This window comes from Streptomyces sp. NBC_01092 (assembly GCF_045039535.1).
GTDB lineage: Bacteria > Actinomycetota > Actinomycetes > Streptomycetales > Streptomycetaceae > Streptomyces.
The window spans coordinates 7,113,337-7,169,626 of sequence record NZ_CP108659.1; the positions used below are offsets into that span (position 1 = coordinate 7,113,337).

The 56,290-nt window shown below is 71.0% G+C and carries 53 protein-coding genes (2 of these 53 running past the window's edge); 31 read left to right on the plus strand and 22 right to left on the minus strand.

Annotated elements, in window-relative coordinates; translation table 11 throughout:
* Nucleotides 1-14, plus strand: partial view of an SIS domain-containing protein gene (locus tag OG254_RS32505; protein ID WP_405588817.1) — the 3' end only. It extends 1,075 nt beyond the left edge of the window; 14 of the gene's 1,089 nt are visible here — the last part of the coding sequence; its start codon lies beyond the left edge, outside the window; it ends in the stop codon at nucleotides 12-14.
* A gap of 39 nt (nucleotides 15-53) precedes the next feature.
* On the opposite strand, the gene OG254_RS32510 is transcribed toward OG254_RS32505, so the two are convergent.
* The gene (locus OG254_RS32510; protein WP_405588820.1) at nucleotides 54-806 is read right to left on the minus strand and encodes an SDR family oxidoreductase; all 753 of its coding nucleotides are present in this window, start codon (nucleotides 804-806) and stop codon (nucleotides 54-56) included.
* Nucleotides 807-902: 96 nt separating this feature from the next.
* On the opposite strand from OG254_RS32510, the gene OG254_RS32515 reads away from it, so the two are divergent.
* On the plus strand, nucleotides 903-1,544 hold the full coding sequence (locus OG254_RS32515; RefSeq protein ID WP_405588823.1) for a TetR/AcrR family transcriptional regulator: 642 nt from the start codon (nucleotides 903-905) through the stop codon (nucleotides 1,542-1,544).
* A gap of 414 nt (nucleotides 1,545-1,958) precedes the next feature.
* Nucleotides 1,959-3,434 (plus strand): PAS domain-containing sensor histidine kinase, encoded by a 1,476-nt coding sequence (locus OG254_RS32520; protein WP_351192142.1) that lies wholly within the window; start codon nucleotides 1,959-1,961, stop codon nucleotides 3,432-3,434.
* A 178-nt stretch (nucleotides 3,435-3,612) separates the two neighbouring features.
* Here OG254_RS32520 and OG254_RS32525 read toward each other — a convergent pair whose 3' ends face one another.
* Both OG254_RS32525 and OG254_RS32530 read right to left on the minus strand, forming a co-directional pair.
* Entirely contained in the window at nucleotides 3,613-3,870 is a 258-nt protein-coding gene (locus OG254_RS32525) for a WhiB family transcriptional regulator (RefSeq protein WP_006142322.1), read from the minus strand.
* A gap of 319 nt (nucleotides 3,871-4,189) precedes the next feature.
* The gene (locus OG254_RS32530; RefSeq protein WP_351192140.1) at nucleotides 4,190-5,158 is read right to left on the minus strand and encodes a diacylglycerol kinase family protein; all 969 of its coding nucleotides are present in this window, start codon (nucleotides 5,156-5,158) and stop codon (nucleotides 4,190-4,192) included.
* A gap of 250 nt (nucleotides 5,159-5,408) precedes the next feature.
* Between OG254_RS32530 and OG254_RS32535 the strand changes: the two genes are divergently transcribed.
* Nucleotides 5,409-5,855 (plus strand): hypothetical protein, encoded by a 447-nt coding sequence (locus OG254_RS32535; protein WP_405588828.1) that lies wholly within the window; start codon nucleotides 5,409-5,411, stop codon nucleotides 5,853-5,855.
* A gap of 10 nt (nucleotides 5,856-5,865) precedes the next feature.
* Here the strand turns inward: OG254_RS32535 and OG254_RS32540 are convergent, their stop codons facing one another.
* The 3 genes from OG254_RS32540 to OG254_RS32550 form a co-directional block, all read right to left on the minus strand.
* On the minus strand, nucleotides 5,866-6,990 hold the full coding sequence (locus OG254_RS32540) for an RNA polymerase sigma factor SigF (protein WP_405588831.1): 1,125 nt from the start codon (nucleotides 6,988-6,990) through the stop codon (nucleotides 5,866-5,868).
* A gap of 17 nt (nucleotides 6,991-7,007) precedes the next feature.
* Nucleotides 7,008-7,421, minus strand: a complete 414-nt coding sequence (locus OG254_RS32545; protein WP_019058277.1) for an anti-sigma regulatory factor — start codon at nucleotides 7,419-7,421, stop codon at nucleotides 7,008-7,010.
* 270 nt (nucleotides 7,422-7,691) lie between these two features.
* Nucleotides 7,692-7,952 (minus strand): UBP-type zinc finger domain-containing protein, encoded by a 261-nt coding sequence (locus OG254_RS32550; RefSeq protein ID WP_405588834.1) that lies wholly within the window; start codon nucleotides 7,950-7,952, stop codon nucleotides 7,692-7,694.
* A 277-nt stretch (nucleotides 7,953-8,229) separates the two neighbouring features.
* Here OG254_RS32550 and OG254_RS32555 point away from each other — a divergent pair, with 277 nt between their 5' ends.
* On the plus strand, nucleotides 8,230-9,825 hold the full coding sequence (locus OG254_RS32555) for a Na+/H+ antiporter (RefSeq protein WP_405588837.1): 1,596 nt from the start codon (nucleotides 8,230-8,232) through the stop codon (nucleotides 9,823-9,825).
* A gap of 7 nt (nucleotides 9,826-9,832) precedes the next feature.
* Here OG254_RS32555 and OG254_RS32560 read toward each other — a convergent pair whose 3' ends face one another.
* Together OG254_RS32560 and OG254_RS32565 are read right to left on the minus strand one after the other, a co-directional pair.
* A complete protein-coding gene (locus OG254_RS32560; RefSeq protein WP_405588840.1) occupies nucleotides 9,833-10,753 on the minus strand; it encodes a 1-aminocyclopropane-1-carboxylate deaminase/D-cysteine desulfhydrase in 921 nt (306 codons plus the stop codon).
* 32 nt (nucleotides 10,754-10,785) lie between these two features.
* Nucleotides 10,786-11,376 (minus strand): N-acetylmuramoyl-L-alanine amidase, encoded by a 591-nt coding sequence (locus tag OG254_RS32565; RefSeq protein ID WP_405588843.1) that lies wholly within the window; start codon nucleotides 11,374-11,376, stop codon nucleotides 10,786-10,788.
* Nucleotides 11,377-11,670: 294 nt separating this feature from the next.
* Here OG254_RS32565 and OG254_RS32570 point away from each other — a divergent pair, with 294 nt between their 5' ends.
* From OG254_RS32570 to OG254_RS32580, 3 genes are all read left to right on the plus strand, one after another.
* Nucleotides 11,671-13,077 (plus strand): family 2B encapsulin nanocompartment shell protein, encoded by a 1,407-nt coding sequence (locus OG254_RS32570; RefSeq protein ID WP_405588846.1) that lies wholly within the window; start codon nucleotides 11,671-11,673, stop codon nucleotides 13,075-13,077.
* Nucleotides 13,078-13,230: 153 nt separating this feature from the next.
* Entirely contained in the window at nucleotides 13,231-14,358 is a 1,128-nt protein-coding gene (locus OG254_RS32575; RefSeq protein ID WP_405588849.1) for a family 2 encapsulin nanocompartment cargo protein polyprenyl transferase, read from the plus strand.
* A 478-nt stretch (nucleotides 14,359-14,836) separates the two neighbouring features.
* Nucleotides 14,837-15,430 carry a GNAT family N-acetyltransferase gene (locus OG254_RS32580; RefSeq protein WP_405588852.1) on the plus strand — a complete coding sequence of 198 codons (594 nt, stop codon included), beginning with the start codon at nucleotides 14,837-14,839 and terminating at the stop codon, nucleotides 15,428-15,430.
* A gap of 28 nt (nucleotides 15,431-15,458) precedes the next feature.
* Here OG254_RS32580 and OG254_RS32585 read toward each other — a convergent pair whose 3' ends face one another.
* A complete protein-coding gene (locus OG254_RS32585) occupies nucleotides 15,459-16,049 on the minus strand; it encodes a TetR/AcrR family transcriptional regulator (protein ID WP_405588854.1) in 591 nt (196 codons plus the stop codon).
* 135 nt (nucleotides 16,050-16,184) lie between these two features.
* Here OG254_RS32585 and OG254_RS32590 point away from each other — a divergent pair, with 135 nt between their 5' ends.
* The 6 genes from OG254_RS32590 (at nucleotide 16,185) to OG254_RS32615 (ending at nucleotide 19,339) form a co-directional block, all read left to right on the plus strand.
* Nucleotides 16,185-16,769 carry a dihydrofolate reductase family protein gene (locus tag OG254_RS32590; protein ID WP_405588857.1) on the plus strand — a complete coding sequence of 195 codons (585 nt, stop codon included), beginning with the start codon at nucleotides 16,185-16,187 and terminating at the stop codon, nucleotides 16,767-16,769.
* 26 nt (nucleotides 16,770-16,795) lie between these two features.
* Nucleotides 16,796-16,999, plus strand: coding sequence for a hypothetical protein (locus tag OG254_RS32595; RefSeq protein WP_405588860.1), 204 nt, complete (start codon nucleotides 16,796-16,798; stop codon nucleotides 16,997-16,999).
* Between the two features lie 96 nt (nucleotides 17,000-17,095).
* Nucleotides 17,096-17,512, plus strand: coding sequence for a YciI family protein (locus tag OG254_RS32600; protein ID WP_405588862.1), 417 nt, complete (start codon nucleotides 17,096-17,098; stop codon nucleotides 17,510-17,512).
* Nucleotides 17,513-17,543: 31 nt separating this feature from the next.
* Nucleotides 17,544-18,770, plus strand: a complete 1,227-nt coding sequence (locus OG254_RS32605; protein ID WP_405588865.1) for an RNA polymerase sigma factor — start codon at nucleotides 17,544-17,546, stop codon at nucleotides 18,768-18,770.
* Nucleotides 18,771-18,779: 9 nt separating this feature from the next.
* Complete coding sequence (locus tag OG254_RS32610) at nucleotides 18,780-19,112, plus strand: DUF952 domain-containing protein (protein ID WP_405588868.1); 333 nt, start codon at nucleotides 18,780-18,782, stop codon at nucleotides 19,110-19,112.
* Nucleotides 19,109-19,339, plus strand: coding sequence for a hypothetical protein (locus OG254_RS32615; protein ID WP_405588870.1), 231 nt, complete (start codon nucleotides 19,109-19,111; stop codon nucleotides 19,337-19,339). Before OG254_RS32610 ends, OG254_RS32615 begins: the two co-directional genes overlap by 4 nt.
* Here the strand turns inward: OG254_RS32615 and OG254_RS32620 are convergent.
* From OG254_RS32620 to sodN, 3 genes are all read right to left on the minus strand, one after another.
* A complete protein-coding gene (locus tag OG254_RS32620; protein ID WP_405588873.1) occupies nucleotides 19,336-20,091 on the minus strand; it encodes a VOC family protein in 756 nt (251 codons plus the stop codon). The two genes, OG254_RS32615 and OG254_RS32620, sit on opposite strands and share 4 nt — an antisense overlap.
* Before the next feature lie 109 nt (nucleotides 20,092-20,200).
* Entirely contained in the window at nucleotides 20,201-21,625 is a 1,425-nt protein-coding gene (locus OG254_RS32625; RefSeq protein ID WP_405595308.1) for a glycosyltransferase family 39 protein, read from the minus strand.
* A 510-nt stretch (nucleotides 21,626-22,135) separates the two neighbouring features.
* Entirely contained in the window at nucleotides 22,136-22,531 is a 396-nt protein-coding gene (gene sodN, locus OG254_RS32630) for a superoxide dismutase, Ni (RefSeq protein WP_005480378.1), read from the minus strand.
* A 145-nt stretch (nucleotides 22,532-22,676) separates the two neighbouring features.
* On the opposite strand from sodN, the gene sodX reads away from it, so the two are divergent.
* Entirely contained in the window at nucleotides 22,677-23,111 is a 435-nt protein-coding gene (gene sodX / locus OG254_RS32635; protein ID WP_405588877.1) for a nickel-type superoxide dismutase maturation protease, read from the plus strand.
* Here the strand turns inward: sodX and OG254_RS32640 are convergent.
* Nucleotides 23,015-23,644 (minus strand): CGNR zinc finger domain-containing protein, encoded by a 630-nt coding sequence (locus OG254_RS32640; RefSeq protein ID WP_351192104.1) that lies wholly within the window; start codon nucleotides 23,642-23,644, stop codon nucleotides 23,015-23,017. The two genes, sodX and OG254_RS32640, sit on opposite strands and share 97 nt — an antisense overlap.
* 99 nt (nucleotides 23,645-23,743) lie before the next feature.
* Between OG254_RS32640 and OG254_RS32645 the strand changes: the two genes are divergently transcribed.
* Nucleotides 23,744-24,514, plus strand: coding sequence for a class I SAM-dependent methyltransferase (locus OG254_RS32645; RefSeq protein WP_405588881.1), 771 nt, complete (start codon nucleotides 23,744-23,746; stop codon nucleotides 24,512-24,514).
* Nucleotides 24,515-24,666: 152 nt separating this feature from the next.
* On the opposite strand, the gene OG254_RS32650 is transcribed toward OG254_RS32645, so the two are convergent.
* Genes OG254_RS32650 through OG254_RS32660 form a run of 3 tightly spaced genes read right to left on the minus strand, consistent with a single transcriptional unit; the run spans nucleotide 24,667 to nucleotide 27,363 of the window.
* Nucleotides 24,667-25,428, minus strand: coding sequence for an amino acid ABC transporter ATP-binding protein (locus OG254_RS32650; RefSeq protein WP_405588884.1), 762 nt, complete (start codon nucleotides 25,426-25,428; stop codon nucleotides 24,667-24,669).
* Nucleotides 25,425-26,369 carry an amino acid ABC transporter permease gene (locus OG254_RS32655; protein ID WP_405588887.1) on the minus strand — a complete coding sequence of 315 codons (945 nt, stop codon included), beginning with the start codon at nucleotides 26,367-26,369 and terminating at the stop codon, nucleotides 25,425-25,427. The genes OG254_RS32650 and OG254_RS32655 overlap by 4 nt, the downstream gene beginning before the upstream one ends.
* A 34-nt stretch (nucleotides 26,370-26,403) precedes the next feature.
* Nucleotides 26,404-27,363 (minus strand): ABC transporter substrate-binding protein, encoded by a 960-nt coding sequence (locus OG254_RS32660; protein WP_405588890.1) that lies wholly within the window; start codon nucleotides 27,361-27,363, stop codon nucleotides 26,404-26,406.
* Nucleotides 27,364-28,027: 664 nt separating this feature from the next.
* Between OG254_RS32660 and OG254_RS32665 the strand changes: the two genes are divergently transcribed.
* From OG254_RS32665 to OG254_RS32680, 4 genes are all read left to right on the plus strand, one after another.
* Entirely contained in the window at nucleotides 28,028-29,251 is a 1,224-nt protein-coding gene (locus tag OG254_RS32665) for an NADP-dependent malic enzyme (RefSeq protein ID WP_351192091.1), read from the plus strand.
* Nucleotides 29,252-29,429: 178 nt separating this feature from the next.
* Complete coding sequence (locus tag OG254_RS32670) at nucleotides 29,430-30,392, plus strand: zinc-binding dehydrogenase (RefSeq protein WP_405588893.1); 963 nt, start codon at nucleotides 29,430-29,432, stop codon at nucleotides 30,390-30,392.
* Between the two features lie 126 nt (nucleotides 30,393-30,518).
* A complete protein-coding gene (locus OG254_RS32675; RefSeq protein ID WP_030952466.1) occupies nucleotides 30,519-30,728 on the plus strand; it encodes a helix-turn-helix domain-containing protein in 210 nt (69 codons plus the stop codon).
* Entirely contained in the window at nucleotides 30,728-31,291 is a 564-nt protein-coding gene (locus OG254_RS32680) for a Clp protease N-terminal domain-containing protein (protein WP_405588896.1), read from the plus strand. Before OG254_RS32675 ends, OG254_RS32680 begins: the two co-directional genes overlap by 1 nt.
* Nucleotides 31,292-31,448: 157 nt before the next feature.
* Here the strand turns inward: OG254_RS32680 and OG254_RS32685 are convergent, their stop codons facing one another.
* Nucleotides 31,449-32,510, minus strand: coding sequence for a helix-turn-helix transcriptional regulator (locus OG254_RS32685; protein WP_405588899.1), 1,062 nt, complete (start codon nucleotides 32,508-32,510; stop codon nucleotides 31,449-31,451).
* 1 nt (nucleotide 32,511) lies between these two features.
* On the minus strand, nucleotides 32,512-33,522 hold the full coding sequence (locus OG254_RS32690) for a DUF4097 family beta strand repeat-containing protein (RefSeq protein ID WP_405588902.1): 1,011 nt from the start codon (nucleotides 33,520-33,522) through the stop codon (nucleotides 32,512-32,514).
* Nucleotides 33,523-33,756: 234 nt separating this feature from the next.
* On the opposite strand from OG254_RS32690, the gene OG254_RS32695 reads away from it, so the two are divergent.
* From OG254_RS32695 to fxsT, 9 genes are all read left to right on the plus strand, one after another.
* Entirely contained in the window at nucleotides 33,757-34,599 is an 843-nt protein-coding gene (locus OG254_RS32695) for a hypothetical protein (protein WP_405588905.1), read from the plus strand.
* Between the two features lie 105 nt (nucleotides 34,600-34,704).
* Nucleotides 34,705-34,884: a DUF6104 family protein gene (locus OG254_RS32700; RefSeq protein ID WP_351192079.1), complete on the plus strand. Its 180-nt coding sequence runs from the start codon at nucleotides 34,705-34,707 to the stop codon at nucleotides 34,882-34,884.
* Nucleotides 34,885-34,981: 97 nt separating this feature from the next.
* Nucleotides 34,982-35,338 (plus strand): CU044_2847 family protein, encoded by a 357-nt coding sequence (locus OG254_RS32705; RefSeq protein WP_405588908.1) that lies wholly within the window; start codon nucleotides 34,982-34,984, stop codon nucleotides 35,336-35,338.
* A complete protein-coding gene (locus tag OG254_RS32710) occupies nucleotides 35,331-37,292 on the plus strand; it encodes a trypsin-like peptidase domain-containing protein (protein WP_405588911.1) in 1,962 nt (653 codons plus the stop codon). Before OG254_RS32705 ends, OG254_RS32710 begins: the two co-directional genes overlap by 8 nt.
* A gap of 135 nt (nucleotides 37,293-37,427) precedes the next feature.
* Nucleotides 37,428-38,426, plus strand: coding sequence for an AAA family ATPase (locus tag OG254_RS32715; RefSeq protein WP_405588913.1), 999 nt, complete (start codon nucleotides 37,428-37,430; stop codon nucleotides 38,424-38,426).
* A gap of 3 nt (nucleotides 38,427-38,429) precedes the next feature.
* Nucleotides 38,430-41,711, plus strand: coding sequence for an SAV_2336 N-terminal domain-related protein (locus OG254_RS32720; protein WP_405588916.1), 3,282 nt, complete (start codon nucleotides 38,430-38,432; stop codon nucleotides 41,709-41,711).
* Complete coding sequence (locus OG254_RS32725; RefSeq protein ID WP_405588919.1) at nucleotides 41,708-41,860, plus strand: hypothetical protein; 153 nt, start codon at nucleotides 41,708-41,710, stop codon at nucleotides 41,858-41,860. Before OG254_RS32720 ends, OG254_RS32725 begins: the two co-directional genes overlap by 4 nt.
* The gene (locus OG254_RS32730; RefSeq protein WP_405588922.1) at nucleotides 41,857-43,053 is read left to right on the plus strand and encodes an FxsB family cyclophane-forming radical SAM/SPASM peptide maturase; all 1,197 of its coding nucleotides are present in this window, start codon (nucleotides 41,857-41,859) and stop codon (nucleotides 43,051-43,053) included. The genes OG254_RS32725 and OG254_RS32730 overlap by 4 nt, the downstream gene beginning before the upstream one ends.
* Nucleotides 43,054-43,175: 122 nt before the next feature.
* Nucleotides 43,176-46,136: an FxSxx-COOH system tetratricopeptide repeat protein gene (fxsT, locus tag OG254_RS32735; RefSeq protein ID WP_405588925.1), complete on the plus strand. Its 2,961-nt coding sequence runs from the start codon at nucleotides 43,176-43,178 to the stop codon at nucleotides 46,134-46,136.
* A gap of 85 nt (nucleotides 46,137-46,221) precedes the next feature.
* Here fxsT and OG254_RS32740 read toward each other — a convergent pair whose 3' ends face one another.
* From OG254_RS32740 to OG254_RS32755, 4 genes are all read right to left on the minus strand, one after another.
* The gene (locus OG254_RS32740; RefSeq protein ID WP_405588927.1) at nucleotides 46,222-50,016 is read right to left on the minus strand and encodes a multifunctional oxoglutarate decarboxylase/oxoglutarate dehydrogenase thiamine pyrophosphate-binding subunit/dihydrolipoyllysine-residue succinyltransferase subunit; all 3,795 of its coding nucleotides are present in this window, start codon (nucleotides 50,014-50,016) and stop codon (nucleotides 46,222-46,224) included.
* Between the two features lie 280 nt (nucleotides 50,017-50,296).
* The gene (locus tag OG254_RS32745; protein ID WP_351192061.1) at nucleotides 50,297-51,403 is read right to left on the minus strand and encodes an ATP-binding protein; all 1,107 of its coding nucleotides are present in this window, start codon (nucleotides 51,401-51,403) and stop codon (nucleotides 50,297-50,299) included.
* Nucleotides 51,400-52,137 carry a response regulator transcription factor gene (locus tag OG254_RS32750; protein WP_405588930.1) on the minus strand — a complete coding sequence of 246 codons (738 nt, stop codon included), beginning with the start codon at nucleotides 52,135-52,137 and terminating at the stop codon, nucleotides 51,400-51,402. Before OG254_RS32750 ends, OG254_RS32745 begins: the two co-directional genes overlap by 4 nt.
* A 132-nt stretch (nucleotides 52,138-52,269) precedes the next feature.
* On the minus strand, nucleotides 52,270-52,950 hold the full coding sequence (locus OG254_RS32755) for a spermidine synthase (protein WP_405588932.1): 681 nt from the start codon (nucleotides 52,948-52,950) through the stop codon (nucleotides 52,270-52,272).
* A 211-nt stretch (nucleotides 52,951-53,161) separates the two neighbouring features.
* Between OG254_RS32755 and OG254_RS32760 the strand changes: the two genes are divergently transcribed.
* Nucleotides 53,162-53,950, plus strand: coding sequence for a rhomboid-like protein (locus tag OG254_RS32760; RefSeq protein ID WP_405588935.1), 789 nt, complete (start codon nucleotides 53,162-53,164; stop codon nucleotides 53,948-53,950).
* Between the two features lie 190 nt (nucleotides 53,951-54,140).
* Nucleotides 54,141-56,290, plus strand: the 5' portion of a protein-coding gene (gene lon / locus OG254_RS32765; RefSeq protein WP_405588937.1) for an endopeptidase La. 265 nt of this gene lie beyond the right edge of the window; only the first 2,150 of its 2,415 coding nucleotides appear in the window; its start codon is at nucleotides 54,141-54,143; its stop codon lies off the right edge, out of view.

A 56,290-nucleotide genomic window follows, 5' to 3' on the forward strand; every position in this document is an offset into this window, starting at 1 on the left:
CGGAGACGCGCTGACGGCCCGTGTGTCGCGTATGTCGAGGGCGCCGGCACGCCCTAGTGCAGACTCAGCAACGACCCCCCGGTCGCATCGATGTGCTGCCCCGTGACCCAGCGTGAGTCGGGCGATGCCAGGAAGGCCACCACGTCCGCGACGTCGGACGTGGTGCCGACGCGTCTGAAGACCGAGACGGCCTCCGCGTGCGCGCGTATGCCGGGGTCCGCGAGCGCCGTGCTCGTCAGGTCCGTGTCGATGAAGCCGGGTCCCACGGAGTTGGCCGTGATGCCGCGCGGCGCCAACTCGGCCGCGAGTGAGCGCGTCAGCGTCGTGACCGCACCCTTGGCCATGTGGGTTGCGGCGATGGGGGCGATGGCCGCGTCCGTGGCGGCCGTGACGTTGATGATCCGGCCCTCTGCGCGCAGGCGCCCCAGGCCGTGCCTGACGATGAAGAACGGCGCCTTCGCGTTGACCGCATGCGTCCGGTCGTAAGCCTCCTCGTCCGTCTCTCCGATGCTCGCGAAGATCGCCATCCCCGCGTTGTTCACGAGGATGTCCACGCCCTCGGCATGCCGGTCGAAGGCGCGCCACAAGGTCTCCGCGTCACCGGGCACGCCCAGCTCCGCGTGGATCGCGAACGCGCTGCCGCCCCCGGCCTCGATCGCGGTGACCGTCTCCTTCGCCGCCGCCTCATTGCTGCCGTAGTGCACGGCGACCCGTGCCCCGTCCCGGGCCAGCCGCTCGGCGATCGCCCGTCCGATCCCCCTGCTCGCCCCCGTGACCAGTGCCGTCCTGCCCGTAAGCACGCCCATGCCGACGCCCCCCTCGCAATTACCTAGCGGTCGCTACAGAAAAACCGTACAACACCCCGCCGACATTTCTCTAGCGCTCCCTATAAAATGCACTCCATGGTGAGCAGCGAGGAGACGGCACACATCGACGTGGCGGCCCGGCCCGCGTCCAAGCCCCGGGGTCGTCCCCGTTCCTTCGACCGGGAGACCGCTCTGGAGAAGGCGATCCTGGCCTTCTGGGAGCGCGGCTACGAGGCGACCTCCGTCTCCGACCTCACCCGCGCCATGGATATCGGCGCCCCGAGTCTGTACGCCGCATTCGGCGACAAGCGTTCGCTCTTCGACGAGGTCGTCCGCGTCTACACCTCCCGCTACGCCGCCTTCGCCGACCGTGCCCTCGCCGAGGAGCCCACCGCCCGAGCGGTGGTCGAGCGAACGCTGCGGGAGGCCGCCGGGGCGTACACGGACCCCGACCGCCCGCACGGCTGTCTCATCGCCCAGGCGGCCATCAACTGCACGACCCCGGAGGTCGCCGACTCGCTGCGGGACCGCCGCAACGCCACCATCGCCGCCCTCGAGAGCCGTATCGAAGCGGATATCGCCACCGGCACCCTCCCCGACGGCATCGACGCCGCCGCCCTCGCCCGGCACGCCGGCGCGATGATCCAGGGCATGTCGCAACAGGCGCGCGACGGCGCGAGCCGCGAGGAGTTGGAGGCGCTCGTGGAAATTGCCATGGCCATCTGGCCCCGCACATGAACCCACACGGGTTAGGCTGCGTGATGTATGCCAGGGCGTCCTACAAGTTCTCCAACTGGTTCGAAGCCCGGCGAGGAAGCGTCAACAGCAAACACGCTCCAACGCATGGACACACGAGAGTGGTCTAGTCCACAATGCGAAGGAGTGCGTAGTACGAGTACGCACCGACTTCCGTCTTCCCCGCACAGGAAGGCGGACCGAGGAACCGGAGCTCTCTGCCCTGACTGCCCCGGGTCCTCATCCTTCGGCCGACCGGGACCGCACACCCCACGGCCGATATTGCTCCGGGCTGCGGTGCCGGGAGGGCTGAGGGTCCCTCTCAGGCGCCGCGGCCCGCGGGTGTTTTCACGGCCGGTTCCCGTTCCCAGTGGCTGGTTTCGAACGATGTCCGTACCGCCAGGTACGCTCGGCCCCGTGCCCTCCATGAACGAACTCGTACGCCAGCACACGGCCCTCGACGACTCCGACCTCGAGTGGCTCCACCTGCTGGTCTCGGAGTGGCAGCTGCTCTCCGACCTCTCCTTCGCCGACCTCGTCCTGTGGGTCCCCACCAGCGACGGCACCCGCTATGTCTCCGTGGCGCAGATGCGGCCCAACACCGGCCCGACCTCGTACCAGGACGACATGGTCGGCCATCTCGTCCCGCGCGGCCGCCGCCCGATGCTGGACGCCGCGCACGACGAGGGCCGGATCGTGCGCGAGGGCGACCCCGAGTGGCGCGAGGAGGTGCCGGTCCGCGTCGAGTCGATTCCCGTACGACGTGACGGGCGCGTCCTGGGCGTGATCGCGCGGAACACCAATCTGCTGACCGTGCGCACCCCTAGCCGGCTGGAGCTGACGTACCTCCAAAGCGCCTCGGATCTCGCGCAGATGATCGCGGCCGGCTCGTTCCCGTTCGCCAATCAGCAGGTCGACATGGACGCCTCGCCGCGCGTCGGCGACGGCCTGATCCGCGTCGACGCCGACGGCACCGTCCAGTACGCCTCCCCGAACGCGCTGTCCGCGTACCACCGCCTCGGCCTCGCCTCCGACCTCGTCGGCCAGCACCTCGGCAAGACCACCGCCGAACTCGCCCCGACCCACGGGCCGGTGGACGAGGCGCTCGCCAAGGTCGCCAGCGGCTGGGCGCCCCGGAACTTCGAGATCGAGGCCAAGGACGGGGTCATCCAGTTCCGCGCGATCCCGCTCAAGCCCAAGGGCACCCGCATCGGTTCGCTGGTCCTGCTCCGGGACGTCACCGAACTGCGACGCCGCGAGCAGGAGTTGATCACCAAGGACGCCACCATCCGGGAGATCCACCATCGGGTGAAGAACAACCTCCAGACCGTGGCGGCCCTGCTCCGCCTCCAGGCCCGGCGCATCGAGTCCGAACGCGGCCGCGAGGCACTGGAAGAGGCGGTCCGCCGAGTCGGCTCGATCGCGATCGTGCACGAGACGCTCTCCCAGAACCTCGACGAGCGCGTGGAGTTCGACGAGATCGCCGACCGGGTGCTGGCCATGGTCGCCGAGATCTCGCCCGGCAAGGTGGTCGGCCGGCGCACCGGCCGCTTCGGCATCCTGGACGCCGAGGTCGCCACCCCGCTGTCGATGGTTCTGACCGAGATCCTCCAGAACGCCCTGGAGCACGGCTTCCGCGAGGGCGAGACCGGCACGGTCGAGGTCTCGGCGGTCCGCGGCGGCACGACGAAACAGGTCCGCCTCCTGGTCACGGTCCAGGACGACGGTGTGGGCCTGCCCGAGGGCTTCGACCCGCACACCGCGGGCAACCTCGGCCTGCAGATCGTACGGACCCTGGTCGAGGGCGAGTTGGGCGGTTCGTTCGACATGGTTCCGGCGCCGGAGCGGGGGACCAGGGTGATCCTCGACATTCCGGTGCGGGCGCACAAGTAGCGCTGCCCTGGCCCCTGGACAGCAAAGAGCCCCAGCCCGTTCAGGGGGCTGGGGCTCAACATGCTCGTTGCCAGCATTCGCTGCGCATCGGGGGTACTGCGCGCTGCGGCTCGGGGGCGGGAGATGCGTACTCGCTGTACGCGCCGCCAAGCTCAGGCTGTTTGCGGGGCGGGTGTTGTCAGGCGGAGGCCTGACGGGCCCGGTTGCGGGCGGCGCGGCGCTTCATGGCGCGGCGCTCGTCCTCGCTGAGGCCACCCCAGACGCCGGAGTCCTGACCGGACTCGAGCGCCCACTGCAGACACTGATCCATAACGGGGCAGCGACGGCAGACGGCCTTGGCTTCCTCGATCTGCAGCAGCGCAGGACCGGTGTTGCCGATGGGGAAGAAGAGCTCGGGGTCTTCCTCGCGGCAAACGGCGTTGTGACGCCAGTCCATGGCTGCTACCTCTCCTTGGTATTACGTGCTGATTGCTTGTGAATGTGAACGCTTTCACGAATCCCTCAACAAGTGAAGGGCCGACCGCCAGGTTCCCTGGCGAGGTCCTGTGATTTGAAGAGGGGTTCCGGTGATCAGTGGAGGCCGGTCTTGCGGGCCGTCCCGATCGCCACGTAGAGACTCGCAAACCTCAGCGACGGATACAACCCCTTCCGGAAAGTTTTTTTTGATTCCTCGGTGTCGACTAGGTCACAGCCGTACTTCCATGGGGTGGATCCTGGCCTAAACGTTCGAGTGAAAGGACTTTAGCCCGTTCCGCTCACACAATCACACGCAGTGCATGGCGTACGCCTGTGAACGTCACGCTCGTACGCAGCCCCAGGTGGTCGCCGTCCATCTGAAGGGGTAGCGGGACCTTCGAATGCAAGGTGAACTGGTCCAGGTCGTGCAGCGTGACCGCATGCTTGCCACGGGCCCCGCGTTCGGGGGACGAAGTGAGCAACTGGGTGGCATACCGGGCAACCGACACGGTGGACATCCGGCTGAGACCGAGTACGTCGAGGCCCGTATCGAACGAAGCCTTAGGTGCCGCGTACACCGGACGATTGCCCAGATACGTCCACGGAGCGGTGTTGCAGACTATGGACAGCACCAAATCGGTCACCGGTTCCTCGCCCGTCCGCTCCAGCGAGATCGTGCCGTGCCGGCGATTGGGCTCGCCCAGGAACTGACGCAGCGCCTGGCGGAGATAAAGGGCGTGGGTGGATTTCCGGCCCCGCTCGCGCTGCTGCTCCACCCGGCCCACCACACCCGCGTCGAACCCGAGCCCCGCGTTGAAGAGGAACCAGCGGGACGGCACGGCCTCGTCGTCCGAGCCCGGGGTTCCCGAGGTCAGGCCGAGTCCGACCGTACGTTCGCTGCCGTTGCGCAGCGCGTCGAGGAGGGCGCCGGTCGCCTCGACCGGGTCGTTCGGCAGGCCGAGGGCGCGGGCGAAGACGTTGGTGGAACCGCCGGGGACCACGGCGAGGCCGGGGAGGTGCCCCGGATCCGGGCCGGCGTGCAGGAGGCCGTTGACCACCTCGTTGACGGTGCCGTCGCCGCCGAGGGCCACGACCATGTCGATGTCGTCGCTCTCCGCCGCCTGCCGGCCGAGGTCGCGGGCATGGCCGCGGTACTCGGTGGTGACCGCTTCCAGCTTCATCTCGCTGGCGAGCGCGTGGATCAGGACATCGCGCGTACGTGCGCTTGTGGTGGTTGCTGCCGGATTGACCACGAGAAGTGCACGCATGAGTTGCAGCGTACCTACTGGGGGGTACCGGGCACAGGTCGAGGTAGGGATCAAGTAAGAGAGGGGGCGTGAGTCTCAACACGGGGGAGCGCCGTCGGCTGGGCCGGGCCACCGGGCGGCGTGGGGTGTCGAGGTGCCCGCTTCGGCCTGAACGGGCCTTGTCCTCAAGAGCCGGACGGGCTGGATGGTGCGGGCCGGCGTCGGTCAGGTGCCCTCGGAGGGTGATGAGGCGGAGGGCTACCCTTCAGGGGTGACCAAGGAGCAGAGCCCGATCAGCCCGGAAATCGCCGGTCCGCGTCCGCGGCGGCTGACGTATGCGGCGGTGTTGACCGCGCTGGAAGGGGTGGGCCTCGCCGTCGGGGGCGTCTGGGTGCTCGTGCTGGGGGTTGCCGGTGATCCGGACGACCGGCAGCAGGCCGTCACCCTCGGTGTGACCCTGGTCGCACTCGCGCTGCTGCCGCTGCTCGCCGCGCGGGGGCTGTTCGCCCAGCGCAGCTGGAGCCGCGGGCCGTCCATCATCACGCAGATCCTGGCGCTGCCGGTCGCCTACAACCTTTTGCAGGCCGACAGCATCGCCATCCCGGCGGGGATCGCGATCGCCGTGATCGCGATCGCGACGCTCGTGTTCCTGATCAACCCGGCGACGACCCAGGCCCTCGGCATCCGGGGGCCCGGAAACGCACCGGATCAGAAGTAGCCGACGGGGGCTACTCCTCCACCAGCAGCTTCTCCCGCAGCTGCGCCAGCGTGCGCGCCAGCAGGCGCGAGACGTGCATCTGGGAGATGCCGACCTCCTGCGCGATCTGCGACTGCGTCATGTTGCCGAAGAAGCGCAGCAACAGGATCCGCTTCTCACGCGGCGGGAGGTCCTCGAGCAGCGGCTTGAGGGACTCTCGGTACTCGACGCCCTCCAGCGCCTCGTCCTCCGCGCCCAGGGTGTCCGCGACCGCCGGTGACTCGTCGTCGGTGTCGGGGACGTCCAGGGACAGCGTGGAGTACGCGTTGGCGGACTCCAGGCCCTCCAGGACCTCCTCCTCCGAGATCGCCAGCTTCTCGGCGAGCTCATGGACGGTCGGGGAGCGGCCGTGCTGCTGGGACAGCTCGGCGGTGGCCGTGGTGAGCGCGAGGCGCAGCTCCTGGAGCCTGCGCGGGACGCGCACTGCCCAGCCCTTGTCGCGGAAGTGACGCTTGATCTCGCCGACGACCGTCGGGGTCGCGTACGTCGAGAACTCGACGCCGCGCTCCGGGTCGAACCGGTCGACCGACTTGATCAGACCGATGGTGGCGACCTGGGTGAGGTCGTCCAGCGGCTCGCCGCGGTTGCGGAAGCGGCGCGCGAGGTGCTCGACGAGCGGCAGGTGCATCCGGACCAGCCGGTTGCGCAGCTCCGCGTACTCCGGGCTGCCGTCCTTCAGCTTGCGCAGCTCGATGAACAGGGCGCGTGCCCCGCTGCGGTCCTGCGGGCCGTGCTGCGTGGCTTGCGCGCTGTGCGCGCCCGTCGCCTCGTCGGCGTGTCGCTCGTGCTCGCTCATCGTCCCGCCCGTCGCCCTCTCCCGAGCCCTCGCCCCCGCTCGGACTGGGGAGACCCCGATCCGACCGCCCAGAGGCGCGCCCTGCACAGCACCGTCGTCTTCCCGGCCGTCGCCCGGGAAGCCGGTCTCCACGGAGTCGTCCTCCGGGTGCGGCCGGGCCTGCTCGGGAATGCCGTCGATGCCGTCCGCCATGCGTCGGGAACCGCTCGGGCCGTCAGGGCCCGTCCCCGGACTCCCGGCTCCGCCCGAGCAGGGGGGAGTGTCCGGCAGCTCCCGTGTGCCGCGCTCTTCGTCCCGCACCGGCCCGTCCCCGTTCCTCACGCCGGCCCGGGTCCCGCGCCGCGCTGTTTGTAGAGGCTGATCGACACGGTTTTGTCCTCGTCCACGGCGGAGGAGACCTTGCCCGCGAGGGCCGACAGGACGGTCCAGGCGAAGGTGTCCCTAGCGGGGGCGTGGCCGTCCGTGGTCGGGGCCGAGACGGTGACCTCCAGCGAGTCGTCGACCAGCCGGAAGACACAGCTGAGCACGGAGCCGGGCACGGCCTGCTGGAGCAGGATCGCGCAGGCCTCGTCCACCGCGATGCGCAGGTCCTCGATCTCGTCGAGGGTGAAGTCCAAACGGGCGGCGAGGCCGGCAGTCGCCGTACGCAGCACCGACAGGTAGGCACCCGCGGCCGGCAGCCGGACTTCCACGAAGTCCTGGGTCGCGGGCTCGCCTGCGATCTGGGACACCCTCACCTCCAAGGTGGTACAAGCTTCTCGGGGCCGAGGGTCGCCCCCCGGGGTAACGCGATGGTTGGTTCAGCGGTGACGCTACCGCGCTCTGAACTTTCCTGTCCCCAGGACCCCAACCCCTTGCTGTCACTCATAGTAAACACACGGATACGCTCCGTGGCTAGGGGGTCTGCGGGCCCAATTGGGAAGAGCGCGCGCCGGTTTGACGTACCCAGACGTCAGACGGTCGAACCGTCCGGATCCCCAGTGGTCCAGCGTACGTCGGCGTCACACCAGTACGTGGTCGACAAAGCACCAGCGCCACTGCTCGCCGGGCTCGAACGTCCGCATGATCGGGTGCCCGGACTCCTTGTGGTGCTCCGTGGCGTGCCGTCCCGGCGAGGAGTCGCAGCAGCCGACGTGACCGCAGCTGAGGCACAGCCGCAGCTGCACCGGGTGCCAGCCCTCCGCCAGACACTTGGGGCACGTCTCGCTGAGCGGACTGGGTTCCGGGTGCGGCAGCGCGTCGGCATGCGTGCACTGTTTCATGATTGCCAGGTTACGACGGCCACGCGCACACCCGCGCGGAAAAAACGAGGGCGGGCTGCGGAGACGATGAACGAGGGCGGGCGACGACCATGATCGGGGGCGCCGACAAGGCGGCGCGCGGACCCGGGCGAGCGCTGCTCGGCGGGGGCGGGCGGATGATGAGGGACGGTCGCCGGCCGGGGGTGTCCGGCGCGTGCGGGGAGCGCGGGCGCCGGCCCGTGTCGAGTGACGGGCATCGGCGCGTCGGCGCCGGTGCGGGTGAGGGTGGGCGAGACGTATGGATGTGATGCCGCTGCTGTTGCTGGTGGCGGGCAGTGCCGCCGTGGCCGCGGCCGCTCGGCGCTCGCCCGTGCCGGCGCCGCTGCTGCTGGTCGCGGCCGGGCTCGCGGTTTCGTACGTGCCCGGCGTGCCCGAGTACACCCTCGACCCGCACATCGTCCTGCCGCTGGTGCTGCCCCCGCTGCTGCACAGTGCCGCGACGGACAGCTCGTACCTCGATCTGCGGGCGCAGATGCGGCCCGTGATGCTGCTGTCGGTCGGCTACGTGCTCTTCGCGACCTTCGCCGTCGGCTGGGTCGCCTATCTCGTCATCCCGGGACTGCCGCTGACCGCGGCGCTGGTGCTGGGCGCGGTGGTGGCGCCGCCGGACGCGGTCGCCGCGACGGCGGTCGCCCGCCGGGTCGGGCTGCCGTCGCGGATCACCACGATCCTTCAGGGCGAGTCCCTGGTGAACGACGCCACCGCGATCACCGCCTACCGGGTGGCCCTCGCGGCCGCCGTCGGAGAGGGCGCCACCTGGGCCGGCGGCATCGGGGAGTTCCTGCTCGCGGCGTTCGGCGGCATCGGCATGGGGCTGGTGCTGATGGTGCCGATCCACTGGCTGCGCACCCATGTGAAGGAGGTGCTGCTGCAGAACACGCTCTCGCTGCTGATCCCGTTCGTCGCGTACGCGGCCGCCGAGCAGGTGCACGCCTCCGGAGTGCTGGCGGTCGTCGTCGTCGCGCTCTACCTGGGGCACCGCGCGTGGGAGGTCGACTTCGCCACCCGGCTCCAGGAGGGGGCGGTGTGGAGGATGGTGACCTTCGTGCTGGAGTCGGCGGTGTTCGCGCTGATCGGACTGCAACTGCCGGTGGTCCTCAAGGGCCTCGGGGAGTACGAGGGCACCCGTGCCGCCTGGTACGCGATCGCCGTCTTCCTCGTGGTGATCGTCTCGCGGTTCGTGTGGGTGTATCCGGCGACGTTCCTGCCGCGCATGATGTCCGCCAGGATCCGGGAGCGGGAGAAGAACCCGACGTGGAAGGGCGCGTTCATCATCGCCTGGGCCGGCATGAGAGGCGTCGTCTCGCTGGCGATCGCCTTCTCCATCCCGCTCACCGTGCACGGCGGCGGCGACTTCCCCGAGCGCAACCTCATCCTCTTCCTCACCTTCACGACGGTCATCGGCACCCTGGTCGTCCAGGGCGTGACGCTGCCCTCGCTGGTCCGCGTGCTGAAGGTCCCCGGCCGCGACTCTCAGGCCGAGACCCTCGCCGAGGCGAACGCCCAGGCACAGGCCTCCCGCGCCGCCGAACAACGCCTGGAGGAACTCCTCTCCGACGAACGCAACGCCCTCCCCGAGTCCCTGGCCGACCGCCTGCGGGCCGTCCTGGAACGCCGCCGCAACTCCGTCTGGGAACGCCTGGGCCAGTCCAACCCCATCACCGGCGAGTCCGTCGACGACACCTACCGCCGACTGTCCCGCGAGGCGATCGGCACCGAACGCGCGGTCTTCGTGCGGCTGCGCGACGGCCGCTACATCGACGACGAGATGCTGCGAACGCTGCTGCGCAGACTGGACCTGGAGGAGGCGGCGGCCTATCGGGAGGCCGAGTGAGGGCCGGTCACCCGGGGAACGGAGCCCCGGTGACGACCGCCGCGATCACCGTCCCGCGCGGGAAGGCCCCCTCCTCGGCCAGCGCGACAAGCCCATACAGCAACTTGGCGACATAGAGACGCTCGACACGTACGTCGTGCCGCTCCTCGAAGTCCTCTGCGAAGGCGTCCAGTTCCGGGGTCGTACGGGCGTACCCACCGAAGTGGAACCGCTCGTCCAGCCGCCATTCGCCCCGGGGCCCGCCGAACGTCTCGGCCTGCAGGTCCCGTATGTCGTCGCCCAGGAAGCCGCCCTTGAGGACGGGCACGCCCAGGGCTCGCTGTTCAGGGCCGAGCCCGGCGGCGAGGCCCGCCAGGGTTCCGCCCGTGCCGCAGGCGACCGCGACCACGTCGGCCTTCCCGCGCAGCTCCTCGCCGAGCTTCCTGCACCCTCGTACGGCAAGGGCATTGCTGCCGCCCTCCGGGACGACGTACGCGTCCTGCGCACCGGCCGCGCGCAGGACGGCCGCCAGGGTCCGCGGCTCGGTCTTGTGGCGGTACGTCGATCTGTCGACGAAATGCAGGCGCATGCCGTCGGCCACGCACCGGGCGAGTGACGGGTTGAGGGGCCGGTCGGCCAGCTCCTGGCCGCGCACCACGCCGACCGTGGGCAGGCCGAGGAGGCGGCCCGCGGCGGCGGTGGCACGCAGGTGGTTGGAGTAGGCGCCGCCGAAGGTGAGCACGGTGCGACCGGCGGCGGCCGCGAGGTTCGGCGCGAGCTTGCGCCACTTGTTGCCGATCAGCTCCGGGTGGATCAGGTCGTCCCGCTTGAGCAGCAGACGCAGACCGCGACGGGTGAACCGTTCGTCCGACGTCTCCTGCAAGGGGGAGGGGAGGCGGGGGCGGAGGGTGGTGAGGTCGGGGTCGGGCGCGGTGTCGGGGCTGGGCACCCGCTCATTGTCGCGCGCACCCCGCTGCCGCCCTACCTGAGCCGCTCCCCGATCCGCGCCCGCATCGCGGCCATCGTGAACCCGCGCGGATCCACCTTCCCGGGCTGCCACTCCAGATGGCCGATCACCGACCGTTCCGTCCAGCCGTGATGGCGGCAGACGGCAGCCGAGACACGTTCGATCGCGTCCAGCTGGGGCTCGGGCCACGGATCCACTCCGTCACCCAGGTTCTCGCACTCGAAGCCGTAGAAATGGCGGTTGCCGTCGGTGTTGGCCTCGTTGTCGGGCGGCAGGGCCGTCTCCGCGATGACGGCGCGCAGGACGTCGTCGTCGCCGAGGCCGGCGTGGTTGGCGCGGCCGTAGCCGACGAGGTGGACCCTGCCGTCCTTGGTGATGACGCCGAGGCAGAGCGGGCCCGGCAGCCCTTCATAGCCGTTGCGGCACAGCTCCACCGTGTGTGCGCTGCCCTTGGTCACGGTGTGGTGGATCATCACGCCGTGGACGGGGCCCCATGGGCCCACGTGATTGCGGTTGTGGTGCTCCCAGTCGCCGACCTCGACGACGGTCGAGCCCTCCGCCCGGAGTCTCTCCAGGAACCTGCTCGCGGACATGGGTGTGGCCACGGCCGCCCCCTTCATGCCGTGCGCCGGCCGCTGTGTGCGGCCGCCTCGTACCGGTGCTCTACCGAAAACGGGCAGAGGGGACTCCTCGAATCGCACTTTGTGCGAGTCGTTTTGGACAGTCGTCGGCAGCGGTTCCGGTGGACAAGGTCCTCCTACTTGCCCAGTGGCCCGTGATCCATTCCCGCTCTTTCGTGTAATAGCACCGGCACGCTCCGTAATGGAAAGCTCGGTGGTGCAGATCGCGATGCGTGGCGCCAGATCGGCGTCGGCGCATGACCGGGAGGGCAATTCCTTATGTCGGTAGGCGAAGAGGTCCGCACTGAGCAGGGCAAGCCGCAGCAGAGTCTCGGCACGGCGGCCGCGCGGAACCTGGCCACCACGACCAAGTCCGCGCCGCAGATGCAGGAGATCAGCTCCCGCTGGCTGCTGCGCATGCTGCCTTGGGTGAATGTGCAGGGCGGCACGTACCGGGTGAACCGGCGACTGACCTACGCCGTCGGGGACGGCCGTATCACGTTCGTCAAGACCGGCGATCGCGTCGAGGTCATCCCCGCCGAGCTGTGCGAACTGCCGGCGCTGCGGTCGTACGAGGACGAGGAGGTGCTCTCGGAGCTCGCCCAGCGCTGCCAGCAGCGGGAGTTCGCGGCGGGCGCCGTGGTCGCCTCGTTCGGCAGCCAGACCGACGAGGTGTACCTGCTGGCGCACGGCAGGGTGGAGAAGCTCGGCACCGGCCCCTACGGCGAGGACGAGTCCCTCGGCGTCCTGGCCGACGGCGCCTATCTCGGTGATCAGGCCCTGCTGGACGCCGACGCCATCTGGGAGTACTCCGTCCGTGCGGTCACCGCCTGCACGGTGCTCGTGCTGCCCCGCCAGGACGTCGAGCAGGTCGCGGAGCGCGCCGACTCGCTGCGCGAGCACCTCGAACAGCTGCGGGCGATCCCGGAGCAGCGCACCAACAAGTACGGCGAGCGGGAGATCGACCTCGCGGCCGGCCACAGCGGCGAGCCCGACATCCCGCACACCTTCGTCGACTACGAGGCCAGGCCCCGTGAGTACGAACTGAGCGTCGCTCAGACCGTCCTGCGCATCCACTCGCGCGTGGCCGACCTCTACAACCAGCCGATGAACCAGACCGAGCAGCAGTTGCGGCTGACCGTGGAGGCGCTGAAGGAGCGCCAGGAGCACGAGCTCATCAACAACCGCGAGTTCGGGCTGCTCAACAACTGCGAGTACGACCAGCGGCTCCAGCCGCACGACGGTGTGCCCAGCCCCGACGACATGGACGAGCTGCTGTGCCGGCGCCGCGGCACCAAGCTGTTCCTCGCCCACCCGCGCGCGATCTCCGCGTTCGGGCGTGAGCTCAACAAGCGCGGACTGGTGCCCGAGACCATCGAGATGGCCGGCAACCGCATCCCCACCTGGCGCGGTGTGCCGATCTTCCCGTGCAACAAGATCCCGGTCACCGACGCCCGGACGACCTCGATCATCGCCATGCGTACCGGCGAGGGGGAGCAGGGCGTCATCGGGCTCCAGCAGTCGGGCATCCCGGACGAGATCGAGCCGAGCCTGTCCTGCCGCTTCATGGGCATCAACGAACAGGCCATCATCAAGTACCTGGTGACGGCGTACTACTCGGCCGCGGTCCTGGTGCCGGACGCCCTCGGCGTGCTGGAGAACGTCGAGATCGGGCGCTGGCGGTGACCTTCCCCGCCCGGCGCGGCTTCGCCGGCACTCTCGTCGGAGTCGCGCCGTGTCCCGTGTCCTTCGCGTGGGTAGACCTTCGGGGTAGGCGCCCAGCCGTAGCGGAAGTGCCACTGTCCGCCGACTCTCCGAGGCGATGCCATGGGTGAGTTCATGACGGAGACGCAGCAACGCCCCGCCGGGGCGCGGCCGTCCACCGAGACGCTCGAAGGGCGGGGGCCCATCGCGACCGAAGGGGACGGCACGCCGGGTCCGCTCGACGGCCCCGAGGCGGCGGTGATCCTGGAGCGTGCGCGGGCCTCGGTCGACCCCGAACTGCGCGCCGCGATCGAGTCGCTGCCACCCTCCATGCGCCGGATCGCGCTCTACCACTTCGGCTGGGCACACCCGGACGGCACTCCGGCGGCGGGCAACGCGGGCAAGGCGATCCGTCCCGCCCTCGTCCTCACGGCGGCCGCCGCGCTCGGCGGACCGGGGGCACGGGCGGCGGCCGTACCGGTGGCGGTCGCGGTGGAGCTGGTCCACAACTTCACCTTGCTGCACGACGACGTGATGGACCAGGACACCACCCGTCGGCACCGGCCCACCGCATGGGCCGTGTTCGGTGAGCCCGACGCGATCCTCGCCGGTGACGCGCTCCAGGCACTGGCCCTGCGGCTGCTGGCCGAGGATCCGCACCCGGCGTCCGCCGCGGCGGCGGCCCGGCTCGCGGACTGCGTCGTCGAGCTGTGCGCGGGACAGCACGCGGACACGGCGCTGGAGCGGCGCGGCCCGGGCGAGGTCGGGCTCGACGAGGTGCTCGCCATGGCCGAGGCCAAGACCGGTGCGCTGCTCGGGTGCGCCTGTGCCGTCGGTGCGCTGTACGCGGGCGCGGCGCAGGAGGATGTGGCGGCGCTGGACGCGTTCGGCCGTGAGGCCGGGCTCGCCTTCCAGCTCATCGACGACGTGATCGGTATATGGGGCGACCCGAGCCACACCGGCAAGCCGGCCGGTTCGGACCTCGCCGCCCGCAAGAAGTCCCTGCCGGTGGTTGCCGCGCTGACCTCCGGCGGTCCGGCGGCGGCAGAGCTGGCAGCGCTGTACGAGAGGCCCTACGACAAGGAGGACCTGCAGCGCACGGCGCTCGCCGTCGAGCAGGCGGGTGGTCGTGACTGGGCGCAGGCCCAGGCCGCCGACCGGATGGCCCGCGCCATGCAGGCGCTGGTCCGCGCGGTGCCCGAACCGGAGGACGCGGGCGGACTGCTCGCCCTGGCCGAGTTCGTGACGCGGCGCAGCAACTGAGGGCATCGGCAGCCGCCCGACGTACCACGCGAGACGGTGGGCGGCGGCCGACGGTCGTAGAGACTCCGGAGCTCCGGGGCCGTACGGTTCCTGACCCCGTACGGCCCGCCGGCGGCTCCGGACCGACGGGTCCCGCACATCCCCACGGTGTGCGGGGCCCGCCCTTGTGCACCGGCGCCGGATCCCGACGGGTGCCGCCCGGATCTCGACGGGTGCCGCCCGGATCTCGACGGGTGCCGCCCGGATCTCGACGGGTGCCGCCCGGATCTCGACGGGTGCCGCCCGGATACCGACGCGTGCCGCCCAGACCCCGACGCGTACCGGCTGGATCTCGACGGGTAGCCCGCCGGATCCCGACGGGTACCCCGCCCGATTCCTTGCACCGCCCGGATCTCGACAAAATGGCTGCGCGGACGCCGTGTCCACGTCATCCGTCCTACGATCAAGGCCGGTTGAGACGAAGGGGCGGGTACACATCATGGGCGTCGCGATCCGGTCGGCGGGCGAGGAGGACCGGGAGCTGTTGGTGCGGCTGCTGGACGCGGCCTTCCAGGACGATCCGGTCAGCGGCTGGGTCTTCCCGGGCGAGGAGCATCGCCGTACCACCCACCACAAGTTGATGGCGGCGTTCACCGACATCGTGCTCGCCCATGGCCGTGTCGACGTCACCGAGGACGGCAGCGCGTGCGCGCTGTGGATGTCCGTGCCGGCCGAGGCGCACGGTCAGGACGAAGAAGGCCCGGCCCGGCTGCGTGCAGCCGTCGATCCGGAGAACGAGCGCGTCGAGCAGATAGGCCGGCTGACGGCCGCCATCCACCCGGAGGGCGAGGCCCACGAGTACCTGTGGATGATCGGCACCGCGCCCGGGCGGCAGGGCGAGGGTCTCGGCAGCGCGCTCATCGCCTCGGTCCTCGACCGCTGCGACGAGGAGGGCGTGGCCGCCTACCTGGAGGCGAGCAGCGCCCGCAGCCGGCATCTGTACGAGCGGCTCGGCTTCGAGCTCAAGGGCCGCCCCCTCGACCTCCCGGACGGCCCCCGGATGTGGCCGATGTGGCGCGAGCCGCGCAGCTGAGCGCAGCCCCTCTCCCCGACCCCTGCCCCTACCGGTCCGGCACGATCGTCGCCGCGATCCGCTCCACCAGCCCGTCCGGCACGCTCACCCCGGGCAGCACGCCGTCCAGTACGTCCGGCAGCGTCAGGTGCTCCAGGAGCAGCCCCAGCATCGCGAGATAGAGCACGGTGACGACCTCGTCGCCGCCGGGCAGCCCGGCGGCGCGATGGAACTCGATGGCCTCGTCCAGGTCGCCGCGCACCGACTTGGTGAAGGAGGAGCGGAGCTCGGGGCGACGGGAGGCCTCCAGGCGCATCTCCATCATGGCCAGGTAGCCCGTGCGGTCTCGGGTGGCGCGGGCCATCAGGTCGTGCATGAAGGCGGTGACCAGTGCGCGGTCCTTCGGCCGGGTCAGCAGCCCGGCGATCACCTCCGGGTCGGGCGCGAGCCGTACATGCAGCCGGGCGTCGATCTGGCGGAGCAGTTCGTCGCGCCCGGTGAAGTAGTTGGAGGAGGTGCCGACCGGCACCCCCGCCTCGGCGTCCACCGCGCGGAAGGTCAGCCCGCGCGCCCCTTCACGAGCCAGCACCTCGACGCCCGCGTCGACGAGGGCGGCCCGGCGCTCCGGATTGCCCGCCATTCGGAATCCCCTCTCTCACTTTCCCCGGTCCCGTAAACGCACCCGTAAATACCTTGCAACCACTACAAGCGAAGTACTACAACTGGAGCACTACAACCGGAGTGGTTGTTCGTCACCCTACGAAAAGAGACCGGCTTGCGAAAGCTCACCTACTTCATCGCGTGCTCGATCGACGGGTTCATCGGGGACCCGAGCGGCGATGCCACGGCGATGTACCCCTTCGTCGACGCGGAGTTCCTGGAGTTCCTCAAGACGGAGCACCCGGAGACCATGTCGACGCCCGGTCGCCGGGCCCTCGGCTTCGACGACCTGGAGAACAGGCTGTTCGACACCATCATCCAGGGCAGGTCCAGCTACGACCTGGCCCTGAAGGAGGGTGTCACCAGCCCCTACGCCCATATGCGCCAGTACGTAGCCTCGCGCACGCTGACCGAGTCGCCCGACCCGCAGGTCGAGATCGTCGCGGCGGACGTGGTCGGCAAGGTCCGCGACCTCAAGGCCGAGGAGGGCGAGCTGGGCATCTACCTGTGCGGCGGTTCGCAGCTCGCCGGCGCGCTGTTCGACGAGATCGACGAGCTCGTCATCAAGACCTACCCCATCGTGTACGGCACGGGCATGCCGATGTTCGGCTCGGACTTCGCCGTCACGGAGTTCACCCTCGGCGAGGTGCGCTCGTTCGGCAACGGCGCCGTGGTTCGTACGTACAGCAGGAAGCGCTGAGCGGTCCGGCGCCCTACTCTGAGGGCATGGGCAGCCAAGAGCACGTCTGTCCCGACTGCGGACAGCCCGTCGACACGGTCGTCAAACGCCACAAGACGCTGGGCGCGTGGGTCCCCACCTGGGTGGGCGGCCCGTGCCGGAACCCCGACTGCGCGGCCTTCGCCGAGGAGGGCGCCGGGCACGAGGAGCAGCCCGAGCAGCCCGATACACCCACCGCGAAAAATTCCTGAACCCCCTGTCGAGAATCCCGGCCCGGCTCCGACGTCCCCTGTGAGAGCCGCCCACCGAGGGTGGCCCGAGCCGACGGAAGTAGAAGGAGCGGACTGATGAAGTACCTGGTCATGGTGCAGGGCACGCAGGCGGACTACGACGCGATGCAGGGCAAGGGGTCCCCGGGCTCCGTGGCCTGGACCCAGGAGGACATCCAGGCGATGTTCGCCTGGATGGGGGCCATCAACAACGACCTCGCCGAGACCGGCGAGATGATCGACGCACAGGGGCTGGCCGAACCCGCGAAGACGCGGCACGTCACCCTGGGCGACGACGGCAAGGCCGTGATCACCGACGGGCCGTACAGCGAGACCAAGGAATTGCTGGCCGGCTACTGGGTGCTGGACTGCGCGAGCCTGGAGCGGGTCACCGAGATCGCCGAGCGCGTCCTCCAGTGCCCCCAGCCCGCCGGCGCCCCCCTGTACCCGGTGGTGATCCGGGCCATCGGCGAGGCCCCGGAAGACATCGGCTGAGCCGTACGACACGTCGCGCACCGAGCCGTACATGAGCGCCACACCCGAGACCGAGGACCTGCTGCGCCGCCACGCGCCGCAGGTCCTCGGCGCGCTGGTCAGGCGGTACGGCCACTTCGACAGCGCCGAGGACGCCGTACAGGAAGCGCTGCTCGCCGCGGCCGAGCAGTGGCCGCGCACCGGCGTCCCGGACAACCCGCGCGGTTGGCTGATCAGGGTCGGCGCACGCCGGCTGACCGACACCCTGCGTGCGGAGGAGGCACGCCGGGCCCGGGAGGAGAAGGTCGCGGCGCTCTCGCCACGGGACGCCTTCACGGCCCCGCCGCCGGGTGCGGACCGCGCTCCCCGCGAGGACGACACCCTCACCCTGCTCTTCCTCAGCTGCCATCCGAACCTGACCCCGCCCGCCCAGATCGCCCTCACCCTCCGTGCCGTCGGCGGTCTGACCACGGCGGAGATCGCCCGCGCGTACCTGGTCCCCGAGGCCACGATGGCCCAGCGCATCAGCCGGGCCAAGCAGAAGGTGCGCGGGGTGCGCTTCGGGCGGCCCGACCACTGGGACGAGCGTCTGCCCGCGGTCCTGCAGACCCTGTACCTGATCTTCAACGAGGGCTATACGGCCACCTCGGGCACGAACCTCCAGCGCCGCGAACTCGCCGGCGAGGCGATCCGGCTGACCCGCGAGGTCCACCGCCTCCTCCCGGACCACGGCGAGGTGGCCGGCCTGCTCGCCCTGATGCTGCTCACCGACGCCCGCCGCGACGCGCGCACCGGCCCGCACGGCGAGCTCGTCCCGCTCGACGAACAGGACCGCGACCGCTGGGACAAGGCGGCGATCGACGAGGGCGTCGCCCTGGTCACCCGGGCTCTGTCCCGGGGGCCCGCCGGCCCGTACCAGCTGCGCGCCGCCATCGCCGCCGTGCACGACGAGGCGCCCTGCGCGGCCAGGACCGACTGGCGGGAGATCCTCGGCCTCTACGACGTCCTGCTACGACTCGTCCCCGGGCCCGTCGAGCGCCTCAACCGCGCGGTCGCCGTCGCCATGGTCCAGGGGCCGCGTGCCGGACTTGCCGAACTGGCGCAGCTGGAGGACGAGTTGGGTGCCGGACACCGCCTGGACGCGGTCCGGGGGCACCTCCTGGAGCGGGCCGGCGCCCCTGACGAGGCCCGCGCCGCCTACGAGGCCGCGGCCGCCAAGACACTGAGCCTGCCCGAACAGCGCTATCTGCACGCGCGGGCGGCACGGCTGAGGCCGTAATCTCGCCCCATGGTCGAACGCACGTACATCCTCCACCTCACCGAACGCTCCCTGTGGGACGCGGCCCGCGAGCGCGGCACGTACGAGATGTCCACGCGCGGCCGCACGCTCCGGGAGGAGGGCTTCATCCACTGCTCGACCCGCGCCCAACTCCCTGCCGTGGCCGCCTTCCTGTACGGCTCCTACGACGGCCCCGACGAGCTGGTCGTCCTCGTCGTGGACCCCGCGCGGCTGGATGTGCCGCTGAAGTACGAGGCGCCGGAGCCCGGGGGCGAGGAGTTCCCGCATGTGTACGGGCCGATTCCGGTGGACGCGGTCGTGGACGTGGAGGTGTGGGGGTGACGGGACGCCGCCGGTTGTGGCGGTGGGTCGTGGTGGTGTGGGTGATCGTCGTGGCGGTGGCGGGCGCAGTGACGTGGTGGCTGGAGGACTCGGCGGAGCCGCCGGGGCCCTACCGCTGGGAGAACGCCGATCCGACGCCGGCGCTTCCGGAGGGCTGGGAGTCGGCGTGTGCGAGCGCCACGCCCGATGGATACGGCCAGACGCTCTGCTTCGTCAGGACCCGTTAGCCGGGCAGCCCGCCCGTCTCCGGATCCCGTCCCGTCAGGCAGTACGTCCCACCCGCCGGGTCGCGCATCACCGTCCAGTGGGCACCCTGGGCCACGAAGGTCGCGCCGAGCTCCTCGTGCCGGGCGCGGGTCGCCGGGATGTCCGCGCAGGCCAGATCCAGGTGGGCACCAGCCGTGGGGCGCTCTTGGCCCTGCCGCTCCTCGCCGAGCCGTTGGAGCAGGACGCGCACCGGCAGCCCGGCCGGGGGCCTCAGCACATGGAACTCGGGGAGCGAGCCCGGCACCGACTGCCAGCCGTCCAACAGGCCGCCCCAGAAGGCGACTTCGGCGTCGAACGCGGACGGCGGTACGCCCAGGCAGACCTGGTCGAGCCGGCTGCCGCGCACCACGGGTGGCCGTACCGACTCCCCCTGCCAGGGCACGGCACAGAACAACTGCCCGGCGGGGGAGCGCAGTACGGCCCACCCGTCGTGCTCGGCGGCGAGGTCCGCGCCGCGCCGGAGCGCCGACGCCACGAACTCCTCCACGTCGTCCACGGCGAAGTCGAGATGCGCGCCGCCGGGACCCGAGTCGACGCCCTGCGCCTTCACACAGGGGTCCGCCCCGCCGCCCGGCAGCAGGGTCACGAACTCGCCCTGCTCGCCACGGAAATCGGATAGCCAGGTGTCCGTCACCGCGGTCCAGAAGGTGTGGGCCCGGGCGAAGTCCGCGGCGGGGCGGTCGATGAACGCGTAGGTCCAGCGGATGCTCATGCGGTGATCGTAGAACCGCCGGCCCGGTCGCGCGCGGCGATATCCGTACGGCGGGCAAAGCGGTCACCACGCCTGCTTTGCAGGACCCTTACCAACCACGCGCCACCTTCTAGCGGCGGGCCCGCGTCGTGGCCGAGCTCGCCGGTCCGACCCGCTCGTACACCGTCACCCGCCGCCCGCGGACCTGTACGTCCGCCACGACCCTGAAGTGCTCCTCCAGCACCGCGGTCTTCGCCTTGTCGCGTTTCGCCGTCACCGCCCGGGCCACCTCGGGCACGTCGGTGACCAGCAGGATCCGCCCGTGAGTGAGCATCGCGGCCCGGATCCGGGCGGGATCCGCCTCCTCGCCCTTCAACGTCCGCGAGGCCAAAGGACTTCGCGCCAGCGCCACGTCCCGCAGCCCGGCGAAGTCGTCGGGGGAGACCAGGGCGGTGTCACGCCGGGCAGCGGGTATGAAGACCACGGCGTCCCCGGGCTCCTTCAGCCGCCGTACGTCCGCCGCCACCGCCAGGACGTCGTCCACCCGGCTCTCCGGAGAGCGCTTGGCCAGCGACTGCGGCAGCAGCGCCACGAACGCGACGGCGACCAGGACCGGGACGAGCCACGCCGACGCGCGCGGATGGCGGGGTCCGGCCGCCCGGGTCGCCGCACCCAGCGCCGCACCGATCAGCAGGGCCAGCCCCAGCATGCTGAACAGGATGTAGCGGTCCAGGAAGAGCGGGCGGACCAGGGAGAGCCCGAGGAGGCCGAGCTGGGGCACCGCCAGCAGGGGCAGCCCGACGGCCGCGACCGACAGCCGTCCCGCGCGCGGCCGGTCCAGCAGGGCCCCGAGACCGCCGAGCGCCAGCAGGATCGCCGGGCCGATGAGCATGTGCCAGGTCAACGAGGGGATCCAGGAGACCTGTTCGGACTGGCGCCGGCTGAACAGGATCAACGGCAGTACGGCCGTGACGGCGGCGGCCGCGGTCACCAGCCAGCGCGTCCACGTCGGCCGGCCGGCCCGCGTCCACACCAGCGTCGCCAGGTGCGCGGGCAGGACGAGCAGCGACAGCCAGTTCAGCAGCCCGCACACCGCGACCGTGCCCCCGTACGCGAGCCAGTGCACGGCTCGGCCGCGCCCCTGAAGCACGGTCACCAGCAGCAGGGTCGATATCCCGGCGCCCGCGGCGACCAGCGCGTACGGGCGTCCCTCCTGGAGGTAGAACTGCACGGCGGGCAGCAGCCCGAACACCAGCCCGCCCGCCAGGCCCGCCCGGGCTCCCGCCAGCCGACGACCGATTTCGGTGACACAGACCGCCGCGACCGCCATGGCCAGTACCGAGGGCAGTCGCAGCGCGGTGGTGCCGGGTCCGAAGCTTTCGAAGACGGCGTGCATCAGCAGGTAGTAGAGCCCGTGCACCGCGTCGACCTGCGCGAGCATGTCCCAGATGTCCCCGGCCGAGCGCCGGGCGACCTGCCAGGTGGCGGCCTCGTCGCGCCAGACGCTGTGCTGCCGGGACAGCCCCCACAGGCCGAGGGCGAGGGTCCACAGCAGGGGCACCGGCCACAGACGGGGGCGGCGGGGGTGAAGGGCTATTCGCGCCGGGATGTCACGGGAATCGTCGCCCGATGACCGATTGCCCAGGACATGGGCCCCTTGTGGCCAACGGGTTTCGGGCAAGGGAATTCTCCAGGGGATCGACATTCCATACGGCGGGGACAGGCCGCCGGGTGATGTGATCCCGCTCGCCCGCTGACGCGGAGCACGCCGGACTACGCCTCGACCTCGCAGGTCGAGACGGGACGTGAGCGTTGTTCGCCTTCCCCCGTGGGCCACCCGCCCCGCGGGTCGGCCGCAGGGGCGGAGGTGCCAAAAGCTACGTGACGGAGGTGATCCGCGGCCACTGGGGGGCGCGTGAATACAATCACCGCGCATTCACGGAACCATGGGTTCGTCGTAGCGTCGAATTGGTGCTTTTCACCGGTAATTGGCGGTTCCGGGCATGACGAAGGGGCCCCACCGGCGAACCGGTCGGGCCCCTTCGAGAAGCCAAGGAGACCTGGGTCAGGCCTTCTTGGTCTCCCAGAAGATCTTGTCGATCTGGGCAATGTAGTCCAGAGCCTTCTGACCGGTGGCCGGGTCGGTGGACGCCTTGGCGGCCGAGAGGGCCTTCAGGGCGTCGTTGACCAGCTGGTGCAGCTCCGGGTACTTCTCGAAGTGCGGGGGCTTGAAGTAGTCGCTCCAGAGCACCGAGACGTGGTGCTTCGCGAGCTCGGCGCGCTGCTCCTTGATGACGGTGGCACGCGCCTGGAAGTGCGGGTCGTCGTTGGCGGCCATCTTGTCCTGCACGGCCTTCACCGACTCCGCCTCGATGCGGGCCTGGGCCGGGTCGTACACACCGCAGGGCAGGTCGCAGTGTGCGCTGACCTTGACCTTGGGGGCAAACAGGCGGGAAAGCATGGAGCATTCCTTCCTCGTGATCGTCTTCTCAGGTGGGACATTACTCCCTGCAAGACGGGTTTTCGCGGGTGCCCCCATGGGCTTAGGACAAAAGTCCGGGGTGAGACTGAGACTGGTGGAGGACCCTACTGGGGAGGTGCCGGGGATGCCGGAGTTGTCGCAGGAGACCGAGCGCGGGCGGGCGGACCGGCCCTTCGGGTGGGCCGAGGTGACCGGGCCGTCGATGGTGCCCACGCTGTATCACGGCGACCTGCTCGTGGTCTCGCACCGGGGGCGGATCCGGCCGGGGGACGTCATCGTGCTGCGGCATCCGTTCCAGCAGGACCTGCTCGTCGTCAAGCGTGCCGTGGAGCGCCGCGAGGGCGGCTGGTGGGTGCTCGGGGACAACGCGTACGCGGGGGGTGACAGCACCGACTACGGGGTCGTACCGGACGAGCTGATCCTGGGCAGGGTCCGGCTGCGCTACCGGCCGCGCAAGCCGGATCAGCGCTCGCCGTTCGCGCTGGCGCGCTGGGCGCTGTCGGCCGTGCGGCCGCTGTTCGCCGACCGGTCGGCCTCCAGGCGCTTGCGGGCGCGGTAGGCGGCCACGTTCGCGCGGGTCGCGCAGCGGTCCGAGCAGTAGCGCCGGGAGCGGTTGGTGGAGGTGTCCAGGTAGGCGTTGCGGCACGGCGCCGCCTCGCACAGGCCCAGGCGGTCCACGCCGTACTCGGTGAGGTGGAAGGCGAGGCCCATCGCGGCGGTGGCGGCGTAGCCGGCGGTCGCGTTCGACGGGTGGTCCGCCAGGTGCATGTGCCACAGCGGGCGGCCGTCGTCGTCCCGGAAGTCGTGGCCGGAGATCTGCGGGCTCACCGGGAACTCCAGCAGCAGCGAGTTCAGCAGGTTCACCGCCAGTGCCTCGTCGCCCTCGTCAGCCGCCTCGAAGACCGCCCTCAGCCGCGCGCGCACCGAGCGGAAGCGGGTGACGTCGGCGTCGGTGGCGCGGCGGGCCGCCTCCTGGCTGACGCCGAACAGGTCGCGGATGGCCTCGACCGAGGTCAGCGAGTCCTTGCCCCGGGCCGGGTCCTCGCTGTTGACGAGACGTACGGCGTAGTCCGAGTAATAGGCCAGTTCCACTTGTAGTCCTTACGGAGGCGTTCTATCGTCGTCGTGCGGTCGGGTAACAGCTGATCGTACTTCCAGGGTATTACGTAATGTGCGCAACGGAGGGGCTCGATGACGGATACGGACACCACCACCAGGGCCGCCGACTGGTCCGCCTGGCAGGAGAGCTGGGACCGGCAGCAGGAGTGGTACATGCCCGACCGCGAGGAACGCTTCCGGATCATGCTCGACATGGTCGAGGCGCTCGTCGGGCCCGCCCCGCGCGTGCTCGATCTCGCGTGCGGCACGGGAAGTATCACGGCCCGGATGCTTGCCCGGTTCCCCGACGCCGCCAGCACCGGAGTCGACCTCGACCCGGCGCTCCTCGCGATCGCCGAGGGCACCTTCGCGGGCGACGCGCGGGTCTCGTTCGTACCCGCCGACCTCAAGGACCCCGACTGGCAGGCGAAGCTGCCGTACGACTCCTACGACGCCGTCCTGACCGCCACGACCCTGCACTGGCTGCACCGTGAACCCCTCGCGGCCCTCTACGGTCAGGTCGCGGAGCTCGTCCGCGACGGCGGTGTCTTCATGAACGCGGACCACATGATCGACGAGTCGACGCCCCGGATCAACGCCGCCGAGCGCGCGCAGCGCCACGCCCGCATGGATCAGGCCAAGGCGCGGGGCGCCCTCGACTGGGCCGAGTGGTGGCGGCTGGCCGGTGAGGATCCGGTGCTGGCCGGCCCGACGGCCCGCCGCTTCGAGATCTACGGCGAGCACGCCGACGGCGACATGCCGTCCGCCGAGTGGCACGCGCGCGTGCTGCGCGAAAAGGGCTTCGGGGAGGCGCGGCCGGTGTGGTGCTCGCCGTCGGACACGCTGATGCTCGCGGTGAAGTAGGCGGGCGGGGCGCTGTCCTCGGCCGACGGCGCGGAGGCGGTACGAGAAATTCGTACCGCCTTCACTGCGTCCTGAAAGGTTGTTGCCGCAGGGCGAGCACATGGCGAAGGGGCGGTACGAGATCCTCGTACCGCCCCTTTACCGTCGCGCTGTCAGAGCACCTTGGACAGGAACGCCTGCGTCCGCTCGTGCTGCGGGTTGGTCAGGACCTCGCGCGGGTCGCCCGACTCCACGACCACGCCGTCGTCCATGAAGACCAGGCTGTCGCCGACCTCACGGGCGAAGCCCATCTCGTGGGTGACGACGATCATCGTCATGCCGGACTCGGCCAGGTCGCGCATGACGTCGAGGACGTCGCCGACCAGCTCCGGGTCGAGAGCCGAGGTCGGCTCGTCGAAGAGCATCAGCTTCGGGTCCATCGCAAGGGCACGGGCGATGGCGACGCGCTGCTGCTGGCCGCCGGAGAGCTGCGAGGGGTAGCTCTTGGCCTTGTCGGCCAGGCCGACACGCTCCAGCAGCTCGCCCGCGCGCTCCCGCGCCTGCGTCCTGCTGACGCCCTTGACCTGGACCGGCGCCTCGATGATGTTGTCCAGCGCCGTCATGTGCGGGAACAGGTTGAACCGCTGGAACACCATGCCGATGTCCCGGCGCTTCAGCGCGACCTCGCTGTCCTTGAGCTCGTACAGCTTGTCGCCCTTCTGGCGGTAGCCGACCAGCTCGCCGTCGACGGACAGTCGGCCGGCGTTGATCTTCTCGAGGTGGTTGATGCACCTCAGGAAGGTCGACTTGCCGGAGCCGGAGGGGCCGATGAGGCAGAAGACCTCGCCGGACTTCACCTCCAGGTTGATGCCCTTGAGCACCTCCACGAGCCCGAAGGACTTGTGGACGCCTTCGGCCTTCACCATGGCGGTCATGCGGCACCTCCCGTCGACGACGAACGGTTCGACAGGGACAGCAGGTTCGCCCTGATCTTCTGGAACGGAGTCGCCGGCACACTGCGGCTGGAGCCTCGGGCGTAGTACCGCTCGAGGTAGTACTGGCCGACGCTGAAGATCGAGGTCAGCAGCAGGTACCAGGCCGCGGCGAGGAACAGCATCTCGGCGGGGGCGCCGGACGTCTGGCCGATGTCCTGGGCGACGCGGAGCAGTTCGGAGTACTGGACGACCGACACCAGCGAGGTCGTCTTCAGCATGTTGATGACCTCGTTGCCCGTCGGCGGCACGATCACGCGCATCGCCTGCGGGATGACGATCCGGCGCAGCGTCTTGGCATGACTCATGCCCAGCGCGTGGCTCGCCTCGGTCTGGCCCTCGTCGACCGAGAGCAGACCCGCGCGGCAGATCTCCGCCATGTACGCGGCCTCGTTGAGACCGAGGCCGAGCAGCGCGGTCAGGAGAGGGGTCATGAACTGCGACCACTCGTCCTTGTAGAACGGCCCGAGGTTGATGTACTCGAAGACCAGGCCCAGGTTGAACCAGACGATGAGCTGGACCAGGACCGGGGTGCCGCGGAAGAACCAGATGTAGAACCAGGCGATGGACGACGTCACCGGGTTCTTCGACAGGCGCATGACCGACAGCACGATGCCGCCGACGATGCCGATCGCCATGGAGAGGACGGTCAGCAGGAGCGTCTTGCCCACGCCTTCGAGGACGCGGTCGTCGAAGAAGTAGTCCGGAATCGTGCCCCAGTTGATCTTGCCCTGGGAGAACGCGTAGATGACCGCGACGAGCAGCGCGATCGCGATGACGGCGGAGACGTACCGTCCGTAGTGACGGACCGGGATGGCCTTGATCGCCTCCGGGCCGGCCGGCGGGGTGTCCGCCGGCCCGTCCGTCTTTTTGATGTCAGTCACGGGTGTTGCCTTTCAGTGTCCGCAGACCGCGCGGTCACTTGCCGCCGTTGACGATGGCTTCCTTGACGGCGCCGTCGGCGACGCCCCACTTCTGGATGATCTTGTCGTACTCGCCGTTCGCGATGATCGCGTCCAGCGCGGCCTTCAGGGCGTCCCGCAGCTGGGTCTGGTCCTTGGCGACCGCGATGCCGTACGGAGCGGCCTCGACCTGCTCGCCGACCAGCTGGAAGTCGTTGCCGCCGCCGGAGGTCTTCACCGCGTACGCGGCCACCGGGAAGTCGGAGGAGCCGGCGTCGGCGCCGCCCGCGCGCAGGCGGGTCTGGGCCTGCTGGTCGTTGTCGAACGCCTCGATGGAGATCGTCTTGCCGCCCGTGCACTTCTTCGCCTCGGACTTGGCGAGGTCCTCCGAGACCGTGCCGCGCTGCACGACGATCTTCTTGCCGCACAGGTCGGACCAGGTCTTGATGTCGGTGTTCTTGCCCTTCTGGGTGTAGATCGAGACACCGGCCGTGAAGTAGTCGACGAAGTCGACGCCCTCACCGACCTTCTTGCCGGTCTCGGAATCGATGCCCTCCTGGCGGTCCTTGGTGTCGGTCATGGCGGACATGGCCATGTCGTACCGGTTGGATCGCAGACCCGTGATCAGGGTGTCGAAGGTGCCGTTCTCGAACTCGAACGTCACACCGAGCTGCTTGCCCATGGCGGCTGCGATGTCCGGATCGATGCCGACCGTCTTGCCGGAGCTGTCCTTGAACTCGACCGGCGCGTACGCGATGTCGGAGCCGACCTTGATGACGCCGGCGTCACGGATCTCCTTGGGCAGCTGGTCGGCCAGCGGGGCCGCGACCGTCGGCGTGGAATCGCCGTCCGAGCCACCGCTGTCGGTCTGGTCACCGCAGCCGGTGAGAATCAGGGCGCCTGCGACCGCGATCGAGGCGACCGCGGCCAACCGGGAGCGCGTGGCGGTCGTACGACGGGTGGTGCTTGCGGTCATGGTGGGTTCCTCCGGCGGATGGGTGGAGTTGCCGATGGGGCAGGCGCCCGCCGATAGGTCGGCAGAAGCCTTGGTTTCCTAGGTCGACGAGAACACACGCCTTCGAGTGTCGCGACCTCGTGCGATTACGGCATCTTGCCATTCGGACTGAGGCATTCAGGGCGCTCGTCATGTCAAAATCGGATAACGGGTTACCCCCGAACCGCCGCAGGTCGGTACATCCTGACCGCACCTTCTGCGGGAATCTGTCCTTCCGGCCGAAAGATCTTCGGTGCGTCCCGGGATGCGGACCGGCCGTGCGTGGGTTTTGTGGCCGCCAGGTGTTCTTTGCGGTTTCTCGTGTCGATTGTCCACTTATTTGGTCACGAATCACACCGGTATCGCCGTCAGGTCGTGTCTGATTCGTGTCCCCGGGCGCGGGCGTTTCCATTCCCGTCATGTGATCTTGCACGTATTGGACTCGTCGTCGGTACGGTCCGTCCGGTAAGAAGGTTCTTTAACCCCTCATCCGGGGCTCAGGGCGCGTGTGCGGCGCGCCCGTCGCGTATGGGTCCGTACGTCGTACGTCGTACGTATCAACGAGCAGGGCCATGCGCGGTCCCGCCCACTTCTCACCAGAAGTGGTCCCACCCTCAAACCATGAACACCTAAGGGGTCAGACAAAGTGGCAGCGGAGATTGTCAATCCTCGCAGCGGGAGCAATACCGATCAGGACGGCGGGGTCGAGCCCCTCGATTCCTTCGATCCGGCGTTCGCGCTGCACCGCGGGGGCAAGATGGCCGTGCAGGCCACGGTGCCGATCCGCGACAAGGACGACCTGTCCCTGGCGTACACGCCCGGCGTCGCGCGGGTGTGCACCGCCATCGCCGAGCAGCCCGATCTCGTCCACGACTACACGTGGAAGTCGTCCGTCGTGGCCGTGGTCACCGACGGCACCGCGGTGCTCGGGCTCGGTGACATCGGTCCGGAAGCCTCCCTCCCCGTGATGGAGGGCAAGGCGATTCTGTTCAAGCAGTTCGGCGGCGTGGACGCGGTCCCGATCGCGCTCGACTGCACGGACGTCGACGAGATCGTCGAGACGGTGGTGCGCCTCGCCCCGTCCTTCGGTGGCGTCAACCTGGAGGACATCTCGGCACCCCGGTGCTTCGAGATCGAGCGCAAGCTCCAGGAGCGCGTCGACATCCCGGTCTTCCATGACGACCAGCACGGCACCGCGGTCGTGACGCTGGCCGCCCTGCGCAACGCCGCGCGGCTGAGCGGGCGCGCGATCGGCGAGCTGCGGGCTGTCATCTCGGGCGCCGGCGCCGCCGGTGTCGCCATCGCCAAGATGCTGGTCGAGGCCGGCATCGGCGACGTGGCCGTCGCGGACCGCAAGGGCGTCGTCTCGGCCGACCGCGAGGACCTGACGCCGGTCAAGCAGGAGCTCGCCTCCTTCACCAACAAGGCCGGCATCACCGGGCCGCTGGAGGCCGCCCTGGAGGGCGCCGACGTCTTCATCGGCGTCTCCGGCGGTACGGTCGCGGAGGAGGCCGTCGCCTCGATGGCCAAGGGCGCGTTCGTGTTCGCCATGGCCAACCCGAACCCCGAGGTGCACCCCGACGTCGCGCACAAGTACGCGGCCGTCGTGGCCACCGGGCGGTCCGACTTCCCGAACCAGATCAACAACGTGCTGGCGTTCCCGGGCATCTTCGCGGGCGCGCTCCAGGTGCGGGCGTCCCGGATCACCGAGGGCATGAAGATCGCGGCGGCCGAAGCGCTGGCGGGGGTCGTCGGCGACGACCTCGCCGCGGACTACGTGATCCCGTCGCCGTTCGACGAGCGGGTCGCCCCGGCCGTGACCGCGGCCGTCGCGGCGGCGGCTCGGGCGGAGGGCGTGGCCCGGCGCTGACCGGTGCTTCGGTCGACAGGCTCTGATCGGCCCCGCCCACTCGGCGGGGCCGATTCTTTTGTCCGCCGATCTTTTGTCCGCCGAACCGCCCGTTCGGGTGAGCACTCCTTGGCAAGAGGGCGTGTGTCACAGCCCCCTCCCGTTCCGTCGGCTGCAAACGCCACCTATCGTCGACGCCATGTTCGCCGTCTACGCCGCCCGAATCGACCGCGACCAGCCGCTGAGCGGCCTCGAGTTGGGGGAGCGTCCCGCCCCCGAGGCCGGGCCCGGCTGGAGCACCGTCGACGTCAAGGCCGCTTCCCTCAACCACCATGACCTCTGGTCGCTTCGGGGCGTCGGCCTCCCGGAGGGCCGGCTGCCGATGATCCTCGGCTGCGACGCCGCCGGCGTCGACGAGGACGGCAACGAGGTCGTCCTGCACTCCGTGATCGGACAGAGCGGTCACGGTGTGGGTCCCAAGGAACCCCGGTCCATCCTGACCGAGCGCTATCAGGGCACGTTCGCCGAGCAGGTCGCCGTGCCGACGTGGAACATCCTGCCCAAGCCCAAGGAGCTCTCCTTCGCGGAGGCCGCCTGTCTGCCGACCGCCTGGCTGACGGCGTACCGGATGCTGTTCACCAACGCGGGGGTGCGGCCCGGGGACTCCGTCCTGGTGCAGGGCGCCGGGGGCGGGGTGGCCACCGCCGCCATCGTGCTCGGAAAGGCCGCGGGACTGCGGGTCTTCGCCACCAGCCGCGACGAGGCCAAGCGCAAGCGGGCCCTGGAACTGGGTGCGGTCGAGGCCGTGGAGTCGGGGGCCCGGCTGCCTCAGCGGGTCGACGCCGTGATCGAGACGGTCGGTGCCGCCACGTGGTCGCACTCCGTCAAGTCGCTGAAGCCGGGGGGCACTCTGGTCATCTCCGGTGCCACCAGCGGTGACCGGCCCTCGCACGCCGAGCTGACGCGGATCTTCTTCCTGGAGCTGAAGATCGTCGGGTCCACCATGGGGACCAAGGACGAGCTGGAGGATCTGCTCGCCTTCTGTGCCGCCACCGGTGTGCGGCCCGTGATCGACGAGGTGCTCCCCATGGACCGGGCCCGGGAGGGCTTCGAGCGGATGGAGTCGGGGGAGCAGTTCGGGAAGATCGTGCTCACCAACTGACGGTTCTCGCCACTGCGCTTGCGGCGCTTGCGGCGCTTGCGGCGGGTTCGGGGTTCGCCCCGAGCCCGCCGTTTTGTTTGTCAACTGAGGTTGACGCGAGTAGGTGCGTCAACCTATGTTGACATCATGACCGAAGCAACAGATCTCGCCGAGCGGGCGGGAGATCGCGATCCGCGGATCGGGCTGCGGGCCGTCGCGGCACTGCGGCGGCTGCTTGAGCAGTTGGAGGCGGTCCAGGTGCGCAGTGCGCGCAACCAGGGGTGGTCCTGGCAGGAGATCGCCGCGGAACTCGGGGTCAGCAGGCAGGCCGTGCACAAGAAGTACGGGAGGCGTTGATGTTCGAGCGGTTCACGAAGGATGCCCGTGCCGTGGTGACGGGTGCGGTGGAGCAGGCCGAGCGGGGTGGGGCGTCGGCCGTCGACGCCGAGCACATGCTGCTCGCCCTGCTCGACCGGGAGGGAAGCCGGGCCTCGTTCGCGCTCGCCGCGCTCGGGGACGGGCAGTGGCTGGAGTCCGTACGGCAGGCGCTCGGCGAGGCTCGGCGGCGGGGAGGGGTCTCGCAGTCCGAGGCCGAGGCGCTCGCCGGGCTGGGGATCGACGTCGCGGAGATCGTCGCCCGGGTGGAGGAAGTGCACGGGGTCGGGGCGATGTCCGGGGACCGGGAGGGCAAGGGGTCACGGTCGAGGCACCGGCCCTTCAGCAGGGGCGCCAAGGACGTGCTCGTACGGGCGCTGCGGGTGGCCAGTGCCCGTCGGGACCGGCACATCGGGGACGAGCACATCCTGCTGGCCCTGACCAGCCGCCCCGGCGTGCCCGCCGAGGTTCTCGCCGACCACGGGGTGACCTACGAGGCGGTCACCCGGGTGCTGTACGGCGAGGGAGAGGCGAAGGCGGGCTGAGCCGCGGTGCGGTGCGGCGGCGCCGGGCAGTGCGGTGTGCCGGCGCCGGGCGTTGTGGTTCGGCTCCGGCTCCGGCGCCGGCTCCGGCTGCGGCCCCGGCTCCGGCTGCCCTGGGCGGTTGCGGTCATCGCTCGGCCGGGCCGCCCAGGGTGTGGCGTCAGGGCTTCGGGGTGCGCAGTAGCGCTCCGATGTGGGCCGCCGCCGTCGACAAGTGGCGGCGGGCGTCCTTGAGTTGGTCCGGCGTCACGCCGTGGTCGCGTGCCGCGTCACGGATGTCGTCGCGGAAGCGGTCGAGCAGACGGTCCAGGTCGCGGGCCGGGTCGCCGCCGGGCGGCTCATGGGCCCACGTCGGCTCGTAGTCGGCGGGGAAGTCCTCGGGGGTCTCGGAGTACTCGGGCCGGCGCTCCGCCGACTTGGGGGCGCTTGATGCGCCGCCCTGGCGGCCGAAGCCGAACTCCTTGCCGAACTCCCTGCCGTAGTCCTTGCCGAAGTCGCCGAACTCCTTGGCCAGTTCCGTCAGGCCCTCCCGTACGCCCGTCGGCCAGTCGCCGCGTGCGAAGTGGTCCTGTACGTGTTCCTGGACCCGGCGGGCGATGCGCTGGACCTCCTCCTGGGCCTGGGCCCGGGCGTGGTCCTGAGCCTCCTTGGCCTGGCGCCGGGCCCGCTGCGCCTCCTCGCGGGCACGCCGGCTCTCGTCCTTGGCGCGGCGGGCCTGCTCCTTCCACTCCTGCTTGGCCCGGCGCATCTCCTCCTTGGCGGCGCGCCATGCCTCCTTGTCGGTGTAGTCGGAGAGGTCGCCGAAGGGCGTCTCCGCCTTGGCGCCGGTCCCCTTGCGGGCCTCGGAGGCCGCCGCCCGCATCTCGCGCCGCAGATCGCCCGCCGCGCCGCGCACATCGGCCCGGATCTCGGCGGCGAGCTCGGCGACCGACTCCCTGATCTCCAGCTCCAGGTCGGCCAACTCGCCGCTGCGGTCGGCCAGTTCGGCGCGGCCCGCGTCCGTGATGGCGTACACCTTGCGGCCGCCCTCGGTGGTGTGGGTGACCAGGCCCTCGGCCTCCAGCTTGGCCAGGCGGGGATAGACGGTGCCGGCCGACGGTGCGTACAGGCCCTGGAAGCGCTCCTCGAGGAGGCGGATCACCTCGTAGCCGTGGCGGGGGGCCTCGTCCAGCAGCTTCAGCAGGTAGAGGCGGAGACGGCCATGGGCGAAGACGGGAGGCATGTCAGAGCACCTTCTTGTCGGTCGTGCCGTCGGCCGGGGCGGGGGGTGGAGCGTCGGACTGGTCGTCGGTCGGGTGGTCGCCCTGGCCGGAGACGGAATTGTCCCCCGCGCTGTGCCGTGCGCCGTTCACCGGGTCGGCCGTCGAGTCCGCCGTGGCCTCCGGTGCCTCGGGCGTTTCCCATGCCTCCGCCTCCCACGGCTCCTCCTCCCGCGGCGGGCGGCGCAGCAGGGCGATCGAGCCGGAGACGGTCGTCGCCCGGAGCTTGCCGGTGCCGTTGCCGAGGCGGCCGGTGATCTTGTGGGCGCCCCACTGGCCGTGCACCCTCAGGCCCTCGAAGGCGTTGGAGATCGTGCCGCTCGCGGTGTTGGCCTCGACGTCCGCGTCCGCCGGGGCCGGCAGGCGGATCGCGATCTCACCGGAGACGCTGGTCAGCCGGACGTCCGTCGGACCCTCCGGGTCGAGGTCGACGATCATGGAGCCGCTGACCGAGTCGGCCTTCACGGCGGAGCCGGAGCCCTCGACGACCGTGAGGTCGCCGGAGACGGAGTTGAAGCGGAGGTCGCCGGTGACGGCCTGCGCCTCCAGGTTCCCCGAGACGGTGTCGGCGCGGACCGGGCCGGACAGGGCGACCAGGGTCGTGTCACCGGTGACGCCCTTGACCACCGACGGGCCCTGGATCCCGGAGACCACCGCCGCGGCGCCGACCACGCCCACCTCGACGCGGGTGTCGGCCGGCACCGCCAGGGAGACCACCGCGCTGCGGCGCCAGCCCTTGCGGTCGAGCCACTTGAGGAAGCCCTTCCAGGGCAGGTCCTCGTAGGCCACCGACAGGGTGCCGCCCTCCTGGGTCACCACCAGGGGTGGGCCCTCGATCTGGGAGACCTCCAGGCGGGCGGAACCTTCGTCCGTCCCCACGACGTTCACCGTTCCGTTGACGATGCGTACGTGGAGCTCGCTCACCGGCTCGTCGAAAGTGAGCTTCCTGGGCTCTGCTACGGACCACTCGGACATGCTGCGGACCTCCTGGGCGACCGGACACGGCCGCACGGGCCGGATCGAACACGATGAAGACGATGAAGACGCCGAACGCGATGAGCACGATGAATACGCCGAACGCGGTGGACACGACACGCGCCATATCGCGTCCCCCGTGAAACACGATATATCGCGGACGTCGAAAGTCAAGACACTCGTTCTGGTGATCACAAATCACGCGACGTGGACAAACCGGCCTAGCGTGTTGTCATGCCGACGGAACCCCGGACCGCCAGCAAGGCCCGCCCCGCGCCGGGCGCCCTGCTGCTCTGCCGCGCCGAGCCCGAGTCCGTCGCCCCCGTCGCCCGGCTGCTGCGCGAGGACATGCTGCTCGCCCCGGCCGGTGGGGAATGGAGCGTGCTCGTCCCCGAGGGCAGGCCCTGGCTGGACGGCGACGAGCCGGTCGACCGCGTCCTCACCGGCTGGGCCACCGCCCTCGCCGTCGGCGCGCCCTGGCCCGTCCTCGCCCTCTGGTGGGACGCCGACCGCGCCGGATACACCCTCGCCGCCGGCTTCCGCCGCCCCGTCGGCTACGTGTGGCTCACCAACGGCACCCCGGCCGGCGAGGACGAGGCCATGCGCACCTTCGCCGCCCGCCTCGGCCTCGATCCGGTTTTCGACATGCAGTCACTCGACGAGCTGACGCGCCCCGACCCCGTGGCCGACGCCCGGGCACGCATGCGTGGCCTGATCGCCGTCCTCACGCGCGCGGGCTTGGCTCTGCCCGACGGACTCACCCCCGGCGAGAGCGCCGACCACCTGCAGAGCGTCGCCCGCAGCGGGCCGCACATCCGCCTGACCGAGTTGTCGGGCTGGCGCGACACCTTCCGGGCGGAACTGGACGTCGTCGAGGGCCGCACACTCGCCGCCCTCTTCCCCGGCGCCGGCGGCACCCAGATCCGCGCCCTCGCCCTGGCCCAGATCACGCTCGGCCTGCCCCTGACGGCCTGGGGCCTACGACGCCGCAGCGGCGGCTGGACCGCGGCGGGCGCGCTGCTGCTGGGGCACGGGCTGCTGGGGCTGGCGTACGCCTGCACGCAGCCGCGTGACTGACGCCGAGGCCCGCGCGAGCCGGTACGGCATACCCTGAGGGGGAAGGCCCCAGGGGCTTGTCCCGGCCGTATCACGGCATGTCCCGTCCGTATCAGGAGCGAAGAGTTGTACTTCACCGACCGTGGCATCGAGGAACTGGCGAAGCGGCGCGGCGAGGAGGAGGTCACCTTCGAGTGGCTCGCCGAGCAGCTGCGGACGTTCGTCGATCTCAACCCGGACTTCGAGGTGCCGGTGGAGCGGCTGGCGACGTGGCTGGCACGGCTCGACGACGAGGAGGACGAGTAGTCCTGCAACCCACCTGGGTATTAGCCTCGTCGCAGTTCAAGTGGGCGCCGTCCATCGTCGGTCGACCGGACGGCACGGGCTCGGCGGGGGGAGCGGCATGACGCACATCCAGGATCTCGAACTGCCGGACGGCACGGTGATCACCGCCCGGATCGGAGCGGCCGACGCCTGGGACGACCAGGAGGACGTCGGCTTCACCGAGGCCGCCGCGGCAAAGGTCGAGCAGCTCCACGAGCTGATCAAGGGCGTCGGTGGCACCGTCCTGGAAGCCGCCCGGCAGGCCAAGCCGCACGAGGCCGCCATCACCTTCGGCGTGGAGCTGACCGCCAAGGAGGGCGTGGCGGTCGCCGTGCTCGCCCGGGGCGAGGCCAAGGCGTCCCTGCAGGTCACCCTCACCTGGCAGTTCGACCGCGGGACCGCGGGGGAGGCCGACGAGAGCACGGCGCATGAATGACCGAAACGAGCGCCTCTTCGCACTCGTCCGGGCCGCCACCGTCCATCTGCTCCCCACCGGAGGCAAAGACACTCCGCTCTGGGGCAGCGGCTTCTTCGTCGCGCCCGGCTGGGTCCTGACCGCCGCCCACGTACTGCGCCCGCATCTCGCGACGGACGACAAGGCCGTGTTCCGGGTGCGCGGCGAGGACGTGGACGCCGAGGCCCGGCTCGCGCGGTGGCTGATCACCGACCCGCGCCGCCCCAAGGTCCCGCTGGCCGAGGACCTGGCTCTGGTGCGGCTCACGGGCGAGCCCGACGACCACCCCCACGAGTGCGTGTGGCTCACCGACCGCGCCGCCCGCCACTCCGGCGCCCTCAAGGCCTGCGGCTACTTCCCCGGGCCGCCCGAGGCCCGCTTCCGCATGGTGGACGCCGAGATCAACGGCCATGAGGACACGTACGGGCTGATCATCAAGCCCGACATCGACTTTCCCAGCGGTATGTCGGGCGGTCCGCTGCTCGACCCCGAGACGGGAGCCGTCGTCGGGCTGATCAAGTCGCGGCGCAAGGAGCAGGACGGCGGCAAGGCGGTCGCGATCGCCGCACTGCGCCGTTTCGGGGCGACGTACCGCACGGTCATGGCGGCCCACGACCGCTGGCACGGGGAGGAGCCGATGTCGGAGAGCGGCGACAACTGGATCGACCTCCAGCACGGGCCGTCCGCCGAGCAGACCCCGGCGTGGACGCCCCGCGACCGCCGCCGGGCGCTGGATCTGCTGGCCGCGCTGCCGCCTCCGCCCGACGAGCCCACCGTCCGCCTCATCGCCAAGGAGGCCCGCAGCGGCAACCAGTGGGCCGGCGGCACCCCCGAGCTGCGGACCTGGCGCGACGGCCACGGCCTGCTCTACGAAGGCACCGCCCCGCTCGACCCGCTCACCTTCCTGCGCTACCTCCGGCTCGTCGAGGCCCACGCCGGCGCGCGCGACGCCGGCAGCCCGCTCCTCGCGGACTGGATCGGCCGGCGGCTGCGCCGCGACACCCGGCGCCCTCTGCACGCCCTGGTCCGGGACGTCGCCCTGCCCGACGAGCTCCGGCCGCTCCCGGGCGGCGACGGGCCGGAGCGGATCGTGATCTCCTACCCCGGCCCCGGCGAGGGCCCCGTGGTGGCCCTGCTGCTCGACCCCGTGATCGGCTCGCAGCCCGTCCGGTTCTTCTGGCAGATCTGGTACCACGACGGCGACGGCCTGCCCGAGGTCCACGAGACGGACGGCTCGATACACGGATGCCGGCCCGACGAACTCGTCCAGGCGCTGCGCGTCCCGCTGGGCGGACTGCTGGAGTCCAAGGACCGGGAAGGGCATCCCGTACCGCTCGAAGTCGCCCTGCCCACCGAGCACTTCGACACCGCCGTACACCGCTGGCGCTTCGAGGACATCGCGGCGCTGAACGACCCCGGACACCTGGGCGCGCGCCGTCGCCTGGTGCTGCGCGCCCTCGAGCGCCGGGGAGATCCGGACAATGTCTGGCTCGACCGCTGGCAGCACATGACGGGCGAGCGGCGCTTCCAGGGCTGGCGCATGCCGCCGCCGGGCGCCGTGGACGCCGTCGGCTACCGCGACGCCGAGCGCGACCGCATCCCCGTGATGTGCCGCCCGGCCGGACAGGGCCCCGGGCGGGTCGCCATGAAACGCGCGCTGGGCGGCGGTCACGCCGTCGCGCTGTGGCACATCGGCCCGCACCCGGAGCGCGGCGCCTGCCCGCCCGAGTGCGACACGCTCCACGCGCGCGTGGAGAAGTTCCTGGAGACCCTCGGCTCGCTGTCCGAACTCCCCGACCGGCTGCGGCACGTACGGCAGGACATCAGCGAACAGCGCGCCGACAGCGCCTGGGCCGAACCCCTCGCCCTGCTGTACGACGACCCTCGCCGGCCCCTGCCCGGCGAGGAGACCGATCCGGTGGACGCACCGCTGTGACGCCGTCGAGGACTGGCCGGAACAGCCCGTTTACCAAGGCTGTTCCGGGTATGTTCCCAGGGGCCCGCTGCGGGCGCACGACGCTCCCGTCGGCCAGGACGTGGACCACCCCCGACCGTCGACGAGGAGCGCGCCATGAGCGAGTGGTTCATCTACCGGGGGATCGGAGAGCCGGATCCGGCCAGGATCGCCGAACTGCCGGACCCGCCGCCCTGGCGTGACTTCGACGCCGAACCCGTCGACTACGAGGTCCCCGAGCTCGACTCCTCCACCCACCGCAGGCTCGGCGAGCGCACCGTCCCGCTGCCCGTCCAGGACCCCGACGCCCTCGAACTCGTCAACGCGGCCCTGTATCTGAGGCGCCCGCTGCTCGTCACCGGCGAACCGGGCGTCGGCAAGTCGACGCTTGCCCACTCCGTCGCCTACGAACTCGACCTCGGCCGCGTCCTGGAGTGGCCGATCGTCAGCCGCAGCGAACTGCGCGACGGCCTCTACAGCTACGACGCCATCGGCCGACTCCAGGACGCCCAGCTGCCCGGCGAGGCCGCGGCCGAGGACATCGGCCGGTACATCACGCTCGGCCCGCTCGGCACCGCCCTGCTCGCCGCCGACAAGCCCCGGGTGCTGCTCATCGACGAGCTCGACAAGAGCGACATCGACCTGCCGAACGACCTGCTGAACGTCCTGGAGGAGGGCCGGTTCGCCATCCCCGAGCTGAAGCGGATCGCCGACCGCACGCCCGAGGTGCGGGTCGTGACCGACGACGGACGCCGGGTGACGGTGACGGACGGTCAGGTCAGCTGCCGGGCCTTCCCGTTCGTCGTCATGACCAGCAACCGCGAGCGCGAGTTCCCGGCCGCGCTGCTGCGCCGCTGCATCCCGCTCGACCTGAAGGCCCCACGCGACGAACGCCTCGCCGCCCTCGTCCAGGCGCACTTCGGACAGGGTGCCTACGACACCAACCACGACCTCGTCGACCAGTTCACCCAGGCCGAGGCGGACGGGGCGATGCGCCCCACCGACCAGCTGCTCAACGCCATCTTCCTCGCCCAGCACGCCGCCCGGGACGCCGGCCAGCGGCGCGAGGAGATCTCGGAACTGCTGATGCAGCCCCTCGACCGAGGACCGCGATAGCCGATGGCCTCCGGCGCTCCCGGCAACCCCGCCGACGGCGTGAGCCCCGTGCTCACGGCGCTGGTCGCGCGTATGCGGGACGCGGGCATCCCACCCGGGGTGGAGGAACTCGCGGACGCGCTGTGGCTGGCTCGCTGGCTGCCGCCGTCCGCGGGGCGGCCAGGCAGGACCGGCCAGGTTCCCCTGGACCCCGCGCTCGAACGGCCCGCGTTCCCCGGCATGCCGCCCCCGCACCCACCGCAGTCCCTGCGCCTGCCCGACGAGGACGACGAACCCCGGCAGCCCGACGGCGCCCGCCTGTTCGCACCCGGCCCGGGCGGCGACGGCGCGGGCACCCGGATGACCCCGGTACGCGTCCCCGCCGCACCCGCGCTGCCCGAACCCCTCGCCCTGCAACGCGGCTTACGGCCCCTCCAGCGCTACCGCGCGCCCGTACGACCGGTGCCGCGGACCCTGGACGAGCGGGCCACCGCCGAACGCGCCGCCGAGTCCGGGCTGGTCCTGCCCGTCCTGCGTACCGACCGGCGCCGCGAGGCACGCCTGCTGCTCCTGATGGACGTCTCCACCTCGACGGTCGTGTGGCAACAGGCCCTGGACGAACTGCGCCAGGTCTGCGCCCGCGCCGGCGCCTTCCGCGAGGTGCAGGTGCGCTATCTGCACGAGGCGCAGGGCGGCCGGCCCGGCTGCGCGGCCACCGCGGAGCCCACCGCCGCGCTCTACGCGCCGGAGCAGCTCAGCGACCCGACCGGGCGGCGCGTCACCCTGGTCCTCAGCGACTGCGCCGGGCCCATGTGGCGCAGCGGCCTCGTGCAGCGGCTGCTGCACCGCTGGGCCGCCACGGCGCCCGTGGCCGTCGTACAGCCGCTGCCGCAGCGGATGTGGCTGCGCACCCATCTGCCGGCCCGGCGCGGGCTGCTGCACCGGCGCGAAGGGCCCGCCGGGTCGCTTCGGTTCCGGCCCGAGAAGGGGCCGGTGCAGACGGGCGCGCTGCCCGTTCCCGTGCTCGCGCTGCGCCGGGACTCGGTGGAGGGCTGGGCGCGGCTGGTGTCCGGCGCCACGGGACAGTCGCTGTCCGCCGCGGCCGGCTGGGTGCGGGCCGACCATCCCGCGTCCGCGGCGCCGGTGCGTGCCGCGCAGGAACGCAGCGGCGCGGAGCGCGTCCGCACGTTCTGGCGCCCTGCGTCCTCCCAGGCGCGCCGGCTGGCGGTGTATCTGTCCGCGGTGCCGCTGTATCTGCCGGTGATGCAGCTCGTCCAGCACGCCATGCTGGCCGGGAGCGGGCCGGACGTGCTGTCCGAGGTGCTGCTGAGCGGGCTGCTGCGGCGGCGGGAGGACGCGGACGATCCGCGTGCCGTCCGCTACGACTTCCTGCCGGGGGTGGCCACCGAGCTGCGGTCCCGGCTGTCGGTCGACGACGTGGAGCTGCTGTTCAAGCACTGCTCCGAGTACGTGGAGCGCAAGTTCGGGCGCAGCGCGCGCAACTTCCCCGCGCTGGCGGGGGCCTTCCTGCGGGGCGCGGTACCGCCGGGGGAGCAGGCGGCACCGCTGACCGGTTCGGGGGAGCGGGAACCTGCCGGGCTGCGGGCGTTCGCCGAGGTGTCGGCGGACGTGCTGCGGGACCTCGGCGCGCGACTGCCGGCGGTGGCGGTGGGGCCGGGGCACAACGCCTCGGAGCTGTTCGATCTGGGGCGGCAGGCGTTCGCCCGGTTCAACGGCGAGGGGCTCACCCGGGAACTCGACGCCGCGGTCGAGCTGCTGCGGCAGGCGGTGACGGTCGCCCGGACCGGCGGGGGGCAGGCCGCCGCCGGCGCGGAGCTGGCCCACGCGTTGCTCACCCGGTGGCGGGTGCGGCGCGTCGGCGAGGACCTGCTTCAGGCGTGGGAGGCGGTCGACGGTCGGGCGCCCACCGCGCGAGGGCGGCTGGTTCTCGGGCTGGTGTCCTGGACGCAGGCGCAGGAGGTGCGGGCCGGCGGAGTCGGCTTCGACGGCATCCCGGAGAGCCTGCGGGAGTGGGCGCTGCGGCAGCCGGGGCGGGCTGAGGAGAACGCGGCCGCCGTGCTGCTGTATCTCGCCGACCGCAACCTCACCGCCGTACTGGAGGACACGGACACCGATGCCGAGGCCGTGGCGCATCGGAGAGTCGCCGCGGAGGCGTCGGCGGGTGTGCGGCGGGCCGTGGCGGAGGCGGGGCCGGGCGTCCGGGGCGAGGACGAAGCCGCCCTCGACGCCGGGGACTGGCAGGTGCTGCACCTGTGGCGGGCCGTCGACGCGGCGAGTGCGTGGATCCAGCGGTCCGGCTCCCCGCTCGCCCTGGCCGCCCGGGGCCGGCTCTGGCTCGATCTGGCCCGGCGGCACGAGGAGCACTCCGTGGTCGCCGCCGACGACGCCGCGAGCGCCGCCGAGGACCTCATGGAGGCGGTCCGGGACGAGACCGCGCTGCCGGCCGCCGAGCGCTGCCGGATCTGGCTGGACGTGGCGGCCGCCGTGGAGATCCCGCAGCCGGAGCGTGAGGAGAGCCTGCTGCTGTACGCCGTGGAGCAGGCGCAGCGGGCCGCGGGCGACGACGCGGAGCTCAGGTTCGAGTGCCTGGTGCGGGCGGGGAAGAGCTACCGCGACCGCCATGACCGGTCCGGAGCGCTGATCCAGCTGAACCGCGCCGTCGAGGCATGGGAGCAGGCCGTGGAGTTGATCGGTGCGGACGACCCCCGGCGGCCCGGGGTGCTGACCGATCTCGGTCTGGCGCTGCACGTCCGGTTCGGTCTGCGGGGGGAGGCCGAGGACATCGCCAGGAGCATCGATCATCTGCGCCGGGCGGTGGACGAGTGCCCGCCGGACGATCCGCGCGTTCCGGGGCTGCGCCGGAGCCTGGGACACGCCTACCAGAGGCGCTACCTCCTGAGCGGTGTACTGACGGATCTGTACGAGGCCGACTGGCTGTTCGCGGAGGCCGTTCGCGCCACCGAGAACCCGGGGCTCATCGCACAGAGCCTGACCAGTCGCGCGGTCGTGTCCCGGCTCCTGTACGAGCGGACGGCGGCCATCGCGCATCTGCAGAAGGCGATCGACCTCTGCAACCAGGCCGTCGAGTTCGCCGAGGAGGCGGGTGACGACGAGCTGGTGGCCGCAGCCCTCATGAGGCGCGGCCAGGCACGGGAGTCGCAAGGCAGGCCCAGGACGGCTCATGCCGACTACGACCGCGCCCTCCACCTGACCGACGACCGCGACCGCGGCCGCCTCCTGCGTTCGTACATCTCCCGCCTGTCCCCCGGAACGGCCGACGAGTGACCCTCCCCACCGACGACATCCCGATACCCCTCCCGGAGATCGCCCCGCCCACCCATACCGACCACCCGGTACTGGCCGCGATCCTCGCCGAACTCCGCACCCGCGAGGGGGAGTCCACCGTCGTCGCCCACTACGAGGACGCGCCATGACGACGCACCCTCACCCACCCTGGCCGCACGCCCTCCTCGACCCGACGGTCCATCGGCCGGTCCCCTTCCGGCAGTTCGTGCTCAAGGTGCACGGCCGCTGCAACCTCGACTGCACCTACTGCTACCTCTACCAGGGCCCCGACCACGGCTGGCGCGAGCGCCCGGCCCGCACGTCCGAGCGCACCATGCGGCAGGCGGCGGACCGCATCGCCGAGCACGTCCGCACCCACGGCCTGGACGCCGTCCGCGTCGAACTCCACGGCGGCGAACCCCTCCTCACCGGCCCCGACCCGGTCATCGCCTACGCCCGAGCCGTACGGGAGGCCGTCCCCGCCGGCTGCCGGGTCACCGCCACCGTCCAGACCAACGGCACCCGCCTCACCGCCGCGGCCCTCGACCGCCTCGCCGGCGCGCGGGTCCGGGTCGGCCTCAGCCTGGACGGCGGGCGGGCCGCGCACAACGCCCGTCGGGTCGACCGCGCCGGACGCCCCGCCTGGCCCGCCGCCCGCGCGGCGGCCGAGCGGCTCGCGGCGCGAGGGGAGTCGTACGCCGGCATCCTCTGCACGATCGACCTGGCCGCCGACCCCCTGGACGTCTACCACTCGCTGCTCGAACTGCGCCCGCCCGGCGTGGACTTCCTCCTCCCGCACGCCAACTGGGGCCGTCCGCCCACAGGCATCGACCCGCGGCCCCCGGGGCGACACCGCCCCCGTCCCACCCCCTACGGCGACTGGCTCGCCGCGGTCTTCGACAGCTGGTGGGACGCGGGACGGCTCGCCACGCGCGTGCGGCTGTTCCAGGAGATCGCCGGGCTGCTCCTCGGCGCGCCCAGCAGGGCCGAGGCCGTGGGGCTGTCGCCGATGGCCGCCGTCGTGGTCGAGACGGACGGCGCGATCGAGCAGGTCGACTCGCTCAGGTCGGCGTACGAGGGAGCATCGGAGACCGGACTCGACGTCTTTCGGGACTCCTTCGACCGCGCCCTGCGCCATCCCGGCGTCGCCGCACGGCAGCTGGGGGAGCGGGCGCTGGCCGAGGAGTGTCTGGGCTGTCCCGTGGGGAAGGTGTGCGGAGGCGGGAACTACGTCCACCGGTACGCTCCCGGGACCGGGTTCCGGCATCCCAGTGTCTACTGCGCCGATCTGGAGCGGCTCGTCCGGCACATCGCGCACCGGCTGGAGGGCACCGCCCGGTGAACCTCAGTGACCGGAACCATGCTCAACTCAGCACCTCTGGAGCCGATTTGACGCACAATTGAATAACCTGTGCACACTCGTGACCAGGCTCGGTCGAGGCGGAACGGCGGGGAAACGGCGAGATGGCGGCGGAACTCGGACATGTCACGGTGGTCTTCGCCGGACAGAGCGAGTCCTGGGCCAAGTGGATCGACCACCAGATCCGGGCCGCGGGACGGGGCACCACGCTGATCAGGTGGAACCCGCTGCGCCGACCGCCGACCGCCGAGGCGTTCACCGAGCTGCTGAGCGCGCCGGGCCGCGTCCTGCTCGTGATCGACGACTGGCACGAGCGCCTGGGCAACGAGCGCTTCCAGGCCTGGGCCGAGGCTCTGCACCAGGTGCTGCCGACGTACGGGGACCGCATCGCCGCCGTCAGCATCACCGCCCGGCCCATGCCCGACGCCGTCATCGCCCTGGCCCCCGTCGAACTGCGGGGCCTGAGGCCCGAGGTGGCGCGCACCCGGGTCCTGGAGTGCGCGGGCATTCCCGCCCCGGGCGCGCTGATCGACCTGCGCCGCGGCCCCCGCTTCCCCGACGACCCGCCGGACGTCTGGCAGGTCCCGCGCCGCAACCGCCGCTTCATCGGACGCACCGAACTGCTGGAGAAGGTCTACGGCGCCTTCTCCGCCGCCGGATCCGACGGCGCCGCCGTGGCGCTGCTGGGCCCCGGCGGCTTCGGCAAGACCCAGCTGGCCCTGGAGTACGTCCACCGGTTCGCCGGCGAGTACGACATCGTCTGGTGGGTCAGCGCCGCCCAACGCGTCACCGCCCGCCAGCAGTTCGCCGACCTCGCGCCCGCCCTGGACCTGCGGGACTCCGGAGACCTCGCCTCCACCATCACGGCCGTACGCCGGGAACTCGACCGCACCGCGCGGCCCTGGCTGCTCGTCCTGGACGGCGCCGGCGACCCGGAGCGGCTGGACGGCCTCCTGCCCGAAGGGGGCGGCCACGTCCTCGTCACCACCCACCGCAGCGAGTGGGGCGCCCACGCCGAGAACATCGCCGTACCGGTCTTCGAACGCCGCGAGAGCGTCGCCTTCGTCGAGCTGCGCACGGCACGCCTCAGCGACCCGCAGGCCACGCGCCTCGCCGAGGCGGTGGAGGACATGCCCCTGCTGCTCGACCAGACCGCCGCCTGGCTGGACATCAACCCGACCGTGCCGGTCGACGACTACATCCGGGACATCCTCGACGGCCGCCCGGACCGCTTCGGCGTCATGGCCTCCGGCCAGTACCCGGAGAGCTTCGAGGTCGCCTGGGCGAAGCTCGTCAACACCCTGCGCGACGGCTCGGAGTCCGCCTGGCAGCTGCTCAACCTGCTGGTCTGCTTCTCGCACGACGTGGTGCCGGTACGGCTGCTGCAGACCTCCCGGCACGGCGACCTGCCCGCCGAACTGGCCGAGCTGATCGCCGAGCCCAGCAGCTGGAACACCGCCCTGCGCCGGCTGTCCGAGATCACCTCCATGCGGATCGAGTACGAACCCGGGCCGCGCATGGACACCCAGACCGTCGGCACCCTGCGCATGCACCGCCTCTTCCACCGCTTCGTACGGTCCATCCAGTCGCCGGCGGACGCCGAGCGCTACTCGGCCGCCGCCCGCAGGGTCCTCGTCTCCGCCGACCCGCGCGACTCCTCCTCACCCGGCAACTGGGCCCGGTACTCCGCCCTCATCCCGCACCTGGAACCGTCCGGGGCCCTTGAGTCGCCCGACGACGACGCCCGGGAACTCGTCCTCAACTGCATCGAGTACCTGCGGATGCGGGGCGAGTACCACGACGGCTGGTGGCTCAGCCGGCTGGCCGTGGAGCGCTGGCGGGCAACCTCCGGCGACACCGACCGCTCGGTGCTCGTCGCCGTCCACCAGCTCGCCAACATGCTGCGCAGACTGGGGAAGTACGCGGAGGCGGAGACCGTCGGCCGCGAGATCCTCGGACGCCTCGACCGGGCCGAGCACGTACGGCCCATCGAGGTGATCCGCGCCAAGGACGGCCTCGGCGGCACCCTCATGGCGCTCGGCCGGTACCCGCAGGCCCGCGCGCTGTTCGAGGAGGCCGCCACGAGCGCCGCCGCGGAACTCGGCGGCGAGCAGGTGCCGCGCACCCTGGCCATCCGCAGCAATCTCGCCGTCGCCGTAGGCCTCCAGGGCCGCTACACCGAGTCGCTCGCCCTGCACCGCAAGGTCTTCGAGGCCCGGGTGGACGTACTCGGCGGACGCGACGCCCTCACCCTCAACTCCGCGCTGCGCTCCGCCTGGATGCTGCGCCTGCTCGGCAGCTACCGCGAGGCGCTGGCCATCCAGGGCCACAACTCCCGCGTGCACAGCCAGGTCCTGGACCGCACCCACAGCCAGACCCTGCTCGCCGAGCACAACCTCGCGCTGTGCGCCCGCCGCGTCGGAGACCTGCAGTTCGCGCACGCCATGCTGCGGGGCGTCCGGGAGAAGCTGATCCGCCGTCGCGGCCCCCTGCACCCGGAGACGCTGATGGTCTCCTGCGACTACGCGATGCTGCTGCGCGACCTGGAGCGCACCGACGAGGCCAGGGACCTGGCCGAGGCCACCGCCACCCACTACGCCGCCCAGCTCGGCGAACGCCACCCGTACGCGATCGGCGCGCGGGACAACGTCGCCACCGTCATGCGGGACATGGGCGAGCACCGGGCCGCGCTGGAGCTGTCCCGGCGGACCGCGCGTCAGATGCGGCGGGCCGTCGGCCAGGACCATCCGTGGACCATCGGCTGCGCCAAGAACGAGGTCGCCGCGCTCGCCGCCGTGGGCGAAGCCGACGAAGCGGCCGCCCTGGGCCGGGAGAGCGCCGACCGCTCCGCCCGGGTCCTCGGCGACGCGCACATCCTCACCATCAGCCTGCGGGCCGGACTGGCACTGGACCTGACCGAACTGGGAGAACGCACGGAGGCCGGGGCGCTGCACCAGGACGCCGTCGCCCGGCTCACCTCACTCCTCGGCGCCGACCACCCGCACACCCGCACCATCCTCGAACGGCACCGGCCGTACTGGGACTTCGAGCCCCAGCCCATCTAGCCGAACGCCGAAAGGCCCGGCCCCGAGTCGCGATGGACTCGGAACCGGGCCTTCCGATCAGATCCCGTGCAGAGGATCCGCAGGCTTACGCCTCGAACACCTCACGCACCAGCTGCTCCTGCTCGGCCTGGTGCCGCTTGGCGGAACCGACGGCCGGGGACGAGCCGTGCGGACGGGAGATCCGCCGCAGACGCTCGCCATGCGGGATGTCGGCGCCGACCGCCAGGTCCAGGTGGTCGATCAGGTTGAGCGCGATGAACGGCCAGGCACCCTGGTTCGCCGGCTCCTCCTGGGCCCACAGGTACTTCTCGGCGTTCGGGTACTTGGCGATCTCGGCCTGGAGCTCGGCACCCGGCAGCGGGTACAGGCGCTCGATGCGGATGATCGCCGTGTCCGTGACGCCGCGCTTCTGGCGGTCGGCCTCAAGGTCGTAGTACAGCTTGCCGGCGACGAAGACGACCTTGCGGACCGCGGCCGGGTCGACCGTTGAGTCGCCGATGACGGGGCGGAACTGGCCCGACGTGAACTCCTCCGTCTTCGACGCGGCGGCCTTGAGGCGCAGCATCGACTTCGGCGTGAAGACCACCAGCGGCTTGTGGTGCGGGTTGTGCACCTGCCACCGCAGGAGGTGGAAGTAGTTCGACGGCAGGGTCGGCATCGCGACCGTCATGTTGTTCTGGGCGCACAGCTGGAGGAAGCGCTCGACACGGGCCGAGGAGTGGTCCGGGCCCTGGCCCTCGTAGCCGTGGGGGAGCAGGAGCGTGACGCCGCTCGTCTGGCCCCACTTCTGCTCGGACGCCGAGATGTACTCGTCGACCACCGTCTGCGCGCCGTTGACGAAGTCGCCGAACTGCGCCTCCCACATCACGAGCGCGTCGGGACGGGCCAGCGAGTAGCCGTACTCGAAGCCCATGACTGCGTACTCGGACAGGAGGGAGTTGTAGACGTTGTAGCGAGCCTGGTCCTCGGCGAGGTACTGGAGCGGAGTGTGCTCCTCGCCCGTCTCACGGTTGATGAGGACCGCGTGGCGCTGACCGAAGGTGCCGCGCTGGGAGTCCTGGCCGGACAGCCGGACCGGGGTGCCCTCCAGGAGAAGGGAGCCGACCGCGAGGGTCTCGCCCATGCCCCAGTCGATGGTGCCGTCCTCGACCATCGCCGCCCGGCGCTGCAGCTGGGGCAGCAGACGCGGGTGCACGTGGAACGTGTCGGGGATGTTGACCTGGGACTCGGCGATCCGCTTCACGACCTCCGCGGAGATCGCGGTGCTCACGGCGACCGGGAACTCGGCCCGCAGGTCGGACACCGGCTCGGCGCTCGGCTGGGAGACGGCCTCGCGGACCTCCGTGAAGACCTTCTCCAGCTGGCCCTGGTAGTCCTGCAGGGCCTGCTCGGCCTCTTCCAGGGTGATGTCGCCGCGACCGATGAGGGACTCGGTGTAGAGCTTGCGCACCGAGCGCTTCTTGTCGATCAGGTCGTACATCAGCGGCTGGGTGAAGGCCGGGTTGTCCGACTCGTTGTGACCGCGGCGGCGGTAGCAGATGAGGTCGATCACGACGTCCTTGTTGAACGCCTGGCGGAACTCGAAGGCCAGGCGGGCAACGCGGACGACCGCCTCGGGGTCGTCGCCGTTCACGTGGAAGATCGGGGCCTCGATCATCCTCGCCACGTCCGTCGCGTACATCGACGAGCGGGACGACTCCGGGGCGGCGGTGAAACCGACCTGGTTGTTGATGACGATGTGGACCGTGCCGCCCGTGCGGTAGCCGCGCAGCTGCGACATGTTCAGGGTCTCGGCCACCACGCCCTGGCCCGCGAAGGCCGCGTCGCCGTGCAGGGCCACCGGCAGGACGGTGAAGTCCGTGCCGCCCTTGTTGATGATGTCCTGCTTGGCGCGGGCGATGCCCTCGATGACCGGGTCGACCGTTTCCAGGTGGGACGGGTTCGCGGCCAGCGAGACCTTGATCTGCTCGCCGTCCAGGCCCGTGAAGGTGCCCTCGGCGCCCAGGTGGTACTTCACGTCGCCGGAGCCGTGCATCGACTTCGGGTCGAGGTTGCCCTCGAACTCGCGGAAGATCTGGGCGTACGACTTGCCGACGATGTTGGCGAGGACGTTCAGCCGGCCGCGGTGGGCCATGCCGATGACGACCTCGTCCAGGCGGGACTCGGCGGCCGAGTCCAGCACCGCGTCCAGCAGCGGGATGACGGACTCGCCGCCCTCCAGGGAGAAGCGCTTCTGGCCGACGTACTTCGTCTGCAGGAAGGTCTCGAAGGCCTCCGCGGCGTTCAGCCGGCGCAGGATGCGCAGCTGCTCCTCGCGCTCGGGCTTGGTGTGCCCGCGCTCGATGCGGTCCTGGATCCACTTGCGCTGCTTGGGGTCCTGGATGTGCATGAACTCGATGCCGGTGGTGCGGCAGTACGAGTCGCGCAGCACACCGAGGATGTCGCGCAGCTTCATCAGGGACTTGCCGGAGAAGCCGCCGACGGCGAACTCGCGCTCCAGGTCCCACAGGGTGAGGCCGTGCTCGGTGATGTCCAGGTCGGGGTGCTTGCGCTGGCGGTACTCCAGCGGGTCGGTGTCGGCCATGACGTGGCCGCGGACCCGGTAGGAGTGGATCAGCTCGAAGACACGCGCGGCCTTGGTGACGTCGTCGTCGTGCGAGGCGTCGATGTCCTTGAGCCAGCGGACCGGCTCGTAGGGGATGCGCAGCGCCTCGAAGATCTCGTCGTAGAAGTTGCTCTCGCCGAGCAGGAGGTTCGCGACGATCCGCAGGAACTCGCCGGAGGCGGCGCCCTGGATGACCCGGTGGTCGTAGGTCGACGTGAGCGTCATGACCTTCGAGATGCCGAGCTTGTTCAGGGTGTCCTGGGAGGTGCCCTGGAACTCAGCCGGGTAGTCCATGGAGCCAACGCCCATGATGACCGACTGTCCGGGCATCAGACGCGGGACCGAGTGCACGGTGCCGAGGCCACCGGGGTTGGTCAGGGAGACCGTCACGCCGGTGAAGTCGTCCATGCCCAGCTTGCCGTCGCGGGCGCGGCGGACGATGTCCTCGTAGGCCTGCCAGAACTCGAAGAAGTTCAGGGTCTCGGCCTTCTTGATGCCCGCGACCACGAGCTGGCGGTCGCCGTTGGGCTTGACCAGGTCGATGGCGAGGCCGAAGTTGATGTGCTCCGGCTTGACCAGGGTCGGCTTGCCGTCCTTCTCCGCGAAGGAGTAGTTCATCGACGGCATGGCCTTGATGGCCTGCACCATCGCGTAGCCGATCAGGTGCGTGAAGGAGATCTTCCCGCCCCGGGCGCGCTTCAGGTGGTTGTTGATGACGATGCGGTTGTCGAAGAGCAGCTTCACCGGGACCGCGCGCACGGACGTGGCCGTGGGCACCTCCAGCGAGGCGTTCATGTTCTTCGCGACCGCGGCGGCCGGGCCGCGCAGCGTCAGGAACTCCGGGCCGCCGGCGGCAGCGGGCTCGGCCTGCTTCGGCTGAGCGGGCTTCGCGGCCGGGGCGGGCGCGGCGGGCTGCGCCGCAGCCGGGGCCGGGGCAGCAGGCGCGGCGGCCGCGGGCCTCGGGGCCACGGGGGCCGGCGCGGGCACCGACGGGGCGACCGGAGCAGCCGGGGCGGCGGGCGCGGGCCTGGGGGCCGTGGAGGTCTCTGCGGCCCCCGCGGCCGCAGTACCCGCCGGAGCCGCGGCGCCGACGCCGGGCTTGTAGTCGGCGAAGAAGTCCCACCAGGCTCGGTCCACGGAATTCGGGTCCTGGAGGTACTGCTGATAGATCTCGTCGACGAGCCACTCGTTCGGTCCGAACGCGGCCGCGGGGTTCTTGCCCGCTTGGTCGGTGTCGGTCGAGATGCTCGAGTTACTGGGGGACTGTGGCGACACGGCGGCAACCGCCCTCTTCCGCTTCACAAGGTGATGGACAGCGGGAATAAAGGCTACGCCTCCATGGCCGGGAAGGTCAGGTCGAGCAAGGTCATCGTCGCGTAAGTCACATCAGAAAGCGTGTTTCGGGCCTGGAAATGGCGGGAAACAAGCGAGGTTCCGCTTCAGATGGGATGGGAGGAGCGCGACACGGCGCACCGAAAGCGCAGGTCTGGACCTGATCACACGTGTCCGTCAGCCAGGACGGACGTGGATCTTGTGGCTCCGCTTCGACTTTACGTCAACTTGGAACGGATGGCTGCCCTGGAAGGGTGACAAGAATCCGGCAACCCCGATCGGATTCGGCCACACCGATCCGGCCGCCGTGCAGATCCACCGCCCAGCGCGCGATGGCCAGCCCCAGCCCCGTGCCGCCGTCGCTGCCCGGCCCGTGCGGCCGGCGCACGGCGCCCCGGTTGAAGCGCTCGAAGACCTTGTGCCACTCCGACTTCGGGATGCCCGGACCCTCGTCCAGGACCTCCAGCTCCAGCGACTCCGGGTACGACCCGCGCCGCGCCTTGACCGTCACGCGGCCGTGCGGCGGGCTGTGCTTGATCGCGTTGTCGATCAGGTTGGCGACGACCTGGTGGATGCGCTCGGGGTCGGCGTGCGCCGTCAGCTCCGGCGGGGAGACGTCGAGGTGCAGATGGACGTCCGTACGGGTGTGGCTGCCGGAGCCCGACGCCATGCCGCCGCGCGCCGAGGCGACCATGTTGGCCTCCTTCAGGACGCCGGACAGGTACGGCCACACCTCGAAGCGCCGCATGCGCAGCGGTACGACGCCGTTGTCCAGGCGGGACAGGTCGAGGAGGGTCTCCACGAGCCGGCCGAGGCGCTCGGTCTGCTTCAGGGCCGTGCGCATGGTCTCGGGGTCGGCCGCGGCGATGCCGTCGACCACGTTCTCCAGCACGGCCCGCAGGCCCGCGATGGGGGTGCGCAGCTCGTGCGAGACGTTCGCCACCAGTTCCTTGCGCTGCTGGTCCTGGGCCTCCAGCTCGTCGGCCATCAGGTTGATCGTCTCGGCCAGGTCGCCCAGCTCGTCCCGGCGGTTCTCCTTCACCCGGCGCGTGTAGTCGCCCTGTGAGATGGACCGGGCCACGGTGTTCATCTCGTCCAGCGGCGCGGTGAGCGAATGGGCCACGAACTGCGTAATGAGCAGTGTGGCGATCATCGAGAAGACCGTGATGAAGCGCAGCTCCGTCTGCGTGCGCACCGCGATCATCGACAGACCGGTGGTGATCAGCACCGCGATGACGACCAGCGCGCCCAGTTTGGTCTTGATCGAGAACGGACTGACGCCGCCCCAGGGCTCCCCGGGGCCTCTCCGCGCGGCCGGCCCGTCGCTCATGGCGTCGGTGTCTCCAGGGCGTAGCCCACGCCGTGCACCGTGCGGATCCGCTCGGCGCCGATCTTCCGGCGAAGCGCCTTGATGTGGCTGTCGACCGTCCGGGTGCCGGAGGCGTCCGCCCAGTCCCACACCTCGGCGAGCAGCTGCTCGCGCGAGAGGACCGCGCGCGGGGTGTTCGCCAGGCACACCAGCAGGTCGAACTCGGTCGGCGTGAGGTGAACGTCGTCACTGCGCACCCGCACCCGCCGCTGCGCGTGGTCGATCTCCAGCTCGCCGAGCCTGAGGATCCCCGACCGCGGGGTCGTGGCGGCCAGCGCGGCCCGCTCGACGCGGCGCAGCAGTACGTGCACGCGTGCCGCCAGCTCCCGCATCGAGAACGGCTTGGTCATGTAGTCGTCGGCGCCCACGCCGAGCCCGACCAGCATGTCGGTCTCGTCGTCGCGCGCGGTCAGCATCATCACCGGCACCGGCCGCTGGGCCTGCACCCGGCGGCATACCTCCAGGCCGTCGAAGCCCGGCAGCATGATGTCGAGGATCAGCAGGTCGGGCTGCCAGGCCTCGGCCGTGTCGACCGCCGCCGGACCGTCGCCAGCCGTCTGCACGAGGAACCCCTCGGCGCGCAGGCGAGCCGCGATGGCGTCCACGATGGTCGGATCGTCCTCGACCACGAGGACCCGGCGCTGAGCGCCCGGGGTCGCCGCCGTGCCGTTGTGGGAGGTGTGTGTCTGCTCCATCGCCCGCCCCAAAGTTGCTTTCCGGAATCCGTGGGGTGATTCCTCTGACTGGCTATGCCTGCTCATGCTTGCGATTGACGCTTGAATGATCCGCGTCAGGTGAGCAGAGTACGGGGAGTCACCGTGCCACGGCTATCCAGGTCGTACGGCGAGGTGTACGACGTCCGGAACGCCCCGGGCAACGGGGATCTCTTCGGTACGCACCTGCTGGAATCCGGCATTACACAAGGTTTCTTCGAATTCCGGAGAGGGTCGGGCGGACCATACGGCCAGTACCCCGCCGGGCCTCAACACCCGTGCACAGGCCGCGAGTCCGCCCGGTGAGTAGAGGCTGTCGTTGCCCTCGGTGACAGTCCAGCCGGGGCCGTTGTCGATGTCGAGACACAGTGCGTCATACGTGTCGGAAGTCTCATGTACGTACGCCACGAGATCGGTTTCCACAATCCTGGTGCGCGGGTCGGCGACGGCGCGGGCGGAGAAGTGCGTCAGGGGTCCGTCAAGATGCCAGCCGATAATCGCGCTCTCGCGCTCCACGACGGTGATCCGTCCCGGGCGGGGATCGGCGGCGGCGTGTGCGAGCGAGAAGCCGACGCCGAGCCCGCCGATCAGCACCTCCGGATCCGGCCGCCCCGCCTCCAGCGCACCGAGTGCCGCGTCCACGAGTAACCGCTCCGAGCGTCCGTCGGAGGTGTCCATCAGGAAACAGCCGTTCGCGATGATCTGGAGCAGGTCACCGTGCCGTCTCAACACGATCTCGCCGTGGGGGCCTTCGCGACGGTCCAGGACTTCGGGAGTGTCGTACGAAGTGGGCATCCGGCCATCCTCGCAGGTCCGGGGTGGGCCGGCCGAGTGAATTACGCCGACGGGTGGCACCGGGTTGACGCATGCCAGGGTCGGGACCGTCTTGGGAGGACGCATCCGCTTCTTGAGAGGTTGCTGAGAATCGGCTGTCGTGTGACGACGATCACAGACATGTGGGGCGAGGCGGGCCAAGGCTGAGGGGAAACGGAAGGAGCGCCTCAGCGTGGAACGTCCTGTGGCAGACGCGGCGCTGCCGGATGTGGCGGGGCTGCTGGACGGGATGCCGCAGCAGCGGAGGCCGCGCCCTGCCCCTGCCGTGCCGGCCTCGGTGCCGGCCGCCGAGAACGCGACCGAGGCACCGAAAGCCCGAGCCTTCCGCCCCTGGCGCCTGCTCCCCACCCCCACCGGCACACCGTTCACCTTCGCCTACGTCGTCGTCCTGACCGTCACCTCCCTGATCGCCACGTACGCCGACCCCGCCCTGGTCCACGCCCTCCACCAGGGCTCCAGCACCGACGTGGCGCACCTGCTGCACACCCCCGTGGTGGTGCTGTTCGCCAGTGCTCTGTGGATAGCGGGCGGGATCTGGGCGCCGTACACGCTCTGCCTGCTGCTCGTGCTCAACGCGCTGGAGCGGCGCGTCGGCGGGGTGCGCGCGGCCGTCGTCTTTCTGGTCGGGCACGTCCTGGCCACCCTTGCGACCGAGGTCCCCGTGGGGCTCGCGGTGCTGGTCGGCCGGCTGCCCGACAGTTCGCTGCACCGTCTCGACTACGGCGTCAGCTTCGGCGTCGCCACGAGCATCGGCGCGCTCACCGGGATGCTGCGGCCGTGGCTGCAGTGGCCCGTGCTGGCGCTGTTCGGCGCCCTGCTGGTCCAGGACCTGCTGCACCTCACCGACCCACTGACCAACTGGGGGCATCTGATCGCCCTGGTCATAGGGGTCGGGCTGTGGCCGGTGGTGCGCCGGTGGCGGGCGGCCGGGGCGGCCTCGCCTTCGGTCTCGGCTGCCTAGAGCCGCTCCTCCTCACGGGAACGCTCCTCCCCACGGGAAGGAGTGCGCCCCGGCCTGCGTTCACTTACGAAAGCCCAGGTGACGGCGTGTGGCGCAGGTGATCGCTCACAGCGAACGGACGCCTGGGAACATTCGAGCCGCCCCGTGCATTGAGTCGGCATAACTCAACTTGACTGCCTAAGGGGAGATCATGGCTTCGACGTCCACTTCGCTCACCCTGCCCGTGCTGCCCCTCGACGACGAGGTCGTGCTCCCCGGGATGGTGGTCCCGCTGGACTTGAACGACGCCGATGTGCGCGCCGCGGTGGAGGCCGCCCAGGCCGCCGCCCGCTCCACACCCGGAAAGCCCCGGGTGCTGTTGGTGCCACGCATCGACGGGACGTACCCGGGCACCGGTGTGCTCGGCACCGTCGAGCAGGTCGGCCGGCTGGCCGACGGTGACCCGGGCGCCCTGATCCGCGGTCGCGGCCGGGTGCGCATCGGCGCCGGGACGACCGGGCCCGGCGCGGCCCTGTGGGTCGAGGGCACGCGGATCGACGAGAGCGTGCCCGAGCCGGTGCCCGGACAGGTCGCCGAGCTGGTGACGGAATACAAGGCCCTCGCCACCGCCTGGCTGCGCAAGCGCGGCGCCTGGCAGGTCGTGGACCGCGTCCAGGCGATCGACGACGTGTCCCAGCTCGCCGACAACTCCGGTTACTCGCCCTTCCTGACCACCGAGCAGAAGGTCGAGCTGCTGGAGACCGCCGATCCGGTCGCCCGTCTCAAGCTCGCCACCCAGCAGCTGCGCGACCACCTCGCCGAGCAGGATGTCGCCGAGACCATCGCCAAGGACGTCCAGGAAGGCGTCGACAAGCAGCAGCGCGAGTTCCTGCTGCGCCGCCAGCTGGAAGCGGTCCGCAAGGAACTGCGCGAGCTGAACGGCGAGAAGGACGGCGAGGAGTCCGACGACTACCGCGCCCGCGTGGAAGCCGCAGACCTGCCGGAGAACGTCCGCGAGGCCGCGCTCAAGGAGGTCGACAAGCTGGAGCGCTCCAGCGACCAGTCGCCGGAGGGGTCGTGGATCCGCACCTGGCTGGACACGGTGCTCGAACTGCCCTGGAACGAACGCACCCAGGACGCCTACGACATCCAGGGCGCCAAGGCGATCCTCGACGCCGAGCACGCCGGCCTGGAGGACGTGAAGGAGCGGATCACCGAGTACCTGGCGGTGCGCAAGCGCCGTAACGACCGCGGCCTGGGTGTCGTCGGCGGCCGGCGCGGCGGTGCCGTGCTGGCGCTGGTCGGCCCGCCCGGTGTCGGCAAGACCTCACTCGGCGAGTCCGTCGCGCACGCGATGGGGCGCAAGTTCGTCCGGGTCGCCCTCGGCGGCGTCCGCGACGAGGCCGAGATCCGCGGCCACCGCCGTACGTACGTCGGCGCGCTGCCCGGCCGGATCGTCCGGGCCATCAAGGAGGCCGGTTCGATGAACCCGGTCGTCCTCCTCGACGAGATCGACAAGGTCGGCTCGGACTTCCGCGGCGACCCGGCCGCGGCGCTCCTGGAGGTCCTGGACCCGGCGCAGAACCACACCTTCCGCGACCACTACCTGGAGGTCGAACTCGACCTGAGCGACGTGGTGTTCCTGGCGACGGCGAACGTCCTGGAAGCCATCCCCGAGGCCCTGCTGGACCGGATGGAACTGGTCCGTCTCGACGGCTACACCGAGGACGAGAAGATCGTCATCGCCCGTGACCACCTGCTCCCGCGCCAGCTGGAGCGGGCCGGTCTGAACAAGGACGAGGTCGCCATCGACGAGGGCGCCCTGCGCAAGCTCGCCGGTGAGTACACGCGCGAGGCGGGCGTCCGTAACCTGGAGCGCTCCATCGCGCGGCTCCTGCGCAAGGTGGCCGCCGAGCACGAACTGGGCGAGCGGAAGCTGCCGTTCACCATCGCGGACGCTGACCTGCGCGATCTGATCGGCCGGCCGCACCACGTGCCCGAGTCCGCCCAGGACCCGGCGGAGCGGCGCACGGCGGTACCCGGTGTGGCGACCGGCCTCGCGGTCACGGGCGCGGGCGGTGACGTCCTGTTCGTGGAGGCGTCGCTGGCCGACCCGGAGACGGGCGCGGCGGGCCTGACCCTGACCGGCCAGCTGGGTGACGTGATGAAGGAGAGCGCGCAGATCGCCCTGTCCTTCCTCCGCTCCCACGGAGCCGAGCAGGAACTGCCGGTCGCGGACCTCAAGGACCGGGGCGTGCACATCCACTTCCCGGCGGGCGCGGTGCCGAAGGACGGCCCGAGCGCGGGCATCACGATGACGACGGCGCTGGCGTCGCTGCTCTCGGGCCGCCTGGTCCGCAC

Excerpts from the sequence above, each read along its gene's own strand:
- OG254_RS32660 (WP_405588890.1), bottom strand. The coding sequence starts at position 27,363 with ATGACCGCAAGCACCACCCGTCGTACGACCGCCACGCGCTCCCGGTTG.
- OG254_RS32530 (WP_351192140.1), bottom strand. The coding sequence starts at position 5,158 with ATGCGTGCACTTCTCGTGGTCAATCCGGCAGCAACCACCACAAGCGCA.
- OG254_RS32705 (WP_405588908.1), top strand. The coding sequence starts at position 34,982 with ATGACGCACATCCAGGATCTCGAACTGCCGGACGGCACGGTGATCACC.
- OG254_RS32580 (WP_405588852.1), top strand. The coding sequence starts at position 14,837 with ATGGGCGTCGCGATCCGGTCGGCGGGCGAGGAGGACCGGGAGCTGTTG.
- OG254_RS32510 (WP_405588820.1), bottom strand. The coding sequence starts at position 806 with ATGGGCGTGCTTACGGGCAGGACGGCACTGGTCACGGGGGCGAGCAGG.
- OG254_RS32515 (WP_405588823.1), top strand. The coding sequence starts at position 903 with ATGGTGAGCAGCGAGGAGACGGCACACATCGACGTGGCGGCCCGGCCC.
- OG254_RS32645 (WP_405588881.1), top strand. The coding sequence starts at position 23,744 with ATGACGGATACGGACACCACCACCAGGGCCGCCGACTGGTCCGCCTGG.
- OG254_RS32710 (WP_405588911.1), top strand. The coding sequence starts at position 35,331 with ATGAATGACCGAAACGAGCGCCTCTTCGCACTCGTCCGGGCCGCCACC.
- OG254_RS32570 (WP_405588846.1), top strand. The coding sequence starts at position 11,671 with ATGTCGGTAGGCGAAGAGGTCCGCACTGAGCAGGGCAAGCCGCAGCAG.
- OG254_RS32670 (WP_405588893.1), top strand. The coding sequence starts at position 29,430 with ATGTTCGCCGTCTACGCCGCCCGAATCGACCGCGACCAGCCGCTGAGC.
- OG254_RS32675 (WP_030952466.1), top strand. The coding sequence starts at position 30,519 with ATGACCGAAGCAACAGATCTCGCCGAGCGGGCGGGAGATCGCGATCCG.
- OG254_RS32650 (WP_405588884.1), bottom strand. The coding sequence starts at position 25,428 with ATGACCGCCATGGTGAAGGCCGAAGGCGTCCACAAGTCCTTCGGGCTC.
- OG254_RS32525 (WP_006142322.1), bottom strand. The coding sequence starts at position 3,870 with ATGGACTGGCGTCACAACGCCGTTTGCCGCGAGGAAGACCCCGAGCTC.
- OG254_RS32600 (WP_405588862.1), top strand. The coding sequence starts at position 17,096 with ATGAAGTACCTGGTCATGGTGCAGGGCACGCAGGCGGACTACGACGCG.
- OG254_RS32575 (WP_405588849.1), top strand. The coding sequence starts at position 13,231 with ATGACGGAGACGCAGCAACGCCCCGCCGGGGCGCGGCCGTCCACCGAG.
- OG254_RS32730 (WP_405588922.1), top strand. The coding sequence starts at position 41,857 with ATGACGACGCACCCTCACCCACCCTGGCCGCACGCCCTCCTCGACCCG.
- OG254_RS32680 (WP_405588896.1), top strand. The coding sequence starts at position 30,728 with ATGTTCGAGCGGTTCACGAAGGATGCCCGTGCCGTGGTGACGGGTGCG.
- OG254_RS32605 (WP_405588865.1), top strand. The coding sequence starts at position 17,544 with ATGAGCGCCACACCCGAGACCGAGGACCTGCTGCGCCGCCACGCGCCG.
- OG254_RS32555 (WP_405588837.1), top strand. The coding sequence starts at position 8,230 with ATGGATGTGATGCCGCTGCTGTTGCTGGTGGCGGGCAGTGCCGCCGTG.
- OG254_RS32690 (WP_405588902.1), bottom strand. The coding sequence starts at position 33,522 with ATGTCCGAGTGGTCCGTAGCAGAGCCCAGGAAGCTCACTTTCGACGAG.
- fxsT (WP_405588925.1), top strand. The coding sequence starts at position 43,176 with ATGGCGGCGGAACTCGGACATGTCACGGTGGTCTTCGCCGGACAGAGC.
- OG254_RS32610 (WP_405588868.1), top strand. The coding sequence starts at position 18,780 with ATGGTCGAACGCACGTACATCCTCCACCTCACCGAACGCTCCCTGTGG.
- OG254_RS32755 (WP_405588932.1), bottom strand. The coding sequence starts at position 52,950 with ATGCCCACTTCGTACGACACTCCCGAAGTCCTGGACCGTCGCGAAGGC.
- OG254_RS32695 (WP_405588905.1), top strand. The coding sequence starts at position 33,757 with ATGCCGACGGAACCCCGGACCGCCAGCAAGGCCCGCCCCGCGCCGGGC.
- OG254_RS32745 (WP_351192061.1), bottom strand. The coding sequence starts at position 51,403 with ATGAGCGACGGGCCGGCCGCGCGGAGAGGCCCCGGGGAGCCCTGGGGC.
- sodX (WP_405588877.1), top strand. The coding sequence starts at position 22,677 with ATGCCGGAGTTGTCGCAGGAGACCGAGCGCGGGCGGGCGGACCGGCCC.
- OG254_RS32715 (WP_405588913.1), top strand. The coding sequence starts at position 37,428 with ATGAGCGAGTGGTTCATCTACCGGGGGATCGGAGAGCCGGATCCGGCC.
- sodN (WP_005480378.1), bottom strand. The coding sequence starts at position 22,531 with ATGCTTTCCCGCCTGTTTGCCCCCAAGGTCAAGGTCAGCGCACACTGC.
- OG254_RS32620 (WP_405588873.1), bottom strand. The coding sequence starts at position 20,091 with ATGAGCATCCGCTGGACCTACGCGTTCATCGACCGCCCCGCCGCGGAC.
- OG254_RS32750 (WP_405588930.1), bottom strand. The coding sequence starts at position 52,137 with ATGGAGCAGACACACACCTCCCACAACGGCACGGCGGCGACCCCGGGC.
- OG254_RS32595 (WP_405588860.1), top strand. The coding sequence starts at position 16,796 with ATGGGCAGCCAAGAGCACGTCTGTCCCGACTGCGGACAGCCCGTCGAC.
- OG254_RS32550 (WP_405588834.1), bottom strand. The coding sequence starts at position 7,952 with ATGAAACAGTGCACGCATGCCGACGCGCTGCCGCACCCGGAACCCAGT.
- OG254_RS32585 (WP_405588854.1), bottom strand. The coding sequence starts at position 16,049 with ATGGCGGGCAATCCGGAGCGCCGGGCCGCCCTCGTCGACGCGGGCGTC.
- OG254_RS32685 (WP_405588899.1), bottom strand. The coding sequence starts at position 32,510 with ATGCCTCCCGTCTTCGCCCATGGCCGTCTCCGCCTCTACCTGCTGAAG.
- OG254_RS32720 (WP_405588916.1), top strand. The coding sequence starts at position 38,430 with ATGGCCTCCGGCGCTCCCGGCAACCCCGCCGACGGCGTGAGCCCCGTG.